This window comes from Mycobacterium neumannii (assembly GCF_002245615.1).
GTDB classification, from domain to species: Bacteria; Actinomycetota; Actinomycetes; order Mycobacteriales; family Mycobacteriaceae; genus Mycobacterium; species Mycobacterium neumannii_A.
The window spans coordinates 1-57,671 of sequence record NZ_NKCO01000016.1; the positions used below are offsets into that span (position 1 = coordinate 1).

At 67.7% G+C, this 57,671-nt stretch carries 53 protein-coding genes and 1 pseudogene (1 of these 54 running past the window's edge); 43 read left to right on the plus strand and 11 right to left on the minus strand.

Translation table 11 applies throughout. The features are described from left to right. Positions 1-205: 205 nt before the first annotated feature. A complete protein-coding gene (locus CEX88_RS17740; protein ID WP_094294488.1) occupies positions 206-1,222 on the minus strand; it encodes an EamA family transporter in 1,017 nt (338 codons plus the stop codon). Positions 1,223-1,299: 77 nt separating this feature from the next. Here CEX88_RS17740 and CEX88_RS17745 point away from each other — a divergent pair, with 77 nt between their 5' ends. Together CEX88_RS17745 and eccB are read left to right on the plus strand one after the other, a co-directional pair. Further along, positions 1,300-1,866 carry a CGNR zinc finger domain-containing protein gene (locus tag CEX88_RS17745; protein WP_066849368.1) on the plus strand — a complete coding sequence of 189 codons (567 nt, stop codon included), beginning with the start codon at positions 1,300-1,302 and terminating at the stop codon, positions 1,864-1,866. Between the two features lie 44 nt (positions 1,867-1,910). Next, the gene (gene eccB / locus CEX88_RS17750; protein ID WP_066849366.1) at positions 1,911-3,302 is read left to right on the plus strand and encodes a type VII secretion protein EccB; all 1,392 of its coding nucleotides are present in this window, start codon (positions 1,911-1,913) and stop codon (positions 3,300-3,302) included. On the opposite strand, the gene mycP is transcribed toward eccB, so the two are convergent. Together mycP and eccD are read right to left on the minus strand one after the other, a co-directional pair. Beyond that, entirely contained in the window at positions 3,270-4,601 is a 1,332-nt protein-coding gene (gene mycP, locus CEX88_RS17755; protein WP_094294556.1) for a type VII secretion-associated serine protease mycosin, read from the minus strand. The two genes, eccB and mycP, sit on opposite strands and share 33 nt — an antisense overlap. Before the next feature lie 14 nt (positions 4,602-4,615). After that, positions 4,616-5,962: a type VII secretion integral membrane protein EccD gene (gene eccD, locus CEX88_RS17760; protein WP_094294489.1), complete on the minus strand. Its 1,347-nt coding sequence runs from the start codon at positions 5,960-5,962 to the stop codon at positions 4,616-4,618. Positions 5,963-6,080: 118 nt separating this feature from the next. Here eccD and eccCa point away from each other — a divergent pair, with 118 nt between their 5' ends. The 4 genes from eccCa (at position 6,081) to CEX88_RS17780 (ending at position 11,624) form a co-directional block, all read left to right on the plus strand. Continuing rightward, positions 6,081-9,791: a type VII secretion protein EccCa gene (eccCa, locus tag CEX88_RS17765; protein WP_094294557.1), complete on the plus strand. Its 3,711-nt coding sequence runs from the start codon at positions 6,081-6,083 to the stop codon at positions 9,789-9,791. Then, positions 9,788-10,921 (plus strand): type VII secretion-associated protein, encoded by a 1,134-nt coding sequence (locus CEX88_RS17770; protein ID WP_094294490.1) that lies wholly within the window; start codon positions 9,788-9,790, stop codon positions 10,919-10,921. Before eccCa ends, CEX88_RS17770 begins: the two co-directional genes overlap by 4 nt. Positions 10,922-10,993: 72 nt before the next feature. Then, positions 10,994-11,317: a WXG100 family type VII secretion target gene (locus tag CEX88_RS17775; protein WP_064426603.1), complete on the plus strand. Its 324-nt coding sequence runs from the start codon at positions 10,994-10,996 to the stop codon at positions 11,315-11,317. A 10-nt stretch (positions 11,318-11,327) separates the two neighbouring features. Then, a complete protein-coding gene (locus tag CEX88_RS17780; RefSeq protein ID WP_094294491.1) occupies positions 11,328-11,624 on the plus strand; it encodes a WXG100 family type VII secretion target in 297 nt (98 codons plus the stop codon). Between the two features lie 102 nt (positions 11,625-11,726). On the opposite strand, the gene CEX88_RS17785 is transcribed toward CEX88_RS17780, so the two are convergent. Then, positions 11,727-11,918: an excalibur calcium-binding domain-containing protein gene (locus CEX88_RS17785; RefSeq protein ID WP_064394309.1), complete on the minus strand. Its 192-nt coding sequence runs from the start codon at positions 11,916-11,918 to the stop codon at positions 11,727-11,729. A gap of 330 nt (positions 11,919-12,248) precedes the next feature. On the opposite strand from CEX88_RS17785, the gene rplM reads away from it, so the two are divergent. From rplM to CEX88_RS17825, 8 genes are all read left to right on the plus strand, one after another. Then, a complete protein-coding gene (gene rplM / locus CEX88_RS17790; protein WP_064394308.1) occupies positions 12,249-12,692 on the plus strand; it encodes a 50S ribosomal protein L13 in 444 nt (147 codons plus the stop codon). Positions 12,693-12,742: 50 nt separating this feature from the next. Next, positions 12,743-13,177: a 30S ribosomal protein S9 gene (rpsI, locus tag CEX88_RS17795; protein ID WP_231984531.1), complete on the plus strand. Its 435-nt coding sequence runs from the start codon at positions 12,743-12,745 to the stop codon at positions 13,175-13,177. A 234-nt stretch (positions 13,178-13,411) separates the two neighbouring features. Beyond that, positions 13,412-13,828: a hypothetical protein gene (locus tag CEX88_RS17800; protein ID WP_094294492.1), complete on the plus strand. Its 417-nt coding sequence runs from the start codon at positions 13,412-13,414 to the stop codon at positions 13,826-13,828. 306 nt (positions 13,829-14,134) lie between these two features. Further along, the gene (locus tag CEX88_RS26095) at positions 14,135-14,902 is read left to right on the plus strand and encodes a hypothetical protein (RefSeq protein ID WP_202931553.1); all 768 of its coding nucleotides are present in this window, start codon (positions 14,135-14,137) and stop codon (positions 14,900-14,902) included. Positions 14,903-15,046: 144 nt separating this feature from the next. Then, complete coding sequence (glmM, locus tag CEX88_RS17810; protein WP_094294493.1) at positions 15,047-16,384, plus strand: phosphoglucosamine mutase; 1,338 nt, start codon at positions 15,047-15,049, stop codon at positions 16,382-16,384. 40 nt (positions 16,385-16,424) lie between these two features. Beyond that, a complete protein-coding gene (locus tag CEX88_RS17815) occupies positions 16,425-16,730 on the plus strand; it encodes a DUF7162 family protein (RefSeq protein WP_066810512.1) in 306 nt (101 codons plus the stop codon). Between the two features lies 1 nt (position 16,731). Continuing rightward, a complete protein-coding gene (locus CEX88_RS17820; protein ID WP_094294494.1) occupies positions 16,732-18,159 on the plus strand; it encodes a hypothetical protein in 1,428 nt (475 codons plus the stop codon). Between the two features lie 413 nt (positions 18,160-18,572). Further along, the gene (locus CEX88_RS17825) at positions 18,573-19,142 is read left to right on the plus strand and encodes a diacylglycerol-binding protein (protein WP_094294495.1); all 570 of its coding nucleotides are present in this window, start codon (positions 18,573-18,575) and stop codon (positions 19,140-19,142) included. On the opposite strand, the gene CEX88_RS17830 is transcribed toward CEX88_RS17825, so the two are convergent. The 3 genes from CEX88_RS17830 to CEX88_RS17840 all read right to left on the minus strand — a co-directional run bounded on the left by CEX88_RS17830 (position 19,139) and on the right by CEX88_RS17840 (position 22,562). Continuing rightward, on the minus strand, positions 19,139-20,425 hold the full coding sequence (locus tag CEX88_RS17830) for a DEAD/DEAH box helicase (protein ID WP_094294496.1): 1,287 nt from the start codon (positions 20,423-20,425) through the stop codon (positions 19,139-19,141). The genes CEX88_RS17825 and CEX88_RS17830 overlap by 4 nt on opposite strands. Positions 20,426-20,626: 201 nt before the next feature. After that, positions 20,627-21,679 (minus strand): LLM class F420-dependent oxidoreductase, encoded by a 1,053-nt coding sequence (locus CEX88_RS17835; protein ID WP_094294497.1) that lies wholly within the window; start codon positions 21,677-21,679, stop codon positions 20,627-20,629. Positions 21,680-21,716: 37 nt separating this feature from the next. Continuing rightward, complete coding sequence (locus CEX88_RS17840; protein ID WP_094294498.1) at positions 21,717-22,562, minus strand: dienelactone hydrolase family protein; 846 nt, start codon at positions 22,560-22,562, stop codon at positions 21,717-21,719. Between the two features lie 55 nt (positions 22,563-22,617). Between CEX88_RS17840 and glmS the strand changes: the two genes are divergently transcribed. From glmS to CEX88_RS17920, 16 genes and pseudogenes are all read left to right on the plus strand, one after another. Continuing rightward, entirely contained in the window at positions 22,618-24,486 is a 1,869-nt protein-coding gene (gene glmS / locus CEX88_RS17845) for a glutamine--fructose-6-phosphate transaminase (isomerizing) (RefSeq protein ID WP_094294499.1), read from the plus strand. Next, on the plus strand, positions 24,486-25,379 hold the full coding sequence (locus tag CEX88_RS17850; protein WP_238382105.1) for an alpha/beta fold hydrolase: 894 nt from the start codon (positions 24,486-24,488) through the stop codon (positions 25,377-25,379). The genes glmS and CEX88_RS17850 overlap by 1 nt, the downstream gene beginning before the upstream one ends. 36 nt (positions 25,380-25,415) lie before the next feature. Continuing rightward, complete coding sequence (locus tag CEX88_RS17855) at positions 25,416-26,837, plus strand: NAD(P)H-hydrate dehydratase (protein ID WP_094294500.1); 1,422 nt, start codon at positions 25,416-25,418, stop codon at positions 26,835-26,837. Between the two features lie 25 nt (positions 26,838-26,862). Beyond that, positions 26,863-28,245: a glutamate decarboxylase gene (gad, locus tag CEX88_RS17860; protein ID WP_094294501.1), complete on the plus strand. Its 1,383-nt coding sequence runs from the start codon at positions 26,863-26,865 to the stop codon at positions 28,243-28,245. Between the two features lie 51 nt (positions 28,246-28,296). After that, complete coding sequence (gene alr, locus CEX88_RS17865; protein WP_094294502.1) at positions 28,297-29,463, plus strand: alanine racemase; 1,167 nt, start codon at positions 28,297-28,299, stop codon at positions 29,461-29,463. Beyond that, positions 29,463-30,584 carry an alpha/beta fold hydrolase gene (locus tag CEX88_RS17870; RefSeq protein ID WP_094294503.1) on the plus strand — a complete coding sequence of 374 codons (1,122 nt, stop codon included), beginning with the start codon at positions 29,463-29,465 and terminating at the stop codon, positions 30,582-30,584. The genes alr and CEX88_RS17870 overlap by 1 nt, the downstream gene beginning before the upstream one ends. Beyond that, on the plus strand, positions 30,577-31,044 hold the full coding sequence (gene tsaE / locus CEX88_RS17875) for a tRNA (adenosine(37)-N6)-threonylcarbamoyltransferase complex ATPase subunit type 1 TsaE (RefSeq protein WP_064394294.1): 468 nt from the start codon (positions 30,577-30,579) through the stop codon (positions 31,042-31,044). The genes CEX88_RS17870 and tsaE overlap by 8 nt, the downstream gene beginning before the upstream one ends. Then, positions 31,023-31,658: a tRNA (adenosine(37)-N6)-threonylcarbamoyltransferase complex dimerization subunit type 1 TsaB gene (gene tsaB, locus CEX88_RS17880; protein ID WP_202931554.1), complete on the plus strand. Its 636-nt coding sequence runs from the start codon at positions 31,023-31,025 to the stop codon at positions 31,656-31,658. Before tsaE ends, tsaB begins: the two co-directional genes overlap by 22 nt. Further along, positions 31,655-32,107, plus strand: a complete 453-nt coding sequence (gene rimI / locus CEX88_RS17885; protein WP_066849315.1) for a ribosomal protein S18-alanine N-acetyltransferase — start codon at positions 31,655-31,657, stop codon at positions 32,105-32,107. The genes tsaB and rimI overlap by 4 nt, the downstream gene beginning before the upstream one ends. After that, a complete protein-coding gene (tsaD, locus tag CEX88_RS17890) occupies positions 32,104-33,129 on the plus strand; it encodes a tRNA (adenosine(37)-N6)-threonylcarbamoyltransferase complex transferase subunit TsaD (RefSeq protein WP_094294504.1) in 1,026 nt (341 codons plus the stop codon). Before rimI ends, tsaD begins: the two co-directional genes overlap by 4 nt. Before the next feature lie 181 nt (positions 33,130-33,310). Beyond that, a complete protein-coding gene (groES, locus tag CEX88_RS17895; RefSeq protein WP_046754122.1) occupies positions 33,311-33,613 on the plus strand; it encodes a co-chaperone GroES in 303 nt (100 codons plus the stop codon). A gap of 93 nt (positions 33,614-33,706) precedes the next feature. Beyond that, positions 33,707-35,329: a chaperonin GroEL gene (gene groL / locus CEX88_RS17900; RefSeq protein WP_094294505.1), complete on the plus strand. Its 1,623-nt coding sequence runs from the start codon at positions 33,707-33,709 to the stop codon at positions 35,327-35,329. Between the two features lie 52 nt (positions 35,330-35,381). Further along, positions 35,382-36,888 (plus strand): annotated as a pseudogene (locus tag CEX88_RS17905) (adenylate/guanylate cyclase domain-containing protein). 256 nt (positions 36,889-37,144) lie between these two features. After that, a complete protein-coding gene (locus CEX88_RS17910) occupies positions 37,145-38,542 on the plus strand; it encodes a sugar porter family MFS transporter (RefSeq protein WP_064419563.1) in 1,398 nt (465 codons plus the stop codon). Next, entirely contained in the window at positions 38,539-39,681 is a 1,143-nt protein-coding gene (nagA, locus tag CEX88_RS17915) for an N-acetylglucosamine-6-phosphate deacetylase (RefSeq protein WP_094294506.1), read from the plus strand. The genes CEX88_RS17910 and nagA overlap by 4 nt, the downstream gene beginning before the upstream one ends. A 251-nt stretch (positions 39,682-39,932) precedes the next feature. After that, positions 39,933-40,988: a 3-deoxy-7-phosphoheptulonate synthase gene (locus CEX88_RS17920; RefSeq protein WP_094294507.1), complete on the plus strand. Its 1,056-nt coding sequence runs from the start codon at positions 39,933-39,935 to the stop codon at positions 40,986-40,988. Between the two features lie 13 nt (positions 40,989-41,001). Here the strand turns inward: CEX88_RS17920 and CEX88_RS17925 are convergent, their stop codons facing one another. Beyond that, positions 41,002-41,292 carry a WhiB family transcriptional regulator gene (locus CEX88_RS17925; RefSeq protein WP_064400598.1) on the minus strand — a complete coding sequence of 97 codons (291 nt, stop codon included), beginning with the start codon at positions 41,290-41,292 and terminating at the stop codon, positions 41,002-41,004. Positions 41,293-41,659: 367 nt separating this feature from the next. Here CEX88_RS17925 and CEX88_RS17930 point away from each other — a divergent pair, with 367 nt between their 5' ends. From CEX88_RS17930 to CEX88_RS17940, 3 genes are all read left to right on the plus strand, one after another. After that, positions 41,660-42,442: a hypothetical protein gene (locus CEX88_RS17930; RefSeq protein ID WP_094294508.1), complete on the plus strand. Its 783-nt coding sequence runs from the start codon at positions 41,660-41,662 to the stop codon at positions 42,440-42,442. An 88-nt stretch (positions 42,443-42,530) separates the two neighbouring features. Continuing rightward, positions 42,531-43,109, plus strand: coding sequence for a sigma-70 family RNA polymerase sigma factor (locus tag CEX88_RS17935; protein WP_094294509.1), 579 nt, complete (start codon positions 42,531-42,533; stop codon positions 43,107-43,109). Further along, positions 43,102-44,241, plus strand: coding sequence for an anti-sigma-D factor RsdA (locus tag CEX88_RS17940; protein WP_094294510.1), 1,140 nt, complete (start codon positions 43,102-43,104; stop codon positions 44,239-44,241). The genes CEX88_RS17935 and CEX88_RS17940 overlap by 8 nt, the downstream gene beginning before the upstream one ends. Here the strand turns inward: CEX88_RS17940 and CEX88_RS17945 are convergent, their stop codons facing one another. After that, positions 44,242-44,646 carry a DUF5319 domain-containing protein gene (locus CEX88_RS17945; RefSeq protein ID WP_064345682.1) on the minus strand — a complete coding sequence of 135 codons (405 nt, stop codon included), beginning with the start codon at positions 44,644-44,646 and terminating at the stop codon, positions 44,242-44,244. It lies immediately after the preceding gene. Between the two features lie 177 nt (positions 44,647-44,823). Between CEX88_RS17945 and guaB the strand changes: the two genes are divergently transcribed. The 5 genes from guaB (at position 44,824) to phoU (ending at position 50,300) form a co-directional block, all read left to right on the plus strand. Next, positions 44,824-46,377, plus strand: a complete 1,554-nt coding sequence (gene guaB / locus CEX88_RS17950; protein ID WP_094294511.1) for an IMP dehydrogenase — start codon at positions 44,824-44,826, stop codon at positions 46,375-46,377. A 56-nt stretch (positions 46,378-46,433) separates the two neighbouring features. Beyond that, entirely contained in the window at positions 46,434-47,561 is a 1,128-nt protein-coding gene (locus tag CEX88_RS17955; protein ID WP_197505940.1) for a GuaB3 family IMP dehydrogenase-related protein, read from the plus strand. Between the two features lie 23 nt (positions 47,562-47,584). Then, on the plus strand, positions 47,585-47,791 hold the full coding sequence (locus tag CEX88_RS17960) for a zinc-ribbon domain-containing protein (protein WP_066849288.1): 207 nt from the start codon (positions 47,585-47,587) through the stop codon (positions 47,789-47,791). A 42-nt stretch (positions 47,792-47,833) separates the two neighbouring features. Further along, positions 47,834-49,570, plus strand: a complete 1,737-nt coding sequence (locus tag CEX88_RS17965) for a GMC oxidoreductase (protein WP_094294512.1) — start codon at positions 47,834-47,836, stop codon at positions 49,568-49,570. A 70-nt stretch (positions 49,571-49,640) separates the two neighbouring features. Beyond that, entirely contained in the window at positions 49,641-50,300 is a 660-nt protein-coding gene (phoU, locus tag CEX88_RS17970) for a phosphate signaling complex protein PhoU (protein ID WP_094294513.1), read from the plus strand. 6 nt (positions 50,301-50,306) lie between these two features. On the opposite strand, the gene CEX88_RS17975 is transcribed toward phoU, so the two are convergent. Together CEX88_RS17975 and CEX88_RS17980 are read right to left on the minus strand one after the other, a co-directional pair. Further along, entirely contained in the window at positions 50,307-52,658 is a 2,352-nt protein-coding gene (locus tag CEX88_RS17975) for a glycoside hydrolase family 65 protein (RefSeq protein ID WP_094294561.1), read from the minus strand. A gap of 2 nt (positions 52,659-52,660) precedes the next feature. Beyond that, on the minus strand, positions 52,661-53,413 hold the full coding sequence (locus CEX88_RS17980; RefSeq protein WP_238382107.1) for a beta-phosphoglucomutase family hydrolase: 753 nt from the start codon (positions 53,411-53,413) through the stop codon (positions 52,661-52,663). 149 nt (positions 53,414-53,562) lie between these two features. Between CEX88_RS17980 and CEX88_RS17985 the strand changes: the two genes are divergently transcribed. The 5 genes from CEX88_RS17985 to CEX88_RS18005 form a co-directional block, all read left to right on the plus strand. Next, on the plus strand, positions 53,563-53,889 hold the full coding sequence (locus CEX88_RS17985) for a CD225/dispanin family protein (RefSeq protein WP_064394276.1): 327 nt from the start codon (positions 53,563-53,565) through the stop codon (positions 53,887-53,889). Continuing rightward, on the plus strand, positions 53,889-54,296 hold the full coding sequence (locus CEX88_RS17990) for a DUF2752 domain-containing protein (RefSeq protein ID WP_094294562.1): 408 nt from the start codon (positions 53,889-53,891) through the stop codon (positions 54,294-54,296). Before CEX88_RS17985 ends, CEX88_RS17990 begins: the two co-directional genes overlap by 1 nt. Before the next feature lie 28 nt (positions 54,297-54,324). Then, complete coding sequence (gene guaA, locus CEX88_RS17995; protein WP_094294515.1) at positions 54,325-55,884, plus strand: glutamine-hydrolyzing GMP synthase; 1,560 nt, start codon at positions 54,325-54,327, stop codon at positions 55,882-55,884. Between the two features lie 118 nt (positions 55,885-56,002). Next, positions 56,003-56,686 (plus strand): hypothetical protein, encoded by a 684-nt coding sequence (locus tag CEX88_RS18000; RefSeq protein ID WP_202931555.1) that lies wholly within the window; start codon positions 56,003-56,005, stop codon positions 56,684-56,686. 54 nt (positions 56,687-56,740) lie between these two features. Next, positions 56,741-57,671: the 5' portion of a DNA polymerase Y family protein gene (locus tag CEX88_RS18005; RefSeq protein ID WP_202931557.1), read on the plus strand. 635 nt of this gene lie beyond the right edge of the window; 931 of the gene's 1,566 nt are visible here — the first part of the coding sequence; the start codon lies at positions 56,741-56,743; its stop codon lies beyond the right edge, outside the window.

Genomic DNA, 57,671 nt, shown 5'->3' on the forward strand with positions numbered 1-57,671 from the left:
CACGCGGTCGCTGGGGAGCGAAGCCTGATGGCGTGGTCGGCAGGGGCGGATGTGTATAAGGGACAGGTGGGGGGCCGGGCTGGGCGGCCGCCAGCGGGGCCGCGCCGCCGACGAGTGCGGCGACTGCGGCAACCGCGGCCGCCGCTCGGGCCGTCTCGCGCAGCAAAGTCACGCGGACATACTCACATACCAAGGGGTCTGCGGGCTAACAGTTCGCTCGCACGGACGACTCCTCGGGTGGGCCGTCCGGCCACGTCGCCTCGGCAACCGCTTCGGAACGGTCGCCTGCTCGTGCCAGCGCCAGGCCGCCCAGGACGATGGCACCTCCGACCGCCTGCGTAGGGGTGATCGCTTCGCCCAGCAGGATCCAGGCCGCCAGCACCGCGAACATCACCTCGGACAGGCCCACCAGCGACGCGAAGCGTGGCCGCAGCCGGGCGATGCCCATGATGCCCAGCGTGTAGGCCACCGCGGTGGCGATGACGCCCAGGGCGATGACCGGCACGAACCACGAGGTCGTGTATCCGGCGATGACGGTGTCGGAGGCGGTGAACGTCAACGGCATGATCCCGATCAGGCCGAGGAGCGTGACCGCGACCGAGCCGACGATCAGCCCCGCCGCGGCCAGCGTGACCGGGCTGATTCCGTCGCCGTGGCCCGGGTAGCCGGCGCTGGCCGACATCAGGAAATATCCGGCGGCGCAGACGGCGGCCGCCAGCCCCCAGCCCACGCCGACAACGTTGATGTGCGCGCCCGAGAACACGTCGAGCACCAGAATGATCCCGGCGATCGCCAGCCCGACACCGGCCAGGGTCAGGGTGGTCGGGCGACGGCGTGTGGTGGCCCAGACCCAGGCGACGACGATGACCGGCGAGGTGTACTCCAACAGCAGCGCGACGCCGACGGACAGGTGCGCGACGGCGTTGTAGTAGAACAGCTGCGCACCCGCGATCGGGACGACGCCGTAGGCGAGCACCGTCGTCGGGTGGCGCAGCGCTTCGCGAACCCACCCGCGCCTGACGATGCTGGCGAAAATCGCCATCACCAGCGCGCCGCCCGCCAGCCGGGCGACGACCGCGGCGGTCGGACTCCAGCCCGCGGTCATCAGCGCCTTCGCGAAGGGACCCGAAGAGCCGAACGCGACCGCCGAACCGACCGTCAGCATCAGCCCGAGCCGGAAGTGGTCGGCAGCGGGCCGCGTGCCCGATGCCGTCACGGCCATGGTCGACCTCCGAGGGAAAGTAAGGAGTAAAATAAACTACGCTCCTGACATTAACGACGAGAGGCGTCATGAGTCAAATGCTTTTCAGTCATGACACCGAGCTCACCCTGCGGGCCGCGTGTGAGCTCATCAACAGCAATCGCGTCGACGGTGAGCGGCTGGGTGACATGGCGGCGTTGAACACCTACCTCGACAGCTTCGGCTGGACGGGCCGCCGTGACCGCGACGCCGAGGAACTCGAGTCGGTGCATCGGCTTCGCGACCGCCTGGGCCGAATCTGGGCGGTCGCCGACGAAGAGGAGAGCACCGTGGCTCACGTCAACGCATTGCTGGCCGACACCAACGCCTCGCCGTGGCTGACCCGGCATCCGGAGATGCCGGAGTGGCACCTGCACCTCGCGTCGGTGGACGACCCGCTGTGGCAGCGGATGGGCGCGGAGATGGCGATGGCGTTGGCCGACCTGATCCGCATCGGCGAGCTACGCCGCCTCAAGACGTGCGCGGCGTCAGACTGTGACGCGGTGCTGGTCGACATGTCCCGCAACCGGTCGGGCAAGTTCTGCGACACCGGCAACTGCGGCAACCGCCAACACGTGGCGGCGTACCGGGAGCGTCGAGCCATGGAGCACGGCCGAAAGCGGTGACGGTGTGGGCTCCCCGCAGGCCTTAGGCTTTCGGCGGGGGAGTGATGACGGGGCGATCGACCACCAAACTGCAGACCAGCGGACACCGCTTCTTGCTGCGGCGCATGCAGCATGCCCTCGTCCGCGGCGACGTGCAGATGCTCGACGATCCGATGCGCGCGCAAGCACTTTCGCTGTCGGTCGGATCGGTCCTGGCAGTCATCGGGCTCGGGGTGGCCGCCGTCCTGGCGTTTCTCCAGCCCCGAGGCGGACTCGGTGACGCTCCGATCGTGATCGTGCGCGACACCGGCGCCCTCTACGTGCGGATCGACCACAATCTGCACCCGGTCCCGAACCTCGCGTCGGCCCGGCTGATCACCGCTTCGGCGGCCAAACCCCGGCTCGTCAGCTCGTCGGCCGTCGACCGGGCCTCGAGGGGCGCGTCGCTCGGCATCCCCGGCGCCCCTGACATGATCGGCGTGCCACTGACGCAGGACAATTCGGGATGGCTTGTGTGCGACGATGATTCGTCGATGTCGACGGTGCTGGTGGGGTACGCCGACGAGAAGCGCGCCGCGGCGGACAGCGTCCTCGTGAGCGCAGCGGGGGAAGGTGCGGCGACGACGTACCTGCTCTTTGACGGGCGGCGCGCGAAAGTGGATCTGCGTAATCCGGCCGTGGTGCGTGCGCTCGAACTCGACGGCGTTGCGCCACGGCCGGTCACCCGCACCTTGCTCGACACCGTGCCGGAGGTGCCCGAACTCGCTGCGCCCGCCATCCGCGGCGCCGGAGCGCCCGCGCCCCCGCCGCTGCACGGACTGCGGGTCGGCGCCGTGATCCGTGTGCCGCATGCCGAGTCGTCGCAGCACTACGTGGTACTGCGGACGGGAGTGCAGCGGATCGGCATGGTGGCGGCCGATCTCATCCGGTTCACCCAGCCGCAGGCCGCACACGAGATCGTCACCGTCGAGCCCGGCGCGATCGGCACCGTCCCCGTGGTTGACGAGCTACCCACCGGACAGTTCCCCGAACGTGCCGGTCCCGCAACCGATCCGGTCGTATGCGCGCGGTGGCAGTGGTCAGCGGCCGCCGAATCGGTAGTCACGGAAACCCTCGCGGGCGACGCGATACCCGACAGCGCTGAGCTGCGGCCGGCGCAGCTGGCGCACGCCGACACCGAAGGACCCCGAATCGACGCCTTCGCGATGAGCGGGGGCCGCAGCGCGTACGTGCGAGCGGCGGGCGTGACTGGTGACGGTGCACGAAGTGGAACGCTTTTCCTGGTGAACGACGCCGGGGTGGTCTTCGGCATCCGGGATCAGGAGACGGCCGAGCGACTCGGGCTGACCGGCGATCCCCTGCCGGCGCCGTGGCCCCTGTTGGCGCGACTGCCGCGCGGGCCGGAGCTGAGCGTCGAGGCCGCGTCAGTCGCGAGCGGCGGAGTGGGGCCGACGTAACCGCCTCACCGACAACGTCATCGCGATGACGCCTACGACCGCCAGGCAGACGATGGCTCCGCGGGTGGCGGTACGCGCCGCGTGCCCGTCCGGTGGTTGCTGTCGCGACAGCGACACCACCGTCGGGTGGCCGGGCTCGGTGGGGAAGGTGGCGCCGCCGGTGACCGCGGCAAGGGTGTCGACGACGCCATGACCGACGAGCGGATTCCAGCCGCCGGCCGGGTGCCGCGCGGTGTCTTCGATACGGCGCATGACCTCCCGGGCGGTCAACTGCGGCGAACGTGACCGCAGCAGCGCAACGATCCCGCTGACAACGGGTGCGGCGTAACTGGTTCCCGCGAGCGGCTTCTCACCGGCCGATGTGGGTAGCGCGGCGACGAACCCGTCGCCAGCGCGATCCAGCGACACCACCCGCTCCCCGGGAGCGGCGACGTCGACCCAGGGACCCGCCAACGTGAACTCCGAAGGCGCACCACTCGGTCCGACCGATCCGACCGTCAAGACATAGTCGTCGTACCAGGCCGGGCTCACCACCGCTTTGACGTCGTCCCAGTCCGGTCGTCCCGGTCGGGCCGGATTCTGATGCTCACACTGTCCCGGCGCGCCGGCATTGCCCGCGGCAGCCACCACCACGACGTTCTTCACGTCGACCGCATACGCCAATGCGGCGCCCAGAGGTCCGTCGTCCAAAGCCGTGCCCACGGTGACACAGGCGACGGTCGAGACGTTGATCACGGTGGCGCCCACGTCCGCCGCGGTGCGGACCGCGCGAGCGAGGGTGTCCACGTCGCCGAAACCGGATGTTCCCCTGGCATCTTCGGCGCTGAACTTCGTGCTCGACTGGCGGATGGCGATGATCGTGGCCTCGGGTGCGATACCGCTGAACGCGCCGGCGGTAGCCGAATCCGGTGCGGCGCCGACGATCCCCGCGACGATCGTGCCGTGGCCGTCGCAATCGTCGGTGCCGTCGCCGCTGGACACGTAGTCGCCGCCGGGCACCAGGCGAGGCAACAGTCGATGGCGCGAGACGCCGGTGTCGATCACCGCGACGCTCTGACCGGCTCCTCTGGTGAGTTGCCAGACCGACCGCAGATCCAGCTCGCGCAGTTGGCCGCCGGGGTCGCCGCCGCGGGTGGCCTTCGGTGCGATCGTGCATGGGTCCGTCTGCTCGGTGGGTTGCGGCGGTGACGGCGATTGCGAGTGGGGAAGCAGCGAATCATCGACGCGCGGCGGCGTTATCGCGGCCGCCTCGGGGGTGACGATCAGCGGAGCGGCGGCGAATGCGGCGGCGATGATCATACGAAAGAGCGGTGTCACGTCAGCGCCAGGTTGCGGACGAGGCCGAAGACGCCGGCGATCCAGCAGCCCAGCGGTACCACGGCCGCCAATGCCGCGTACTCGGTCAGCTCGGCAGCGCGGCGCGCCGCCAGGCCGGGTGTGAAGCGCAGGAGCGGAATCAGAAGTCCGGTGCCTGCCACAGCCGCCAGAGCCCCCAACCAGTGGGCGTGCTGCCGAAAGGCTACGGCGAGGACCACGAACGCCGCTGTGAGCGCGACGAAGCCGCTCGCTGCCAACGCGGCGCGACGCGCGGTCCCGATATGAGTACGGGTGCGCAGTAACAGCGCGGCACCGACGACACCGTCGAACGCCGCAGCCGGCACGGAGAACTCGCGCGCCTCGACGGAACCGAAGCCAACGGACACGGCGGCGATGGCCGCGGCGATCGATGCGCCGGCGGCCATCGCGGTCAGCAGGTCGTGAGCGCGCGCCGCCTCGCTCTCCTCAACACAGTCGGGAAGACGATTCAAGTCGTCGTCGGGCGGGGCGGGGCCGATGCGGGTGAGCGCAATGGCCAGCCGCGGGGCCAGACTCAGCGTCGCCAGCGCCAGGACCGCGAGCAACGCGCCCGAAGCCGTCCCACCGAGGCGCCATGCGACCGAGGCCGCCGAGGCCGCAGTGCACAGCAGTGACGTGGTGGCGATCGCGGCGAGCGGCACAAGACCACGATCGTTGAGGCGCAACGAGACCACCGCGGTGGCCAACGCCGCCGAGGAAGCAAGCAGCAGATGCGCGATGAGCGGGCCGCCAGGTACCGCGACGGCACCCGTCACCGCCGCCATCATCACCGCGATCACGCTTAATGTGGTGCACAGCAACGGTTCCGAGTGCGTACGCCCACTGATGGCGGCGGCGGTGACCGCGGCGCAGGTCAGTGTGGCGCCGATGAGAACCGGAAGCGTGCGGCCAGCTGGGCCGGCCGACCACAAGAGCGCGGTACCGCCGATTCCCGTAGCGACCGCGCTGCCGGCCACGCACAGTATGCGCGGAACACCACCGGTCGCGGGCTGCCGCCTGGTCACCGTGCGAGTGGCATTGCGGTCGGCAAAGACCGGGTCTGGAACGTCCTCAGCGCCGAGCCACAGCACCTCTCCGTCGCGGACATGGTTGTCGGGCAACGTCAGTGACTCGTCCAGCGACGATCCGTCGATTCGGTGTAGCCGCCACCGCTCTTGGGCCTCCCGGTGATCGGGCTGAACAAGCTCGACGATTGACGGGAGCATGTCGCCCAGGTAGGCCCGGCGGGGAAGCGCCAGATCCACAGTCTGGGCCGTACCCGCCCGATCGAGGTGAATGCTGACTCGGCAGCCTGAATGAGCCATCGCATCCCCCCTACGGTGCCCGTGTGGTCACCGTAACGCCGCCGACGACGGGGCCTCGACACTTGTTTGGTCGGCTGTGGATGGAACCGAACCGATCCCGGCCGCGTCCCATCTCTCGATGGACTCATCTGCGAAAACACTCGGCGTCGTGGTGAAATTGCCGCCGGCGCTGCCGAAAGCGCCTTCGACCAACCCCGTCGCGCGGCTGCTGCCGCTGGCCATGCTCGTCGCAGCGGTCGGCATGATGGCCGTGTACTTCACCTCAGGCGCCAGCGCGAACCGCACGCCGATGTTCGCATTCTTTCCGGTGATGATGGTCATGTCGGTGCTCGGCACGACACTGTACGGAGCCCGCGGCGGGGCGGACCGATCCGCCGAGATCGACCGCAATCGGCGGAGCTATCTGCGCTATCTCGACGGGCTCGACGATGAGGTGGTGGCGGCGGCTGTCGAGCAACGCCGCCAACAGTATTCGCGCCATCCGACACCCGAGTCGCTGTGGGCGTCGGTGGGTAACCGGCGAACGGTGCGAGCGGACCGCGACGATGACGACTTCTGCTGCGTCCGGGTCGGCGTCGGTGCGCAGACGTTGTGCACCCCGTTGGTGGAGCCGGATCTCGGCGCGCTCGACGATCGGGATCCGGTGACGGTGTCCGCGGTGCGCACGCTGATTCGGCGGCGCTCGGTCGTGCCGCGATCACCGGTCACGGTCGCGCTCCGACAACATGGCGTCATCGCGGTATGCGGCGATGACGATTCTGCACGCGGTCTTGTGCGAGCGATGGTGTGCCAACTCGCGACACATCACGACCCTCGCCAGGTGGCGATAACGGCGGTCACCGATCACGAGACGTGTCAGGACTGGGAGTGGCTCAAATGGCTGCCGCACCACGAGCATTCATCTCGCACTCGTGGTGGTCCTACCGGTAGGCACCTCGTGGTGGTCGCGGAGGGAAGCCGGACCGGCGAGGTCGTGACGGAGACGAGCGGCGTCACGGTCCTCGCGATCGGAGCCGACCCGGTTGAATCCGTGGCGTGTCTGCGTGTTGACGGCGAGCACCTGACCGTGCGCATCGGTGACCGCCGTGAGACGGTTTGCGAGCCGGACTCGCTGACCCTGACGCAGGCCACGATGTGTGCGCGACAGTTGGCGGCCCACGGGTCCGACGCCGCACCCGCCGGTGGAACGCACCGCATGTCGGCGGTCCGTGGCTGGCTCGACCTGATGGGCATCGACCAACCGAACCGGCTGACGCCCGAAAAGGTGTGGTCCCAAACCCGACAGGTGCGGCCGGTACCCATCGGCGTCGCGGACGACGGCACGCCGGTTCTGATCGACATCAACGAGGCCGCCCGCAACGGCATCGGCCCCCACGGTCTCTGCGTCGGCGCTACGGGATCCGGAAAATCCGAGCTACTGCGCACGCTGGTGCTCGGCATGATCACGACACACCCGCCAGAGGTGCTCAACTTCATCCTCGTCGACTTCAAGGGCGGAGCGACGTTTCTCGGCGTGGAACGGTCTCGACACGTTGCGGCCGTGATCACGAACCTGGCAGGCGAAGCCCACCTCGTGGCCAGGATGAGCGACGCGCTGGCCGGGGAAATCCACCGCAGGCAGGAGTTACTGCGCGCGGCAGGCAATTTCGTCAACATCGCGGACTACGCCCGGGCTCGGTCAAATGACGCTCGCCTGCCGCCGCTGCCCGCGCTGTTCATCGTCGTCGACGAGTTCTCCGAGCTGCTCGCCCAGCACCCCGACTTCGCCGAGTTGTTCGTCGCAATCGGCAGGCTGGGCCGGTCGTTGGGCATCCACCTGCTGTTGGCCAGTCAGCGACTCGACGAGGGCAGGCTCCGCGGTCTGGACACCCACCTGTCGTATCGGATCTGCCTCAAGACGTTCTCCGCCGGCGAGTCCCGAGCCGTACTGGGTGTGCCCGATGCGCACACGCTGCCCGGCAGGCCCGGCGCGGCCCTGCTGAAGACGGCCGCCGGGGACCTGATCCGGTTCCAGACGGCGTTCGTCTCCGGACCCTGTCCTCGACCCAACGCCGAGGACGGGGGCGACATTGCGGTGCCGATGATCTTCACCGCCACACCGCCGACGGACCATGACGAGCACGCCGAACATGCACCGGCCCTCCTCGACGCGGTGTTGGATCGAGTCGCGGACCGAGGGACCGCCGCGCACCGGGTGTGGCTGGAGCCGCTCGCCGCGCCTCCGACGCTCGACCTGATCATGTCGACAGCGGCGAAGGATCCGCTCAGTGTCCCGATGGGTCTGGTGGACATTCCGTTCGACCAACGCCGCGATCTGCTCGTCGCGCAGATGGCCGCGGGGAACGTCGCCATCGTCGGCGCTCCTCAGTCGGGCAAGTCGACGGCCCTGCAAACGCTGATGCTGGCCCTCGCGGAGGCACACAGCCCCGAAGACATCTCGCTGTACATAATCGATTTCGGGGGTGGGGCGCTCATGCGCCTCGCGGATCTGCCGCACGTCGGTGCGGTGTCCGGTCGAGCCGATACGGACCTGTGCCGTCGCACGGTCGCCGTCATCGAATCACTGATCCGGTCGAGGGAAAAGCTCTTCCGGACAATGGGAATCGGGTCGATGGCCGAGTATCGCACCCGTCGCGCCGCGCAGGATCCCGCTTCGGCCGGCGACCCTCACGGTGACGTCTTCCTCGTCGTCGACGGTTGGGCTCACCTGCGTCGCGAGCTCGAACAGTTGGAGACGCCGATCACCGCGATAGCCGGGCAGGGACTCGCATTCGGCGTGCACGTGGTGATCACCGCCTCGCGGTGGCCCGAACTGCGGCCCGCGTTGAAGGATCAGATCGCGACGCGCATTGAACTGCGACTCGGCGATCCGGCCGAGTCGGAGATGGACCGCCGCCGCGCCCGGGCGCTGACCAACTGCCCTCCGGGGCGGGGTATCACCGCCGACGGGTGCGAGATGATGATCGCGCTGCCGCGCTTTGACGGTGTGCCCAGCACCGAGGGGCTCGGCGAGGCGTTGGCCGCAACCGTCGGGCGGCACCGACAGCGGTGGCGCGGCTGCCTCGCCCCGCGCATCCAGCTGCTTCCGGTGCTCGTGCGACATCCCGAACTGGTCGCGCGCGGCGTGCAACCGGCCGAGACGATGGTGCTCGGCCTCGACGAGCACGAGTTAGCCCCTGTGACTCTCGATTTCGCCGAGCAGATGAACATGCTGGTCCTCGGGGAAGGCGGCTGTGGCAAGACCTCTCTGCTGCGCGTGGTGTGTCAGGAGATCGTCCGGACTCACCGCGTCGACCAGGTGCGCCTCGAGATCGTAGATTTCCGGCGCTCTCTGCTCGGCGTCGTGGAAACCGAGCACCTCGCCGGGTACGCCGCATCACCGGTGGCTCTGGCGGCGAGGATTCCCAAGCTCCTAGGGATGCTCGAAGCGCGCATGCCCGGTGAAGACGTGACACAACAGCAGTTGCGCGACCGATCGTGGTGGTCCGGGCCCGAAATCTTCCTCGTCGTCGACGATTACGACCTGGTGGCCGGATCGACGGGCAATCCGCTGACCCCGCTTGCCGACTTCCTGCCGCACGCCGCCGACCTCGGCCTGCATGTCATCGTCGCTCGCCGATCGGGAGGTGCCGCGCGGGCGATGTTCGACCCACTTCTCGCCAGGATGCGGGAGATCGGGTGCCTGGGCGTCATGATGAGCGCAAGCGCGGACGACGGTGTGCTGATGGGCTCGGTCCGGCCCTCGTCGCTGCCGCCGGGGCGCGCCACGCTGATCACGCGCGGCGAAGGTGAACGCCTGATCCAGGTCGGCTGGGCGGAACCGCCATGAGCCGCACCGTCGTCGAGGTCGGACCGGCTTCGATACGCGGAGCCAATCCGCTTGATTCCGAACTGGTCTCGTCGGCGTTGGAGGCCATCGACGACGATCTCGCACTGGTCGGCGACGAGGCGGTGCCCGCGCCCGAACTCTGGTCCCAGCTGATGGCAGCCGCGGTGGGCGGCGCCGACCATGTCGTTCTCGTCTGCCCGACGTGGTGGCCGAGCGCACGCATCGATCGCGTACGCGAAGCGACGACGGCGACCAGCGTCGAGGTGATCCGGCGCACCGCGGTGCTCCAGCGGCAGATAGGCGCAACCGTCGTCGAGATCGCCGCGGAGTTGGTGGTTGTCACCCGTCCCGCCGCCACCGCCGTCGTCATCGCCAATGTCGACGACGAAGTGGCGAACAGGGTGGTCGCAGCGGTCGGGTGCGCTGGGCCGGCGCTGATCGACGCCCCGGCCGGCCTCGAACCGCTGGCCAACGTGATCGCTGAACGGTTGCGCGGCAACGGTATCGAGGTCCGCTTCGCCCACGAAGACACAGTTCGTCGACCAGAAGCCGAACCTCCCGCTCCCGATGCCGTCAGCGCCGGCAGCGATCCGTACCAGCCACGACGAGCGGCGGTGCTGACCATCGTCGTCGCCTCGACGATAGCGATATGTGGCGGGTTCGCCCTGCGTGGTGACGGCGACCGGGAACCGAACTTCGCGTCAACCCTGTTGATGGAGGGGCGAGTGCAGGTGACGGTGCCCGCCGCGTGGTCGGTGCAGCACATCACATCCGGCCCGGGCTCGGCTCGCGCGCAGATCACCTCGCCGTCAGACGCCGACGTCGCGCTTCACCTCACCCAGTCCGTGGGCCCGCCGCAAGCGGACCTCGCGCAGACTGCGGCCGCGTTGCGAAGCGCCCTGGCAGGTGAGCCCGACGACGTCTTCGTCGACTTCAACGCAGCCGGCACGCCGGCCGGACGAGCAGGCGTCACCTACCGGGAACTGCGCCCGGACCATCACGTCGCATGGACCGTTCTGGTCGATGACGGTGTCCGCATCGCCATCGGCTGCCAGAGCGCACCGGGTCGCGAGTCCACGGTCCGCGAGGTCTGCGATCAGGCGATCAGATCCGCCCACGCGATTTCTTGAATCCAGTGGAACCGGACCGACACCCGGTGCGTCGTACCAGTCAGAACCGAAGCGAGCAACGAGAGGATTCCGATGACGACACCGCAAGGCGGTTCGCTCACCACCGATTTCGATCTGATGGCCGCGGTCGCCGGCCAGACCGACGCGCGCAACGAGGAGATCCGCGCGATGCTGCAGTCGTTCATCGGTCGGATGACCGCCGTGCCACCGTCGGTCTGGGGCGGCGTTGCGGCCGCCCGCTTCCGCGACGTCGTCGACCGATGGAATGCCGAGTCGCTGAAGCTGCATGCCTCGCTACAGAGGATCGCCGAGACCATCCGGCTCAACCAGCAGACCCTTCGGGAAGCCAACGAGAGCCATTCGCACCGCATCGACGCGGTGGCCAACAACCTGTAGAGGAGCCGTGATGGACCACGTGTTGTCGTACAACTTCGACGAGATCGAATACACCGTCAGACAAGAGATCCACGCCACCTCTGCCCGGCTGAACGGCGCCCTCGAGGAGCTGCGTGCGCAGATCGCGCCGCTTCAGCAGGTGTGGACCCGCCAGGCGGCCGAGGCATACCGGCTCGAACAGGCCCGGTGGGAACAAGCGGCAGGCGCGCTCAACGAGATTCTGTTCAGCCTCGGCAACGCGGTTCGCGACGGCGCCGACGACGTTGCCGCCACCGACCGCAGTGCCGCAGGAGCGTGGGGCACCTGACTGAAAGAGACTTGTGCGGTCCGGCTGGAGGGGAGCCAGGGGACCGCACGGTAAGCGCCACCGTGGTCGAGGAGAGCGGCCACGGTGGCGCAACACCGTCGACTACTCGCAGGCGATGCCGTCGCCGTCGCGGTCCAGGTGCTCGGCGTAGCCGTCTTGACCCTGCAGGATCGGTGTCACGCCGGCCTCGCGCGCAGCGGAGCAGTTCTTGTAGTAGGTGTCCGCAGACGCGGTGGCGGCGCCAGCGGCGGTTGCCGCGACGACGAATGCGGCAACGATCAAGCCACGAATCATTTTCACTCCATTGAGATCTTGTGTTTCCGGATGTGAGACAGCCGGTTTGCTGTAACCCCCGCGACGACGCTAAGGGCCAGGAAACGAAAATGAATCAGGGGTTTCCCTATGTTTCGACACGTTTCTGGACGGCTTTGGCTTTTTACCCTCGGGTTCTGGCCGATGCACCGTTTTGACCTGCGGCGACGCGCCCGGGTAAGCTGCCTCGTTGGCGTGCGGTAAGCACGGGTCCTCGGGTCAACGTCGGTCGCCGAGATCAACCCCACCGGATGCGCCTGACCGGCCCCCGGGCCACCGGGACAGGAAACCCGATAGAGGAGAGGTAGCGCTGTGCCTACGTACACGCCGAAGGCGGGTGACACCACACGTTCGTGGTACGTCATCGACGCCACCGACGTGGTGCTCGGCCGGCTCGCCGTTGCAGCAGCCAATCTGCTGCGCGGCAAGCACAAGCCGACATACACGCCGAATGTCGATGGTGGCGATTTCGTCATCATCATCAACGCCGAGAAGATCGCCATCGCCGGTAACAAGGCGGACCGCACGTTTTTCTACCGCCACTCGGGTTACCCCGGCGGTCTGCGCAAGCGCTCGCTCGGTGAGGAGATGGAGAAGCACGCCGACCGCGTCGTCGAGCGGGCGATCCTCGGCATGATTCCCCACACCAAGCTGGGCCGTCAGGTGAAGAAGAAGCTGCGCGTCTATGTCGGGCCGGAGCATCCGCACACCGCCCAGCAGCCGATTCCGTACGAGATCAAGCAGGTGGCGCAGTGACTCAGCCAGTTGAGACGACCGTTGACAACACCGAAGCCAACACTGATGCCGTGACCGAGGCGGCAGCCGAGGCCACGCCCCGCGAGCCGGTCTTCATCGACCGTCCGATCCAGACCGTCGGCCGCCGCAAAGAGGCCGTCGTCCGGGTTCGCCTGGTCCCGGGAACGGGCCAGTTCAACCTCGATGGCCGCAGCCTCGAGGACTATTTCCCGAACAAGGTCCACCAGCAGCTCATCAAGGCTCCGCTGGTCACCGTCGATCGGCTGGAGAGCTTCGACATCTACGCCCACCTCGACGGTGGCGGCCCCTCCGGTCAGGCAGGCGCGTTGCGTCTGGCGATCGCCAGGGCCCTGATTCTGGTGCAGCCCGAGGACCGGCCGGCACTGAAGAAGGCCGGCTTCCTGACCCGCGACCCGCGCGCCATCGAGCGCAAGAAGTACGGCCTGAAGAAGGCCCGTAAGGCGCCTCAGTACAGCAAGCGCTGATCGATTCGCAGAAACCGCCGGATGTGCACCGCACACCGGCGGTTTTTGTATTCAACACGCTGCGGTCTATCTCACAATTGCGGCGTTCCGGTTTCGTTGAACGGCCAGTCGTGAACCCACCGGGGCTGGAGGCGGCGGCGCTGCACGCGCGGCAGACCGCAACTGCCACCGGTACGAGCCAGTCACCTCGTTGGGGGATCGGACCGTCGTCTCCTGACTGAGAAGGAGCAATTGATGAAGAACGCGAAGACACTGACCGCGGGCGCCGTGATGGGCGGATCGCTGCTATTCACCGCCGGCCTGGGTATGGCCATGGCGCAGCCGGACACGGCTCAGGACAACCGCGTCAACGTTTCGATCGGTAACGCCGGCGTTTTGCACGACGTCGACGTGACCGCCGCGGCGCAGATCGCCGCCGACGTGTGCCACACCGACGTGAACTCGGTCAACGCGTTGGCGCAGGCCACCGACACCGAGGGCACCGAGAAGAGGGTGTGTACGAACAACCTCGGCACCGTCACGATCCAGCAGAACGGCCCCGGCCACTCGGAGAACGCACCGGGCCAGGCCGAGCAGCAGGAGGCGACGCCGACGTCCGAGGCGCCCACGACCTCGCCGACGGCCCCGACCGCTGAGAACAACGGCAGCTAAGACCGCACCCTCACCGCCCGCATCCGACCGGATGCGGGCGGTGAGTCGTTTCGGGATGCCAATCGGCGTGCACCGGCAACCCAAATTTTTTTGCTGCGTCGGGAAACCTTAGCGAGAGCGCCTACATGTGCTCGGTCGTGGGACAAGCGTCAATCTATTGACGGCGCAGCTAATTAGGCTGCTTCGCTTTACTTGCGGAGCCGAAAATCTCTTCGGGTATTGCCGTTTAGCTTGCTGACCACGAGTTAACCACCGCGGTGGGAGCACGGATGCTACGCAGGGCGGTCAGTTGCCGCCACCGGCGTGATGTCAGGAGCAGTCGGGGGGCCGGGTCGGGGAGCCGGGTCGCTGCTTCCTGAACCAAAGAATGGAGTGATCATGAAAACTCACATCACGCGTTTGCTCACCGTTTTGGTGAGCGCCGCAATGTTGGTGCTGGTGGGGGGGTTGACTGGCAGCGGAACTGCTGCAGCGCAGCCGCCGGGCGTGGGTAAGAAGAACGTCGTCCAGGTGCAGGGGACCGGCCCGAACGGGACCAAGTTCAATGGGCAGTTCGTAGCCACCGCCGCCAAGGAAGTGACCCAACAAGACGGACCGGCCACGGCCGACGAAAACGGGGCGACCTCGTCGAACACCGGCATCGCTTTGACAGGTCAGCTGATCGGCAAGCTGGTCTCGCCCGGGCAACCGCAACCGGGAAATCAGCCGGGTGATCGGGGCGCCGCCCAAGATGTGAACATCTCGAATTTCTCGATGCCCGTCAACGAGATCTCGGCACCTGGCGGAGAAGCGCAGCCGTCATCGGCGACGACCGGAAACGGCGACCAGGTCCGGTTTGCGAGCCAGCAGGCCGTCTGTGATGTGCTCAACCTGGTGCTGGGGCCGCTGCACCTGGAGTTGCTCGGCCTGATCGTGGACCTGAACCAGGTGGTTCTCAACATCACCGCGGATCCGGGTGGCGGTCTACTCGGCTCGCTGCTGTGTTCGCTCGCGGGTGGACTGCCCGTGCCGCCTAATCCGCTGCAGCCGATCATCGATCTGCTGAATCAGATTCTCGGCATCCTCGGAGGCTGACCCTCAGAACCCGATCGGTGGCTCACCGCCCGCATCCGACCGGTTGCGGGCGGTGAGTCGCGTCTGGGTACCGATTGGGCGACGGCACGACCCACGACACGCGCGGTTGGCCCTGAAGCGGCCATTTATGAGAAGTTTGTCGGCATGGCTCGACTGTTCGGCACCGACGGAGTGCGCGGCGTCGCCAACCAGGATCTGACCGCCGAACTCGCTTTGGCTCTCGGTTCGGCGGCGGCGCGACGGTTGGCCACCGCCGGTGGGCACGCTAGGCGGGTGGCCGTTGTCGGCCGCGATCCGCGGGCCAGCGGTGAAATGCTCGAGGCGGCCGTCATCGCGGGACTGACCAGCGAAGGCGTCGACGCGCTGCGCGTAGGCGTACTGCCGACCCCGGCCGTGGCCTATCTGACCAGCGCTTACGACGCGGACTTCGGCGTCATGATCAGCGCCTCGCACAACCCGATGCCCGACAACGGCATCAAGATCTTCGGCCCCGGCGGCCACAAGCTCGACGACGCCACCGAGGACCGGATCGAGGAACTGGTGCACCAAGGGCCAGGGAACCGGCCCACGGGCGCCCGGATCGGTCGGGTGGTGGACGCCGCGGACGCCCTCGACCGGTATCTGCGGCATGTCAGCAAGGCCGTCACGACCAGGTTGGACCAGCTCACCGTCGTCGTCGACTGCGCCAACGGTGCCGCGTGGGCCGCCGCACCGCAGGCCTACCGCGCCGCGGGCGCCAACGTCATCACGATCAATGCCGACCCCGACGGGCTGAACATCAACGAGCGCTGCGGCTCGACGCATATGGAGATCCTGCGATCCGCCGTGGTGTCGCATGGAGCCGACCTGGGGCTCGCACACGACGGCGACGCTGACCGGTGCCTCGCCGTCGACGCGCACGGGCGCGTGATCGACGGCGACGCGATCATGGTCATCCTCGCTCTCGCCATGCAGGAGAGTGGAGAGCTGGCGTCGAACACCTTGGTGGCGACGGTGATGAGCAACCTCGGCCTGCACCTGGCGATGCGCGCGGCCGGGGTCGAGGTCCGCACGACGAGCGTGGGGGACCGTTATGTCCTCGAGGAACTGCGCGCCGGCGGATATTCGCTCGGGGGTGAACAGTCGGGCCACATCGTGATGCCGGCGTGGGGCACGACCGGCGACGGCATCGTCACCGGATTGCGGTTGATGTCGCGGATGGCGCAGACGCGCACCCCGCTCGCCGCGCTCGCCGAGCCGATGCGCACGCTGCCTCAGGTTCTGATCAACGTCGCGGTCGCGGACAAGGCGACCGTCGCCGACGCGCCGTCGGTCCGCACCGCCGTTGCCGAGGTGGAAGCCGAACTCGGCGACACGGGTCGAATCCTGCTGCGCCCGTCGGGAACCGAGCAAGTCGTGCGGGTGATGGTGGAAGCGGCCGACGAAGATACCGCCCGGCAGTTGGCCGTGCGGGTGGCCGAGCAGGTCAGCGCGCAACGCTGAGAGTGGAACCGGTCGCGGTCGCCGCGCGTCCAACCCATACATGGGAGGAACGGACGCGGCTCGCGTCGATGCCGCCGCCTTATTGAGCGTCGCACGGCAGTACCAGGGCGCGGCCGACGCCCTCGACGCCGCCGTGCGAACACATCTGAGCGGCCTGGCGTTCGACGGGGCGGGTGCAGGCCGATCGTATGCCGCGGGTGGTGACGCGGTGCGGTCGGCGGTCGACGACGTGGTGAATCAGTTGCGGCGATGGTCACGTGCCTCGGCCGAGATCGCCGTCGCGCTTCGCACCTGCATCGACCGGTACGCCGAAGCCGACGCCCGCGCTGCCGACCGGTTGGGCTGACATGGGCGAAACCTCCGATGCTGCAGCGCGATTGGCCGATGGCACACCCGGCGTCGTTGATGTCACGCAGTACGTCCTGGCATGCCAGAGCCTGGGCTACCGGCATCCAGACCTGACGACGCATCCCGGGCAACTGCACGATTGGTATGCCGCCGAGAACGGTATGGACCTGAGCGCTCTCGAAGCGGACTGTGCCGCACTGCAAGCCGCCGCGACGGTGGCCGAGGATACGCTCGCACGCCAAGACGCTCAGCTGGCCGCGCTGACGAACGCGTGGCAGGGTCTGGGCGCGAACGCCTCGCGAGAGTTCCTGCGCAGCCATGCCGAAGCGGCGACGGTCGCTGCGACGGCCGTCCGCACCGCGGCAGTCGCACTGGCCGATCTGCGTGAGCGGCTGTGGCGGGCGGTGGACGACAAAGTGTCGAAGGTGCTGGCCATCGGCGACAGCGTGCGCGCCAGACGCGCGGACTGGTTGGCGGCAGCGCACACCGTCACCACGGGCGCCGGCGATCGGGCGGTCGCCAGTGAGTTGGTGGACCAGGAGGTGAAGCCGTTCGTGGACACGGTGATCGGCGGCGAGTGGCTCGCGGCAATGCGGGCGGCCACCGACGCGATCAACGCGGCTTACGAGGCCGTGGCGACGGAACTCGCATCCGAGGCGGGCGCGACGTTCGCGATTCCCGGCGACCTCGGACCGGTGTGGACCCCGTCGGCGGTGGGTGTCGGCGAGACCCCGACGGCGGGTGTCGGCGAAACCGCGGCGCGAAGTGCCCCCGCAACCCCGGGGGCGGTGGTTGCGGCAAACCCGACTCCACCGGCTCCCGTCGTGCCGGCCGGATGGGGCGCATCCGTTGCGAGCCCACCGCTTGCGCCGGCGCCACCTGCGCCGCCCGCCCCGCCGGTCCCGACCGAACCTCCGGTCACGCAGCCGGCGACCGCTTCGCCGGTGCCCTCGCTCGGCGGAGGAATGCCCGACTTCGGAGGCGGCCTAACGAGTTTCGGTCAGCAATTGGGGGACATGCTCGGCGGATTGCTGGGCGACGGTGCACTCGATGCCGCCATCGACGACGGGGAACTGGACGGCCTGCCAGAATCGGATCTCGGCGAAATCGACGACAGTGAAACGACAGAGACTGACGAGGCGTCAGAGGCGAGCGAGGCTGGCGAGGACAGCGATGACGACTCGGCCGTGCCCGGCGAGGTCACCGATCCCGCGGCCGCCGAGCCGATGTGTCAACCCGCGCCGCCACCGGATTCCGATACCGCACCTCCCGAAGAGCCGGCCGCGACGGTGCCTCCAGAATCGCCGACCGTGACTGAAGAACCACCGGCGGTGACGCCCGAGCCGTTAGCGGCGCCGCCGAAACCGCCGGACGCCGGCACCCCGTGCGAGATCGCCGCCGATGAGCTACCACAGGTCGGCGAGTGAGCGACGGCTAAGAACCGAACCCAGAGTCGGGTCCGTTGACCAGCAGCCGGACGCACTCGGCGACGATCAACCGGTTGCTGTGGTTCGTACCGCAGTGATCACACCAGAAGTGGACGGTCTCGCGGTCGCCCATGCGACGGTTGAAATTCCGGCAAGTCGCGGGAAATTGCACACCACGCGCGGATTTGGCATGCGGCGGATAGGTGATCCTGCCCATTGCTGCACCCCCTTTCAGGAGTGAACCCCGGATACCCAAGGCTGCATGAAGATAACTGGATCTGTGTCACGGTTGGGTAACCAAAATGATGACAATCCGGCGTTGGCGCAACGGAATTCAGGGCTGACCACTGGTAGAAGTTTGCTGAGTTTACAATTTTGGATCTTTGCGAGGTCTTCCCGGTAGCGTCCCTCTGGTGAAGTTGCGGCCGCGGGAGCTTCTGTTCTTCCTCATCCTGGGCGCGGGGGCGTCGCTCGTCGGCGACCACAGCCATGTCGTCACCGGCACCACCGAGTACTTCACCGATGCGGTGCCGTTCGTGTGGAGCAGCCCGATCTGGTTTCCGGTGCTCGTCGCGCTGGCAACGGTGTCACTGGCCGAACTTCGGCTGCGCCTACCGTCGCCGCGCGCCGACGTCACGGCGCGTCAAGGTCTCGCGGGTGTGGCCGCGGTGCTCGGCATCTACGTCACGACCGCACTGATCCACACCGCGCCCGTCGTTCCGGCGACCGCACTGATCGTCACGCTCGCGACCATCACCTGGTGTGCGCTGGGCGACGGTCCCTCGATCGTCGGCGGCTTACTGGCCGCGGTCATCGGCCCCGTGGTCGAGATCGTGATCGCCAAAGCGGGCCTGTTCGCGTATCACGACGCCTGTGACGGTCTGTTCGGCGTCGCGCCGTGGCTGGTGCCGCTGTACTACTTCGCGTTCGGTGTGGTGGTCTCGTTACTGGCCGAGATCGCGGCCAGGAACTCGCCGCGCTAGGCGCGTGCCGGACGCCGCGACCGCGTCGCGCGCCGACGCCGTTGCTGGTGGCCCCTGGCCGACGACGGCTGGTGCGGCCGCGTGGGTTCGGGCCTGCTGGCGACGATCGGATCACCGAATGTCCGCTCGCCCGGGGCGATTTCGCTCAGGACCGGATGCGACGAGCCGCTGAAGCGGGTGATCGTCGGCTTCACGCCGGCCTTGCGGGTCAGCTGTCGCACGTCGGACACCTGCTCGTCGAGCATCAACGTCACCACGGTGCCGTCGGCCCCCGCGCGCGCCGTGCGGCCCGACCGATGCAGGTACGCCTTGTGCTCGACGGGCGGGTCGGCGTGCACGACAAGGCTCACGTCGTCGACGTGGATCCCGCGCGCCGCGATGTCGGTAGCGACCATCACGGTTGCCGAGCCGTCGGAGAACGCGGCGAGATTGCGGGTGCGCGCATTCTGAGACAGGTTGCCGTGCAACTCCACTGCCGACACACCGCGCGAGTTAAGCTGTCGGGCAAGGTTCTTCGCGCCGTGCTTGGTGCGCGCGAACACGATGGTCCGGCCGGGCGATGCGGCCAGGTCGGCCAACACACCGAGGCGGGCGGCCTTGTCGACGTGCAACACATGGTGTTCCATCGCGGTTACCGGCGACTGCTCCGAATCGACACTGTGCACAACGGGATCGGTCAGGTACCGCTTCACCAGCACGTCGACGCCGCCGTCGAGGGTGGCCGAGAACAGCATGCGCTGCCCGTTGCGAGGAGTCTTGTCCAGCAGGCGTTTCACCGGGGGAAGGAAGCCGAGGTCGGCCATGTGGTCGGCCTCGTCCAGCACGGTGATCTCGACGCCCGACAGGTCGGCATGGCGCGATTTGACGTGATCTTCGAGCCTGCCCGGGCAGGCGATGACAATGTCGACGCCTTGACGCAGCGCCTGGATCTGCGGGTTGGGACCCACACCACCGATGATCGTCACCGAGCGCAGGTTGGTGGCCGCCGCCAACGGTGCCAGCGACGCGCTGATCTGGGCGGCCAGTTCGCGCGTCGGCGCGAGGATGAGGGCACGCGGGCGGCCGGGCACGCGTTTGGCCGGGCTCGCAGTGAGTCTGGTCACCACAGGCAGCAGGAAGGCGTAGGTCTTCCCGGATCCGGTGCGGCCGCGGCCGAGGACATCGCGACCGGCCAGTGAGTCGGGCAGCGTCGCCGCCTGGATCGGGAAGGGTGACTCGACGCCGTCGGCGGCGAGAGTGTCGACGACGGCCTTCGGCAGGCCGAGGTCGGCGAAAGTGGGCACGGTTGTGCCACTGGGGATTTGCACAGACAAGTGGAAACTCCGAAAGTTCAGTGTGGTCGTCCTGCCCGGCGCGGATGATCCGCGGCGCTCGGTGTGACGATCGAACGGGGTCGATTATCGCCTTCGGCGATGCGGCAAAAGGCAGAACAGAAGATGCCGCTGTGCCCACTGTACAGGGGGATCGGCGATCGGCGTAATCGGCTAAGGCAGCAAGCCGTGCAGTTCCTCGACGAATCCGACGATTTCACTGCGGTCGACGGAAAGCGGCTGCAGCAGAAGCGTCGTCGCACCGGCTTCGGCGAATGCGGCCAGTCGCTCCTTGACGTACCCACGTGGTCCGACCAGCGACACGCTGCGCACCAGTTCGTCCGGCACCGCCGCGATCGCCTCGGTCTTCTTGCCCGCAAGGTAGAGGTCCTGGATGGTGTTGGCGACCTCGCCATACCCGTAGCGGGTGGCCAGGTTGTGGTAGAAATTGCGGCCGCGCGCGCCCATACCGCCGATGTACAACGCCAACTGCGGCTTCACCCAGGACAGCCGGTCGCCGACGTCCTCACCGATGGCCAGAGGAGCGCTGACCATGACGTCGAGTGGGCCCAACGAGGGGTCACGTTTGGCGAACCCGGCGCGCAGCGCCTCACCCCACACGGCGTCGGCCTGTTCAGGGAAGAAGAACACCGGCTGCCATCCCTCGGCGATCTCCGCGGTGAGTTCGACGTTCTTCGGCCCCAGGGCGGCGATTGTGATCGGAATACGTTCGCGTACAGGGTGATTGATCAACTGCAACGGCTTGCCCAGGCCGGTGCCCCGGGCCCCGGGTCCCTCGCTGGGCAGCGGAATCTGATAGTGCTTTCCGTCGAACTGCACACGCTCGCGACGCCACACCTGCCTGCAGATCTCGACCACTTCGCGGGTGCGCCCCAGCGGCGCGTCGAACGGCACGCCGTGAAAGCCCTCCATCACCTGCGGGCCGGACGTACCGATGCCGAGCCGGAAACGGCCGCCGGAGACATAGTCGAGACCCGCGGCCGTCATCCCCAACAACGTCGGCGTGCGGATGTAGATCGGCACCACGCCCGTCCCGAGTTCCATGCGCGTCGTCCTGGCCGCCAGGAAACCGAGCTGGCTGATCGCGTCGTAGGAGTACGCCTCGGCCACCAAGGCGAGATCGACGCCGACCTTCTCGAGCTCGACGACCTGATCGACGGCCTGGAGAAACCCGTCGGTGTAGTTGAGGAAGATCCCGGTGCGCATCATCGAGTTATACACCCAACCGGTTGGTTGGTCACCCTCAGGGCTTCAGCAGCGCGACGACCTTGTTCTCCAGGTCCACCGGGTCTTCGGCGAACGGGTCGACGTTCGGGGCCTTCGGCAGGGCGATGTCGGGATCGGCGAAGTCGCGGTAGGTCTTGTCGCCGGTCAGGGTGTGCAGCAGGTAGCCGGTGATCAGCGCCCGCACCACCTTCTGGGTGCTGCGGTCGGCTCCTGGCAGGCCGACGGCGCGGGCCAGCCGACGACCCTCGATCAGCCCGCCCGGCTTGGCCCCGTTCACCGTGCGCAGCGTGGCTTTGTTCCACGTCCGGGCCAGCTCGACCGCATTGGAGCGCAGCGTCATCGGGTCACCCGGACCGCTGAGCACCAGGCCGGGGACCTGCAGCGCCGCCGCGGGCTCCTCGGCGGGTGGTGACGTGACTGTGGGGAAAATCGCAACGACGGCTTTCGGCTTGACCGGCAACCCCGCCGCGGTGAACACGGCTGCGGACCCGCCGAACCCGTGCCCGACGACGCCGAGCTTGTTGGGATGCACGCTGATCTCTCCCGGTCCCAGCCGGACCCCGGTGATGATGTCGAGCGTCGTGCCCAGGTCATAGGCGAAGTTCAGCGCCGACGGCGCCAATCCCGTCTCGGTCGCCGGCGCCGCCGCGACGATGCCCCAGGACGCCAGATGCTCCAGCGTGCCGGAATAGCGGTCGGCTGCGGCAAGCCAATCGTGACCGAACGCCACGCCAGGCAGGCTGAAACCGGAATCCGGGGTGAACACGACACCGGGAAGTCCGGCAAACGCCAGGTCACCTCGCAAAACGCGGTGCGGACCGCGGCGGGTCAGGGCCTTGAAGAGCTTCTTCGTGCTGGCCACCAGACGACCGTAGCCGACGGGGTTCTGAGCCGCTCTTGCACTACCCTGAATGGCTATGTGCGGAATCGTCGGCTACGTCGGGCAGCGCCCTGCCTGCGAGATCGTCGTCGACGCACTGCGCCGGATGGAGTACCGAGGCTACGACTCGTCGGGTGTGGCTCTGCTCGACGGACACGGCGGGCTCACGGTCCGTCGCCGGGCCGGGCGACTGGCCAACCTCGAAGCCGCGCTGGCCGACACCGACGCGTCCAGCCTCGGGGGCAACACCGGCCTGGGCCACACCCGGTGGGCCACCCACGGCAGGCCCACCGACCGCAACGCCCACCCGCACCGTGACGCCGCGGGCAAGATCGCCGTCGTCCACAACGGGATCATCGAGAACTACGCCGCCTTGCGGGCCGAACTCGAGAAGACCGGGGTGGAGTTCGCCAGCGACACCGACACCGAGGTCGTGGTGCACCTGGTCTCCTGGCAGTACCACCACGGCCCCACCGCCGGAGATTTCCCGGCGTCCGTGCTCGCGGTGCTGCGGCGCCTCGAAGGACACTTCACGCTGGTGTTCGCCAATGCCGACGATCCGGGCACGATCGTGGCGGCGCGCCGCTCCACGCCCCTGGTGGTCGGCGTCGGCGACGGCGAGATGTTCGTCGGCTCGGATGTGGCCGCGTTCATCGAGCACACCCGCGACGCGGTGGAGCTTGGCCAGGACCAGGCGGTGGTCGTGACCGCCGACGGATACCGCATCACCGACTTCGACGGTGTGGACGACGGTGCGAACGCGCGGTCGTTCCATATCGACTGGGACATGTCGGCCGCCGAAAAGGGCGGCTACGAGTACTTCATGCTCAAAGAGATCGCCGAGCAGCCCGCCGCGGTTTCCGACACGCTGTTGGGCCACTTCGTCGACAACCGCATCGTCCTGGACGAGCAGCGGTTGTCCGATCAGGAACTGCGTGAGGTCGACAAGGTCTTCGTGGTGGCATGTGGCACCGCTTACCACTCCGGGCTGCTGGCCAAGTACGCGATCGAGCACTGGACGAGGCTGCCCGTCGAGGCCGAGCTCGCCAGCGAATTCCGTTACCGCGACCCGGTTCTGGACAGCCATACCCTGGTGGTGGCGATCTCGCAGTCCGGCGAGACCGCCGACACCCTGGAGGCCGTGCGGCACGCCAAGGAGCAGAAGGCCAAGGTGCTGGCGATCTGCAACACCAACGGCAGCCAGATCCCGCGCGAATGCGATGCTGTGCTCTACACCCGTGCCGGACCCGAGATCGGGGTGGCGTCCACAAAGACGTTCCTCGCCCAGATCGCGGCCAATTACCTTGTCGGACTTGCGCTCGCGCAGGCGCGCGGCACGAAGTACCCCGACGAGGTGGAGCGCGAATACCGCGAGCTGGAGGCCATGCCCGAGCTGGTCGCCCGGGTGCTGGAGATCGTCGAACCGGTCAGGGCGTTGGCCCACCGCTTCGCCCAGTCGCAGACGGTGCTGTTTCTCGGCAGGCACGTCGGTTACCCGGTCGCGCTCGAAGGTGCGCTCAAGCTCAAGGAGCTGGCGTACATGCACGCCGAGGGCTTCGCGGCGGGTGAGCTCAAACACGGTCCGATCGCGCTGATCGAGGACGACCTCCCGGTCATCGTCGTGATGCCGTCACTGAAGAACGCGCCGATGTTGCACGCCAAGCTGCTGTCGAACATCCGCGAGATCCAGGCGCGCGGCGCGATCACCATCGTGATCGCCGAAGAGGGCGACGACACGGTCCGCCCCTATGCCGATCACCTGATCGAGATCCCGGCGGTGTCAACACTTCTCCAGCCGCTGCTGTCGACGATCCCGCTGCAGGTGTTCGCCGCGGGGGTGGCGCAGGCACGCGGCTATGACGTCGACAAGCCCCGTAACCTGGCCAAGTCCGTCACCGTCGAGTAGTGGCGGGCCGGGTCGGGGACTTCAAGGGCGATCGGGCTCGCCGCCACTTCCTCGAGGTCTACCAAACCGCGATGGCAGAGCTGCCCGAGGTTGCCGAAATGCACGACGCTGCAACGTCATTCGGGTCCGTGCGGGTGTACCGGTTCGCCGGGCCGCCCGATCTGACGCCCGTCGTACTGCTCCCCGGTCGCAACGCTTCGGTCCCGATGTGGCGGAGCAACATCCCCCTGCTGCAACGGCATTGGCCGGTGATCGGGATCGACCTGCTCGGGGAGGCGGGGCTGTCGGTACAGGAGAAGCCGATCACCGGACCCGACGACGAGGCGCAATGGCTCGACGAGGCGTTCGCGGGCGCCGGGCTGGACCGAGTGCATCTGATGGGAGTGTCGATCGGTGGATGGACGGCGACCAACTACGCCGCCCGCCGCTGCGGCCGAGCCGCCTCGCTGGTGCTACTCGATCCCGTGTTCACCTTCGCCCCGGTCGCATTCAAGGCTGTACTGGCCTCGCCAGCGTTGTTCCTCCCCGGTGTGCCCGAGAAATTGCGCAGGCGCGTGCTCCGCTGGATCTCCGGCGGCGCCGACATCGACGAGGCGGTAACCGAAGCGGCACTGATCTCCTCCGGCTCAACCGATTACACCGTGCGCAAGGCGATGCCGAAGATGATCACCGACGAACAGCTGCGCGAACTGGATATACCGGTGCTGGCCCTGCTCGGGGGGCGCAGCGTGATGCACGACGCCGACCGGGCGGCGCAGCGGGCGCGACGCCTGCTTCCGCGGGGCCGGGTCGAAGTGTGGCCCGGTGCCTCGCATGCGATCAACGGTGAGTACGCGGTCGAGATCGCCGAACAGGCAGTCGATTTCTGGGCCGACGCAGACGGTCGAAACTGAGCCTCGCGGCACTGTTTGCCACTAACGTGAGCAGCGATGCGGCACTACTACACCGCGGACCAGATTCGCGAGGCTGAAGCGCCGCTATTGGCGTCCCTGCCCGACGGTGCCCTGATGCGCCGCGCCGCCAACGGTCTTGCCGTCGCGATCGCTCGCGAACTGGTGCTACGCACCGGCGGAATCTCCGGGCGACGCATCTGTGCCGTGGTCGGTTCGGGCGACAACGGCGGCGACGCGCTGTGGGCGGCGGCATTCCTCCGCAGGCGCGGCGCCGGTTCCGCCGCCATCTTGCTCAATCCGGACCGCACCCACCGCAAGGCACTGGCGGCGTTCCGCGCCGCCGGTGGGCGTGTCGTCGGATCGATTCCGGCGGACACCGCTCTGGTGATCGACGGCGTGGTGGGGATCTCCGGGTCCGGGCCGCTGCGGCCGGACGCCGCCGAGGTGTTCGCCGCCGTCGACAAAGCGGGCGTTCCGGTGGTGGCCGTCGACATCCCCAGCGGCATGGACGTGCAGACCGGCGCCACCGACGGGCCCCATGTGCGGGCCGCGTTGTCCGTGACCTTCGGGGGTCTCAAACCCGTTCACGCACTGGGGGAATGCGGTCATGTCGAGTTGATCGACATCGGTCTGCAGTTGCCGGCATCCAACATGATGTCGTTCGACGCCGCCGATGTAGCCGCTCGCTGGCCGGTGCCCGGTCCGACCGACGACAAATACACCCAGGGGGTCACCGGCATCCTCGCCGGCTCGGCCACCTACCCCGGCGCCGCGGTGCTGTGCACCGGTGCGGCCGTCGCGGCGACCTCGGGCATGGTCCGGTACGCCGGATCCGCCGGGCGGCAGGTTCTCTCACAGTGGCCGGAGGTGATCGCCGCACCGAACGCCAGCGCGTCGGGGCGGGTGCAGGCCTGGGCCGTGGGGCCCGGCCTGGGTACCGACGACACCGGCGCGGCTGCCTTGTGGTTCGCGTTGGACAGCGGGCTGCCGGTGGTCGTCGACGCCGACGGGCTGACCATCCTGGCCGCCCATCCCGATCTGGTCGACGGTCGGAAGGCGCCGACCGTGTTGACGCCGCACGCGGGCGAGTTCGCGCGACTTGCCGGTTCGCCGCCCGGTGACGATCGGGTCGGTGCCACCCGCAGGCTGGCCGACCGGCTCGGCGTCACCGTGCTGCTGAAGGGCAACGTGACGGTCATCGCCGAACCGGGCGGCCCGGTATACCTCAACCCCGCAGGCCAATCGTGGGCCGCCACAGCGGGTTCCGGTGATGTGCTGACCGGCGTCGTCGGCGCGTTGCTTGCCGCGGGTTTACCCGCCGGCGAGGCCGCCGCCGCTGCCGCGTTCGTCCACGCCCGCGCCGCGAACCTCGCTGCTTCCGATCCAGGGCCGCATCCCGCCCCGACTTCGGCGTCGCGCATCCTCGCTCACGTCCGAACCGCCCTAGCCAGTCTGTAAGCCAGTTGTAACGAGAGGAAATCCCATGTCGCCCACGCGTCCTCACGCGCCGCAGGTTGCCCCCGCCTACACCGGACGGCTGGCGATGGCGCCGGTGCCGTCGCTGCGGTTGCCCGACGATGCGATGGATCCCGATGCCGCGTACCGGTTCATCCACGACGAACTGATGCTCGACGGCAGTTCCCGGCTGAACCTGGCCACGTTCGTCACGACGTGGATGGACCCGCAGGCCGAACGGCTGATGGCCGAGACGTTCGACAAGAACATGATCGACAAGGACGAGTACCCGGCGACCGCCGCGATCGAGCAGCGGTGCGTATGCATGGTGGCCGATCTGTTCCACGCCGAAGGGCTGCGCGACGACGACCCGTCGAGTGCGATTGGTGTCTCGACCATCGGTTCCAGCGAGGCGGTGATGCTGGCCGGGCTCGCGATGAAGTGGCGGTGGCGAGACCGCGTCGGCGACAAGTGGAAGGGGCGCACACCGAACCTGGTGATGGGCGCCAATGTCCAGGTGGTCTGGGAGAAGTTCTGCCGCTACTTCGACGTCGAGGCGCGATACCTGCCGATGGCCGAGGACCGCTACGTCATCACACCCGAGCAGGTGCTCGAGAACATCGACGAGGACACCATCGGTGTGGTGGCGATTCTCGGCACCACCTACACCGGGGAGCTGGAACCCATCGGTGAGATCTGCGCGGTGCTCGACAAACTCGCCGCGGACGGCGGCCTGGATATCCCGGTCCACGTGGATGCCGCCAGCGGCGGCTTCGTGGTGCCGTTCCTGCATCCGGACCTGGAATGGGACTTCCGGCTTCCGCGTGTGGTGTCGATCAACGTCAGCGGCCACAAGTACGGCCTGACCTATCCCGGGATCGGCTTCGTGGTGTGGCGAAGTGCCGAGTACCTGCCCGAGGGCCTGGTCTTTCACGTGAACTATCTCGGCGGCGACATGCCAACGTTCACGTTGAACTTCTCCCGGCCCGGCAACCAGGTCGTCGGGCAGTACTACAACTTCCTGCGGCTCGGCCGTGGGGGCTATTCACAAGTGATGCAGTCGCTTTCGCAAACTGCGCGGTGGCTTGGTGACCAACTGCGCGAAAGCGAACACTTCGAGGTCGTCGCCGACGGATCGGCGATCCCGGTGGTGAGTTTCAAGCTCGCCGGCGATTTCGGTTACACGGAGTTCGACATCTCGCAGGGCCTGCGCGCGTTCGGCTGGCAGGTACCCGCCTACACGATGCCGGAGGGCGCCACCGATGTCACGATGCTGCGCATCGTCGTGCGGGAGGGGTTCTCGGCGGACCTGGCCCGAGCGCTGCACGACGACATGGTCACCGCGCTCTCCCACCTCGACGAGCTCAAACCGCGCGGCCACTTCAACCAGATCCAGCCATTCGCGCACTGACCGTCGGGCCCCCGGCCGTCGTCTGGGACAATCGGCCGTGGTGAAACGACGATGCACACGACCGAGCTGACGACGCCGACCGCGACCGCGGCCCCCCAGGCGGTGGTCGACCTCGACGCGATCGCCCACAATGTGCGGCTGCTGCGCGACCTCGCGGGCACTGCGCAGGTGATGGTCGTCGTCAAGGCCGACGGATACGGACACGGCGCCACCCAGGTGAGCCGGGTCGCGCTCGCCGCGGGCGCCACCGAACTCGGGGTGGCGACCGTCGCCGAGGCGTTGGCGCTGCGCGGGGACGGCATCACCGCTCCGGTGCTGGCCTGGCTGCATCCGCCGGGCACCGACTTCGCGCCCGCGCTGGCCGCCGACGTGCAGATCGCGGTGTCGTCGGTGCGCCAACTCGACGAACTGCTCGACGCCGTCGCACGGACCGGGCGCAGTGCCTCGGTGACCGTCAAGGTCGACACCGGGCTGAGCCGCAACGGCGTCGGTCGTGACGACTACCCGGCGATGATCGCGGCGGTCGAGCGGGCGCAGGCCGCCGGAGCGATCAGCGTACGGGGGCTGATGTCGCACCTCGTGCACGGTGACCGGCCCGACGATCCGCTCAACGGCATACAGGCGCAGCGGCTCACCGAGATGCGGACCTACGCGGCCGAACAGGGTGTGCAGTTCGAGATCACCCACCTGAGCAACAGCCCGGCTGCGATGACACGGCCAGACCTGGGCATGGACCTGGTGCGCGTCGGTATCGCGGTGTACGGCCAGACCCCGATACCCGAGCGCGGGGACATGGGTCTGCGTCCGGCGATGACCTTGAAATGCCCTGTGGCGCTGGTCCGTTCGCTGCGCGCGGGCGAAGGCGTGTCCTACGGGCACACCTGGGTCGCCGATCGTGACACCACCGTGGCGCTCTTGCCCGTCGGGTACGCCGACGGGGTGTTCCGCCCGCTGAGCAACCGCATCGACGTGATGATCAACGGCAGGCGGTGCCGCAACGTCGGCCGGATCTGCATGGACCAGTTCGTCGTGGACCTCGGACCGGAAGGCGGGGCCGCAGAAGGTGACGACGCGATCCTCTTCGGGCCGGGCACCCACGATGAGCCGACTACCCAGGAGTGGGCCGACCTGCTCGGCACCATCAACTACGAGGTCGTGACCAGCCCGCGTGGCCGCTTTGTGCGGACCTACACCGGATCGATGGACAAGACATCTTGATGGACAACGAGATTCCGATTCCGCGCCGCCGCCGCAACGCGAACGGGCGCTGGCTCGCGGGCGCAGCCGGCCTGACCGCGGTCGGCAGCGCGGCGGGAATGTCGGCGGCGCGCTCGCTGCGGCGTCGACTCGACACCGTAGACCACTACAAGGACGAGGATTTCGTACTCCTCGACGCCGACCGCAGCTCCGTCGTCACCACACCCGACGGCGTGTCGCTGGCGGTCCGCGAGGTCGGCCCGCAAGACGCGCCGCTGACGGTGGTGTTCGCGCACGGATTCTGTCTGTGCATGGGCGCCTTCTACTTTCAGCGCGTCAGGCTCACCGAGCAGTGGGGACCCCAGGTCCGGATGGTGTTCTACGACCAGCGCGGACACGGTCAGTCCGACGAGGCGCCGCCGGAGACCTATACGGTGGCCCAGCTCGGGCAGGATCTCGAGGCTGTGCTGGCGGTCGTGGTTCCGCGTGGCCCTGTGGTGCTGGTCGGCCACTCGATGGGCGGGATGACCGTACTGTCGCACGCGCGCCAGTTCCCGCACCACTATCCGAAGCGGATCGTCGGCGCCGCGATCATCGCCTCTGCCGCCGAAGGGGTTTCGCGCTCGCCACTCGGTGAGATCCTGAAGAACCCGGCACTGGAGGCGGCCCGATTCGCGGTCCGGTACGCGCCCAAGATGGTGCACCGAACCCGCGGCGCCGCGAAGTCGGTGATCGCGCCGATCCTGCGCGCCGCGTCCTACGGCGACGAGAAGATCAGCCCGAGCGTCGTGGCGTTCTCGGAACGGATGATGCACGACACTCCGATCGCGACGCTCGTCGAATTCCTGCACGCGCTGGAGGTGCACAACGAGATCGACGGCCTGACCACGCTGGCCAAGGTGCCGACCCTGATCGCGTGCGGCGACCGCGACCTGCTGACGCCGATGGAGTACTCGCAGGCCATGGCCGCGGTTCTGCCGAAGGCGCAAGTGGTGATCGTCGGCGGCGCTGGACATCTCGTCCAACTCGAACAACCCGAGGCGATCAACGAGGCACTGGTCCGACTCGTCGAACGCGCGACACCGTCCAAGCTCGTCGCGTTGACGAGGCGGGTGCGCGAGAAGGTCCGCCACAATGGGTGAACGCAGCTCGGGTACGGCCGAACTGTCGACCGCAGAGGACACCGTCGCGCTCGGCGCCGAACTCGGTAGACAACTGCACGCGGGCGACGTCGTCGTCCTCTCCGGACCGCTCGGTGCGGGAAAGACGGTGCTGGCCAAGGGTATTGCTCAGGCGATGGAGGTGGAGGGCCCGGTGATCTCGCCGACCTTCGTGCTGGCACGCGTACACCGGGCGCGCCGATCGGGTGCGCCGGCCATGATCCACGTCGACATGTATCGGCTCCTCGACCACCCGTCGGTCGACCTGCTCGCCGAACTCGACTCGCTGGACCTGGACACCGATCTCGACGACGCCGTCGTGGTCGTCGAATGGGGTGAGGGGCTGGCCGAACGGCTCTCCGACAGCCACCTCGACGTGCGGCTCGAGCGTGCCCGCGACACCGAGGTCCGCACCGCGGTGTGGGAGTGGAGCAAGGCGTGAACGTACTGGCCATCGACACCGCGACACCCGCGGTGACGGCGGGCGTGGTCCGTCTCGACGGAGTGCAGGTGCTCGCCGAGCGGGTGACGGTAGACGCTCGGGCGCACGCCGAGCAGCTCACCCCGAATGCAGTGGCCGCGCTGGCCGACGCGGGGCTCGGTGTCGACGAATTGGACGCGGTGGTCGTCGGGTGTGGCCCGGGACCGTTCACCGGCCTGCGCGTCGGGATGGCGACCGCCGCCGCCTACGGGCACGCGCTGGACATCCCGGTCCACGGCGTCTGCAGCCTGGATGCGATCGGTGTGGACACCGTCGGCGACGTGCTCGTGGTGACGGACGCGCGCCGTCGAGAGGTCTACTGGGCGCGCTACCGCGACGGGGCGCGCACCGACGGACCCGCCGTCTGCGCAGCCGCGGACGTGCCACCAGGCGCCACGGCGGTCGCCGGGTCACCCGAGCACGCGGCGCTGTTCGACCTGCCGCGCCAGGCTCCGGTGTATCCGACCGCGTCGGGGTTGGTGCGAGTAGTGGCGGACTGGAACGCCGAACCTGCCCCGCTCGTCCCGCTGTATTTACGCCGGCCCGACGCCAAACCGTCGGTGGCCAAGCGATGAGCATCGAGTACGGGCCGTTGAAGCCGTCGGATGCGGCCAGATGCGCCGAGCTGGAGGCCCAGCTGTTCGACGGCGACGATCCGTGGCCCGAGCGCGCCTTCCTCGCCGAACTCGCCGCCAAGCACATCCGCTACGTCGCCGCACGCGATCAGGACAAGCTCGTCGGATACGCCGGTATCGCCCGCCTCGGCCGAAAGAAGCCCTACGAATACGAGATCCACACCATCGGCGTAGACCCCGCCTACCGGGGCCAGGGGATCGGCAAGCGCATGCTGGCCGAGTTGCTCGACCACGCCTCGGGCGGGTGCGTGTTCCTCGAGGTTCGCACCGACAACGAAGCGGCGATCAAGATGTACGAGAGTTTCGGCTTCACCAATGTGGGGCTGCGCAAACGCTATTACCGGGCCAGCGGCGCCGACGCCTATACGATGCGGCGAGACCCGACATGACGATCATCCTGGCCATCGAGAGCTCCTGCGACGAAACCGGCGTCGGCATTGCCGAATTGGGGGCCGACGGTTCGGTGCAGCTGCTGGCCGACGAGGTCGCGTCCAGCGTCGACGAACACGCCCGGTTCGGCGGCGTCGTTCCTGAGATCGCGTCCCGCGCGCACCTGGAGGCGCTGGGCCCGACGATGCACCGCGCGCTGCAGGCGGCCGACGTGACCAGACCCGACGTCGTCGCCGCGACGATCGGGCCGGGCCTGGCGGGTGCCCTGCTGGTGGGAGTGGCTGCGGCCAAGGCCTATTCGGCGGCGTGGCAGGTCCCGTTCTACGCCGTCAACCACCTGGGCGGGCACCTGGCCGCCGACGTCTACGACCACGGCCCGCTGCCGGAGAGCATCGGTCTGCTTGTCTCGGGCGGGCACACCAACCTGCTGCACGTGCGATCACTCGGCGAGCCGATCGTCGAACTCGGCAGCACCGTCGACGACGCCGCAGGGGAGGCCTACGACAAGGTGGCGCGCCTGCTGGGCCTGGGCTATCCCGGCGGCAAAGTGCTCGACGAACTGGCCCGCGAGGGCGACCGGGACGCGATCGTGTTCCCGAGGGGCATGACCGGCCCGCGCGACGATCCGTACGCGTTCAGCTTCTCGGGGCTCAAGACCGCAGTCGCCCGCTACGTCGAGAGTCACCCGGAAGCGTCGACGGCGGATGTCGCGGCCGGCTTCCAGGAGGCGGTCGCCGACGTGCTGACGCTCAAGGCGGTGCGGGCATGCACCACCTTGGGGGTCGACACACTGCTCATCGCCGGCGGCGTGGCGGCGAACTCGCGGCTGCGCGAGCTGGCCGAGGAGCGGTGCGCCGCCAACGGGCTGACGCTGCGCATTCCGCGACCACGCCTGTGCACCGACAACGGCGCGATGATCGCCTCGTTCGCGGCGCACCTGATCGCTGCGGGGGCCCGGCCTTCCCCGCTGGACGCGGCCAGCGATCCGGGTCTGCCCGTCGTGCAGGCACAAGTGGTCTGATCTTGTCGATACCCGGCCTTGAGTGCTAGCACTCTCGTGTATAGAGTGCTAGGTGGCACGCGACCAATCCCTGCGCCGGCACCCGCGACGACGGTGCGTGGGCACGGACGCATGCCGAACACCTGGTAACTGAGAGATCCGGATACCCGGATCGACACCCGAACTAGTGGAGGGCTCCATCGTGGCGAGCGTGAACATCAAGCCACTCGAGGACAAGATCCTCGTTCAGGCCAACGAGGCCGAGACCACGACCGCATCCGGTCTGGTCATTCCCGACACCGCCAAGGAAAAGCCGCAGGAAGGCACCGTCGTCGCAGTTGGCCCCGGCCGCTGGGACGAGGACGGCGAGAAGCGCATCCCGCTGGACGTCTCCGAGGGCGACACCGTCATCTACAGCAAGTACGGCGGCACCGAGATCAAGTACAACGGCGAGGAGTACCTGATCCTCTCGGCACGCGACGTGCTGGCCGTCGTCAACAAGTAAGCACCCGTGTTCCGCCCCGGGAATCCCCGTCTCACGGGTGATTTCCGGGGCGGCATGCGTCTATAGCGAATTGCGACTCAAAGAAAGACACCTATGAGTAAGCAGATTGAGTTCAACGAAACTGCGCGCCGCGCAATGGAAGCCGGCGTGGACAAGCTGGCCGACGCGGTGCGCGTGACCCTTGGGCCGCGCGGCAGGAACGTGGTGTTGGCCAAGTCGTGGGGCGGGCCGACCATCACCAACGACGGTGTGACGATCGCCCGTGAGATCGACCTGGAGGACCCGTTCGAAAACCTCGGGGCCCAGCTGCTCAAGTCGGTCGCCACCAAGACCAACGACGTCACCGGCGACGGCACCACTACCGCGACTGTGCTGGCGCAGGCCTTGGTCAAGGGCGGGCTGCGCAACGTCGCCGCCGGCGCCAACCCGATCGCGCTCGGCGCGGGCATCGCCAAGGCCGCCGACGCGGTGTCGGAGGCCTTGCTGGCCGCGGCCACGCCGGTCTCGGAGAAGAACGCCATCGCCCAGGTCGCGACGGTGTCGTCCCGTGACGAGACGGTTGGCGAGCTGGTCGGCGAGGCGATGACGAAGGTCGGCGCTGACGGCGTCGTCTCCGTCGAGGAATCCTCCACGCTGGAGACCTACCTGGAGATGACCGACGGCGTCGGCTTTGACAAGGGTTACCTTTCGGCGTACTTCGTCACCGACTTCGATGCCCAGGAGGCGGTGCTCGAGGACGCGCTGGTGTTGCTGCATCGCGAGAAGATCAGCTCGCTACCCGACCTGCTTCCGCTCCTGGAGAAGGTCGCGGAGGCGGGTAAGCCGCTGCTGATCGTGGCCGAAGATGTTGAAGGCGAACCGCTCTCGACGCTGGTGGTCAACGCCATCCGTAAGACGCTGAAGGCCGTTGCGGTCAAGGCGCCGTTCTTCGGCGACCGCCGCAAGGCGTTCCTCGACGACCTCGCCATCGTCACCGGCGGTGAGGTCGTCAATCCGGACGTCGGCCTGGTGCTGCGCGAGGTGGGTCTCGAGGTGCTGGGCACCGCTCGGCGGGTCGTGGTGGATAAGGACAGCACCACGATCGTCGAAGGTGGCGGCACCAAGGAGGCCATCGAGGCGCGAAAGGCGCAGCTGCGCTCCGAGATCGAGGCTTCCGATTCCGACTGGGATCGCGAGAAGCTCGAGGAGCGGCTGGCCAAGCTGGCCGGCGGCGTTGCCGTCATCCAGGTGGGTGCCGCGACCGAGACCGATCTGAAGAAGCGCAAGGAAGCAGTGGAGGACGCCGTCGCGGCGGCCAAGGCCGCTGTCGAAGAGGGTGTCATCGCCGGTGGCGGTGCGGCACTGCTCCAGTCGCGCGGCGCGCTGGAGAGGCTGCGTGACAGCCTGTCCGGCGACGAGCGTCTCGGTGTCGAGTTGTTCGCGCGCGCCCTCGGTTCCCCGCTGTACTGGATCGCCACCAATGCCGGCCTGGACGGCGCGGTCGTGGTGAACAAGGTCGCGGATCTGCCTGCGGGACAAGGCTTCAACGCCGCGACACTCACCTTCGGCGATCTGGCGGCCGACGGCGTCGTCGACCCGGTCAAGGTCACGCGTTCGGCGGTGCTCAACGCGGCGTCGGTGGCCCGTATGGTGCTGACGACCGAGACCGCGGTGGTCGACAAGCCCGAGGAGCCGGAGGACGACGGCCACGGCCACGGCCACCATCACCATCACTGAGAAGTAGTGCGAAACACCCCCGGTTACCGAACCGGGGGTGTTTTGTTTCGGCATGGAACGCATCTGGCAATGGGCGTGGAACCGGCACGGCACCAAGTACTCGTGGGCGCTCTACGGAATCAGCATTCCTGTCCTGCTGCCCATCTACCTAGTATGGTCACTTCTCGTTGTCGCCTACGAGGGGTCCAGTCACTACGTCGAGGCGGTCGTCGTCAGCGCTTTGGCTGTGCCCGTGCTCGTGTACGTGATGGCATTGCCTGGCGTGGGCGGCTGGCGCGCAATACAGCGGTGGGCAGCCGGCCGCGACGTCGATCGGGTAAGGGCACTGGACGCCACCTACAGCTGGGCTCGGGCGACAGTGGCCCGAGCGGTGGTCGCCAATGCTGTATTCGGCGCCTTGCAAGGGGTCGCCGTCGGTGCGATCGCCGGAGCCACGGTTTTCCGGTTAGTCCAGTATTCGATCACGGGTGCCGTCTTCGGCACTCTTGTGCAACTGGTCGCCGTGCATGGATTCGTCGAAGCAGCACTGCGGCCGGCTAGGGTGGCCATCGCCGGTGATACGGGCATAGGAGATGCTCTGCCGCGTCCTCGTCCGACGTTTGCCGCCTGGTCGAACGTGTCGATGGTCGCGGTCGCGTTTGTGTTCGCCGCCGGGGGCGCGTTCCTGGCGAGCGTGCTCGATCGGACGAGAGAGTTGCCCATACTATCCGTCGTGATCGGCTGTGCGTTGGCAGTCGGCTTTGCAGTGCCGATTACCGTTAGGTGCCGCGTTTTCCCGCTCCTTGCAACCTATTCGCGATCTCGCCGAGGGAACCAAACGTGTCGCCGCAGGCGACTACAGCCGGCGTCTACCGGTGGTCCAGGACGATGATCTCGGTGCGCTGGCGGCGTCGTTCAACCGAATGCAGGCGGGTTTGGCTGAGCGACAACGACTTCAGTCGGCGTTCGGAACCTACGTCGATCCAGCGCTGGCGGCGCGTCTGCTCGAACAGGGTGACGATGTCTTCACCGGAGAGCGCCGCGAGGTGACGGTGATTTTCGTCGACATCCGCGACTTCACGCCTTTTGCAGAGGCCAACCCCGCCGAGGACGTCGTCGCGCGTCTCAACGCATTGTTCGAGATCGTCGTGCCTGCAGTCGTGGATGCCGGTGGGCACATCAACAAGTTCCTCGGCGACGGCGCGCTGGCGGTCTTCGGCGCACCCAACGAACTGGCCGATCACGCCGACGCCGCGGTGGGCACCGCTGTGCTGATTCATCGCCTGGTTGCCCAGCGATTTGACGGCACGCTGCGTATCGGTTTCGGCATCAACACCGGTGGTGTGATCGCCGGCACCATCGGTGGGGGTGGCAAGCTGGAGTTCACCTTGATCGGCGACACCGTCAACGTCGCCGCCCGCGTCGAGCAGCTTACGAAAATCACCGGCGACCCAATCCTTCTCACGCATGAGACCGTCGGTGCGCTGAGTTCTCGACCCGTACTCGTCGATCGAGGATCTTACGAGCTGAAAGGTAAGTCAGCCGCGGTACACGTCTTTGGGCTCGACCCTCAACAGTGACGCGGCGGCGGCTTACATCTGGAGCCACCGAGACGGTCTCCCGAAGCTCTCTGGGAGTGCCGGTTCAGTTCGCGAGAGTTACACCAGGGCTGTCGGTCAACCTCAAATCGCGACCCTGGTGTACTTCTCGCGATGGCAACGATCCGTTGCCCCTCAGGTTCAAGCCGAGTGCGGCGGCGCGTCTGTCAGTGCCGCTCCTGCCGTTTCCTTAGACTTTCTGCTCACCGGCGAGAGGATCAATGTGGGCAACATTGCTATCCGGCGGTCCCCCCGCCTGGGCCTGCTGGTGGCCATCGCGGCGGCCAGTGTCGGTGTCATCTACGGCTACGACCTTTCCAACATCGCCGGTGCGCTTCTGTTCATCACCGACGAGTTCGGCTTGACCACTCGGCAGCAGGAATTGGTAACCACGGCGATAGTCATCGGCCAGATCGCCGGGGCGGTCGGCGGCGGGATGCTCGCCAACGCGATCGGGCGCAAGAAGTCGATGGTGCTCGTCGCCGTCGCGTACGCGGCCTTCGCGCTTCTCAGCGCGTTGTCGGTGTCGGTGCCCATGCTGCTGCTGTCGCGTTTTCTGCTTGGCCTCACCATCGGTGTGTCGGTGGTGGTCGTGCCGGTGTTCGTCGCCGAGTCAGCACCGGCGAAGGTCCGCGGTTCGCTGTTGGTCGCCTACCAGGTGGCCACGGTCGTCGGCATCATCATCGGTTACCTGGTCGCGTACTTCCTGGCCGGCTCGGGCAGTTGGCGGTGGATGCTCGGCCTGGCCGCGATACCGGCAGTGCTCGTGACGTTGCTACTGCTGTGGATGCCGGACACTGCGCGGTGGTACATGCTCAAGGGCCGGGTCGAGGAGGCCCGGCAAACCTTGCGCCGGGTCGAGCCGAGCGCCGACGTCGAGGCCGAACTCGCCGAAATCAGGCGCGCGCTCAAGGAGGAAACCGGCGGCGCGGTGCGCGAGATGCTCCGGCGGCCCTACCTTCGCGCCACGGTTTTCGTCGTGGTGCTCGGTTTCTTCATCCAGATCACCGGCATCAACGCGATCGTCTACTACAGCCCGAGACTGTTCGAGGCCATGGGCTTCGAAGGGTACTTCGCGCTGCTGATACTTCCAGCGCTGATCCAGGTCGCCGCCCTAGTAGCGGTGTTCGTCTCGCTCATGCTGGTCGACCGGGTAGGTCGACGACCGATCCTGCTGGGCGGCATCGCGATGATGGTCGCCGCTAACGCCATGCTGATCGGCGTTTTTGTTGCGGGCACGGAGTTCGGTGGTGCGCTCACCGCGGTCGGGTTCCTCGGCGTGCTGTTGTTCACGATCGGGTTCACCTTCGGCTTCGGCGCGTTGGTCTGGGTATACGCCGGTGAAAGCTTTCCTACCCGGCTCCGGTCGACGGGTTCGAGTGCGATGCTCACCTCCGATTTAGTGGCCAATGCCATCATCGCCGCCTTCTTCCTGACGATGCTCAATTCGCTGGGTGGTGGCGGAACGTTTGCGCTGTTCGGCGTTTTCGCGCTGGCAGCCCTCGTGTTCGTCTACCGATTCGCGCCGGAAACCAAGGGGCGCCCGCTCGAGGAGATCCGGCATTTCTGGGAGAACGGCGGGCGCTGGCCCGATGAAGCCGGCGAGGCGCCCGAGGATGCCGGCATGTTGAAGTGACGCTCATCGCCGCGGGGACCATGGTCTTGGAAGACCGGGTCTGCAAACCGGGTTGGTTGGCTACAGCAGCCGGTCGAATCATCGATTGCGCACCGGGCCCGGCGCCTCGACCGCCCGACCACGACTTCCCGGATCACGTCGTGGTGCCCGGGTTCGTCGACATGCACGTGCACGGCGGCGGCGGTGCGTCCTACACCGACGGCGTCAGCTCAGAGATCGAACAGGCCGCCGAGTTCCACCTGCGCCACGGCACCACCACGACGGTGGCCAGCCTTGTCACCGCCTCGCCCGACGACCTTCTGCGCCAAGTGCGGGTGCTCACCGAGATGACTCGACAGAACATCGTCGCCGGCGTGCACCTGGAAGGCCCCTGGCTCAGCGCGGTGCGCTGCGGTGCCCACGACTCGACTCTGATGCGCAACCCCGACCCCGCCGAGATCGACGCTCTGCTTGAGGCCGCAGACGGCACCATCCGGATGGTCACGCTGGCGCCCGAACTGCCCGGCAGTCTGGACGCCATCACCCGCATCATAGACGCGGATGTGGTCGTCGCCGTCGGGCATACAGATGCCAGTTACGACGACGCGAAACGTGCGATCGAATCGGGCGCGACCGTCGGCACCCATGTGTTTAACGCGATGCGGCCACTTCACCATCGCGACCCGGGGCCGGCGTTGGCGCTGCTGGAAGACCCGCGAATCACTGTCGAGCTCATCGCCGATGGCGTACACCTCCATCCCGCGCTCGTGCGGCAGATCATCGAGGCGGCCGGGCCTCGACGGGTCGCGTTGATCACCGACGCGATGGCGGCGGCCGGACTGCCGGACGGCTCGTTTCGGATCGGCGCAGTCGAGGTGGAGGTCACCGAGCGCGTCGCCCGCGTGCGCGGGAGACCGACCATCGCCGGCAGCACGGCGACCATGGATCAGCTTTTCCGGACCGTGGTCGGCCAACTCGGCGGCTCGGACGAGGCGCTGGCCAACGCGGTGCGGATGACGGCGACCACCCCCGCCAGTGCGTTGAAGCTCGACGATGTCGGCAGCCTACGCACCGGCAGAGACGCCAATTGTGTTGTGCTGGATAACAATCTAGGTGTCCATACAGTGATGCGCGACGGTTCGTGGCTGCCCCGCCGCTAACAACGTCCGGGCTCGAGCAGCATCGAATTTGGCCCACCTTCGCCCTCCGTATAACCTGGTCGGCGTGAACATCGCGACGCGCGCCGGCTATTGGCGCTTTATCGAGGCTCCGGGCGGAGCCGATAAAGCGCAGCGCTAAGCGACGCATCCACCCGGAGCCAGGCAGTGACCACCAGGTCGCTGCCTTTCGTCATTCAAGGGCCCTGGGCTTTCACCGGGCGCCCACAATCTCTCCAGAAAGGCACCCGAACATGAACCTGGCGCAGACCGCCACCCCGCCCGAAACCTCGGACCGGCGGGTCCGCGGTTTCAGCGAGATCCCCAGCCCGCACGAGGTGCTCACCGAGTTCCCGCTGGGAGCCCGGCGCGCCGAGCGGGTGGTGCGCGACCGGGAGGAGATCGCCGACATCCTCGCTGGCCGTGACGACCGGCTGCTGGTCGTCGTGGGACCGTGCTCGGTGCACGATCCGTCAGCGGCACTCGACTACGCCAGCCGGCTGGCCAGGGTGGCCGACAAGCTCAGCGACCGCCTCAAGGTCGTGATGCGGGTGTACTTCGAGAAGCCGCGCACCACGATCGGGTGGAAAGGCCTGATCAACGATCCCGGCATGGACGGCACCTTCGACGTCGCCCGCGGTCTGCGCATCGCCCGTCACCTGCTGCTCGACATCGTCGACATCGGCCTGCCGGTCGGGTGTGAGTTCCTCGAGCCGACCAGCCCGCAGTACATCGCCGACGCCGTCGCGTGGGGTGCGATCGGCGCCAGGACCACCGAATCCCAGGTGCACCGCCAACTGGCATCCGGGTTGTCGATGCCCGTCGGCTTCAAGAACGGCACCGACGGCAACATCCAGGTCGCCGTCGACGGGGTCAAGGCCGCCGCCGCACCGCACGTCTTCTTCGGCATGGACGATCTCGGGCGCGGCGCGTTGGTCAACACCGCGGGCAACGAGGACTGCCACGTCATCCTGCGTGGCGGTACCAATGGGCCGAACTGTGACGCCGAAGCCATCCGGACGACCGCGGCCAAGCTGACCGCGGCAGGATTGCCCGGCCGCGTCGTAATCGACTGCAGCCACGCCAATTCCGGAAAGGATCACGTCCGCCAGGCCCAGGTCGCCGCGGACGTCGCGCAGCTGGTACGCGACGGCTTACCGGTCAGCGGGGTGATGCTCGAGAGCTTCCTGGTGGCCGGTGCGCAGGCCCCCGAAGCCCGTCCCCTGACCTACGGGCAGTCGGTGACCGACAAGTGCATGGACTGGGCGACAACCGATTCGGTGCTGCGCACGCTTGCCGACCGCGGGTAGGCGTCTGCGGCGGTCAGGAAGCGCGCCGGATACCGCGTTTCAGCAACAGTTCGCGTTCGGACTCCGAGAGCCCGCCCCAGATGCCGTAGGGCTCACCGACGGCGAGGGCGTGTGCGCGGCACTGAGCGATCACCGGGCACTTACGGCACATCTCCTTGGCGCGCATCTCGCGTTGCGCGCGGGCGCGGCCGCGCTCTCCGTCGGGATGAAAGAACATGGAGGAATCGACGCCTCGACAGAGCCCGGCCATCTGCCAATCCCAAATGTCAGCGTTGGGTCCGGGCAGTTGCTGCGGTTGTGGCATTGGAAACCCCTCTCTGCACATCCATTTCGGAAACGAACGGATGAGTGAGTTCAAAAACCGATTCGAGCTCAAGTCACCGATGACCACTCGTGGACAAAGTATGGGCGCTTACGAAACCTCGTCAATAGCCTGCACATGTGCTTATTGACATAACCGCAGGCCCAGAATTTACATCACGTTCATCATTGCGACGCACAGACAACGAGAACGGTGCTAAACGAACCGAACGAGGTCGACCACGGAACCCATTTTTCCAGTTCGCGTCGATTACCCGTTCGCGGGCAAACTCCGCCCGCTTACACGGAAGTAACATTGCGAGCACCAATTGTTAACCCGTGGCCGAGCCAATTGATACCGTCGCGACTCGATGTCCGCAGAGACCGTTCTGGCCGCAGCCGCATTCGGTGACGATCCCGGCCGTTGGCCGTTGCCTGCCGGCGCCACTGCGCGCGAGTTGTGGCTGCGCGCCGTCGCGGCGGGCGGACAGGGCCGCTATGCCAGCGCCCGTGTCGATCTGGCCAAGCTCTTCCGGGCCGCAGGACCCGAACGATCATTGGCCCACAGCACCGAGGCGTCGTGCCTGCGTCAACTCGGCTGGCACGCTGCAGCGCGGCGATGGGACGGGCGGGCGCTGGCGCTTGCCGGATCGGATACCGAAGCGGCTGCGGATGCGTTGATCGGACTGGCCGCCGACGCGCTGGGAGTCGGCCGGTTCGAGGCGTCGGCGCGCGCGCTGGCCCGTGCCGCCGACCTGATGTCCGATCCGGCGCCGCCGAGGCTGCGGGTTCGGCTGGGATGGGTGTCGGCCGAACTGGCCATGGCTCGCGGCCTCGGCCGGACCGCGGTGGGTCACGCCGAACGCGCCGTCGACGCCGCCGCCGCCTTTGGCTCGGTACGCCACGAGGTGAAGTCGGCGGTCGTGTTTGCCGCAGCGCGGTGCAGTGCGGGTGACCTCGACGGCGCGCGGTCGGTGGCCGATACGGCTCTCGACGAGACGCAGCGCTTCGGAATGGTTCCACTGCAATGGGCGTTGGCTTGCTTGCTGGCCGACATCGGCAGCGCCAAGCATCCGGCACTCGACATGGTGGCGCTCCGCGATGCTTGTGCCGATACAGTGCGTCGGCGGGGCGGCGTGTGGTCGGTGCGGTAACCGGGTCCACGGGGAAGTGAAAGTTATTGTTTAGCTGACCGACCTACCGAGCTCGGTCCTGTTCGTAACGTTGGAGAGATCGCCCACGATGACATTTTCGGGAGAACGTCTCGATGCTGTCGTTGCTGAGGCCGTGGCAGGGAACCGAGACGCGCTCCGGGAGGTACTGGAGACCATTCGTCCGATCGTCGTTCGGTACTGCCGGGCGAGGGTAGGGGCGACAGAGCGCAGTGGCCTCTCAGCCGACGACGTTGCGCAGGAGGTTTGCTTGGCCGCCATCACGGCGCTGCCGCGTTACAAGGATCAGGGACGACCGTTCCTGGCCTTCGTGTACGGCATTGCCGCCCACAAGGTTGCTGACGCGCATCGCGCAGCAGCCAGGAATCGATCCGACCCGACCGATGTCGTGCCGGAGCGGTTCTCGCTGGACGCCGGACCCGAGCAGATGGCGCTCGATGCCGAGGCGTCGGCACGCATGAAGAAGCTCCTGGCCGTGCTTCCGGAAAAACAGCGCGAGATCCTGATCTTGCGCGTCGTCGTGGGAATGAGCGCCGAGGAGACCGCTGAAGCGGTCGGCAGCACGGCGGGCGCGGTACGCGTCGCCCAGCACCGCGCACTTGCGAAATTGAAGTCCGAGATCGTCGCGACGGGGCGTGACTATGCCTGACTTCGGACGCTGGACTTCGAACGGGGGAGATCCCTCGCTCAACGAGATCAACCGCACTGATCGGTTCCTCGATTCGCTGGCCACGCAGCAGCCGGTGTACTCGACCGATCCCAGTGAGGCGGAACTTGCCCAGCTGCTGGAGGGCTGGCGCGACGAGGTCCGCAGCGCACCTCTGACCGCCACGGTCACGCCGCGCGACGCGGTGCTGGCGCTCGACCGGGCCGCGGCATCGCGCCGCCGCACGCGCACGTCCTTGGCGGTCGTGGGGTCCGCCGCGGCCGCGGTGTTGTGCATCGGTGGCTTCGGCGCGGTGGTGGCCGGTTCCGGACCGGGCGACTCGCTGTACGGCCTGCGCACCATGCTGTTCGGCGAGCAGCAGGACACCCGCGACGACGCAGTCGTCCTGGCCGCGCAGACGCAGATGGCCGAGGTGCAGCAACTGATCGATGACGGTCAGTGGCAAGCCGCCCAGGACAAGCTCGAGACGTTGACGACGACCGTGGCGACGGTGAACGACACTGTGCGCAAAGAAGAGTTGGTCACGCAATGGCAGGAGCTGACGGTCAAGGTCGAGGCCCAGGACCCGGCGGCGACCCTGCCGCCGAATGCGCCGCCGCCGACCTTCCCCGAGGTCGTGGTGATTCCGAGCGACGGCGCGACCTCGTCGGAGACGACTGTGCCGCCGGGCACCTCTGAGCCGACCAGCACCTCCGAGACGCCCGCGCCGACCAGCCCGACCACTCCCTCGACGTCCGCGCCGACGACACCGTCGACCTCGCCGGCGCCATCCCCGACGCCGTCGACGACGGCTGCGCCGGGCGCACCGTCGCCCACGTCGGTGTCCGGCACTCCGCCGCCGACAGTGAGTGCCACGCCGCAGCCGACGTCGGCTCCGAACTCGCCGACGGCGCTGCCGACACCGACGGCGCAGCCGACCCCGTCGGCCACGCCACGGCCGACGGCGACGGCGGATACACCGCTGCCGACTCCGAGCCCTCGGGTGGTCGAGCAGCAGGAGGATGAGGTACCGACGGCCGCGCCGACGTCACAGCAACCGACCGTGCAGGCGCCAGCGCCGAGAACGGCCGCTACGACGGTGACCGTCCCGGATGCGGTCGAGGAACCGAGCTAGTCAGCGATAGCCGTCGGACTCCGACGTCGCCTCGTTGAGCGAGGCATCGGCGTAGCCGCGGCAGTAATCCCACGTCACGTAGGCGTCGGGTTCGGGATCATAGGCGGGCTCGTGCGGGCGCACCGTGCCGTCGACGAGCAGTTGCAGCAGGTTGGCGCGCAGCATGTCCCAGTCGTGATAGTGGTCCTGCTGGCATTCGTCGCAACACACGACCAGTCCGCGGATGCCCCTGTGCGCCAGAAGCGCCTCGTACACCGCCAGATCGGCGAGATCGGCCTCGACTGCCGTCCGCTCCTGCGGGTCCAGCGGCTGGCCCGGCTCGAGCGCGTCGAGGGCGGCCGAAGGGTCGCACGGGTCGTCGGCGAACGGGTCCGGTGGCAAACCCGGTGGCAGGTGGTCACGCACGAGTCCACACTACGCAGCGGGACGGGGATAACGCTAGCCGTCACGCCGACGTCGTCGACGAACCAAGAGTTATGTGCGTCATGGCACGTGAGACCGGGAAGCCGGCCGCCAGCCGATAGGATGGTTTCTTAGCTCGACGACAGTGTTCGGCTGCGTTTGTATCTGGAGGCCCCCACCATGTCGATCGCCGAAAGCAGCATCCCCATCGCGGTGCCGGTGCCTACCGGCGGGGATGACCCGACGAAAGTCGCCATGCTCGGCCTGACCTTCGATGACGTGCTTTTGCTGCCCGCCGCCTCCGACGTGGTGCCCGCGACCGCCGACACCTCGAGCCAGTTGACGAGAAACATCCGGCTCAAGGTGCCGCTGGTGAGCTCCGCGATGGACACCGTCACCGAATCGCGCATGGCGATCGCGATGGCCCGGGCCGGCGGGATGGGCGTGTTGCACCGCAACCTTCCGGTGGCCGAGCAGGCCGGCCAGGTCGAGACGGTCAAACGGTCCGAGGCGGGGATGGTCACCGACCCGGTCACCTGCTCGCCAGACAACACGCTGGCCGAGGTCGACGCGATGTGCGCGCGATTCCGGATCTCCGGGTTGCCCGTCGTCGACGACACCGGCGAGCTGGTCGGCATCATCACCAACCGCGACATGCGCTTCGAGGTGGACCAGTCCAAGCCGGTCTCCGAGGTGATGACCAAGGCCCCGCTTATCACCGCCCGCGAGGGCGTCTCTGCCGAGGCGGCGCTAGGGCTGTTGCGGCGCAACAAGATCGAGAAGCTTCCGATCGTCGACGGGCACGGCAAGCTGACCGGGCTGATCACCGTCAAGGACTTCGTCAAGACCGAACAGTTCCCATTGTCGACCAAGGACAAGGACGGCAGGCTGCTCGTCGGGGCGGCTGTCGGTGTCGGTGACGACGCCTGGACGCGGGCGATGACGCTGGTGGACGCGGGAGTCGATGTGCTTGTGGTCGACACCGCGCACGCGCACAACCGCGGCGTGCTGGACATGGTCAGCCGGGTCAAGGCCGCCGTGGGCGACCGGGTCGAGGTGATCGGCGGCAACGTGGCGACGCGTGCGGCAGCGGCTGCGCTGGTGCAGGCCGGCGCCGACGCCGTGAAGGTCGGGGTCGGGCCGGGCTCGATCTGCACCACCCGCGTGGTCGCAGGCGTGGGAGCACCGCAGATCACCGCGATCTTGGAAGCTGTAGCGGCCTGTCGACCGTATGGTGTGCCGGTCATCGCGGACGGCGGACTGCAGTATTCCGGCGACATCGCCAAGGCCCTGGCCGCGGGCGCGTCGACCGCGATGCTGGGCTCGCTGCTCGCGGGCACCGCCGAGTCGCCCGGTGAGTTGATCTTCGTCAACGGCAAGCAGTTCAAGAGCTACCGCGGCATGGGCTCGCTCGGCGCCATGCAGGGCCGCGGTGCGGCCGGGGCGCTGCGGGGGTCCTACTCAAAGGACCGCTACTTCCAGGACGACGTGCTCAGCGAGGACAAGCTCGTGCCCGAGGGCATCGAGGGCCGGGTGCCGTTCCGCGGTCCGCTGGCTACGGTGATCCACCAGCTCACCGGCGGGCTGCGCGCGGCGATGGGGTACACCGGGTCGGCGACGATCGAACAGTTGCAGCAGGCCCAGTTCGTGCGGATCACCGCGGCGGGGCTCAAGGAAAGCCACCCGCACGACATCACGATGACGGTCGAGGCGCCGAACTACTACACCCGCTGACGAGCGCTTGCGCGAGGAACAGAACGTACTGACAGGAGAAACTGGCCATGCGAGACATGGTTGAGCTCGGCATGGGCAGAACCGCCCGCCGCACCTACGAACTCGACGACGTCAACATCGTGCCGTCGCGGCGCACCCGGTCGTCGCAGGACGTGTCGACGGCCTGGCAACTGGACGCCTACCGATTCGAGATCCCGGTGGTGGCCCATCCCACCGATGCGCTGGTGTCGCCGGAGTTCGCGATCGAGATCGGTCGGCTCGGCGGGCTCGGTGTCCTCAACGGCGAAGGCCTGATCGGCAGGCACGCCGACGTCGAAGCCAAGATCGCGCAGGTGATCGAGGCGGCGGAGAAGGAACCGGAGCCCTCGGCCGCGATCCGACTGCTGCAGCAGTTCCACGCCGCCCCGCTGGACCCGGATCTGCTCGGCGCGTCCGTGGCGCGCATCCGCGAGGCCGGTGTGACGACCGCGGTGCGCGTCAGCCCGCAGAACGCCCGCGCGCTGACGCCGACACTGCTCGCCGCGGGAATCGACCTGCTGGTCATCCAGGGCACGATCATCTCCGCCGAGCGGGTGGCCTCCAACGGGGAACCGCTGAACCTCAAGACCTTCATCTCCGAACTCGACGTGCCGGTCGTCGCGGGCGGCGTCCTCGACCACCGCACCGCGCTGCATCTGATGCGCACCGGCGCGGCCGGCGTCATCGTCGGCTATGGCTCGACCAGCGGCGTGACCACCAGTGACGAGGTGCTCGGGATCAGCGTCCCGATGGCCACCGCGATCGCCGACGCCGCCGCTGCGCGCCGCGAGTACCTCGACGAGACCGGCGGACGCTACGTCCACGTCCTTGCCGACGGCGACATGCACACCTCCGGCGATCTGGCGAAAGCCATCGCGTGCGGTGCGGACGCGGTGGTGCTCGGAACTCCGCTGGCGACCTCGGCCGAAGCGCTGGGCGCAGGCTGGTACTGGCCGGCCGCCGCCGCGCATCCGTCGCTGCCACGGGGTGCGTTCCTGCAAGTCGCGATGGGCGAGCGCCCGTCGTTGCAACAGGTCCTTACCGGTCCCTCCGACGATCCGTTCGGCTCGTTGAACCTGGTCGGCGGGCTGCGGCGCTCGATGGCCAAGGCCGGTTACTGCGACCTCAAGGAATTCCAGAAGGTCGGCCTGACCGTCGGGAGCTAGTCTTCGCGCCTACCCTGGACGAGGTGTTCTTCTTCCTCTTCAGCTATGGCACCAAACAGAAGCATCTCGGTGCCGGGGAGGTTCGGACCTGCCCGCGCTGCCACAACACCACCCAGTGGTCGCGGATTCGCGAGTTCAAGCAGTTCTCGCTGTTCTTCATTCCGGTGGCGCGTTGGAACCGTCGCCAGTTCGAGGTGTGCGGAATCTGCGGCACCGCCGTCGCGGTCTGACCGACGTGGAAAGTTACCCCGCGGTAACGTCATACTGGGTGTATGGAACCTGACTACGACGTCCTGGTGATCGGTTCGGGGTTCGGCGGCAGCGTCACGGCGCTGCGGCTCACCGAGAAGGGCTACCGCGTCGGTGTGCTCGAGGCCGGCAGGCGCTTCGAAGACGAGGACTTCGCCAGGACCTCGTGGAACCTGCGCAAGTTCCTGTGGGCGCCGCAGTTGGGCATGTACGGCATCCAGCGGATTCACCTGCTGCGCAACGTGATGATCCTGGCAGGCGCGGGTGTCGGAGGCGGCTCGTTGAACTACGCCAACACGCTCTACGTACCGCCGGACCCGTTCTTCAACGACCCGCAGTGGAAGGACATCACCGACTGGCGCGCGGAGCTCATGCCGCACTACGACCAGGCCCAGCGCATGCTCGGCGTCGTCACCAACCCCACGTTCACCGACGCCGACCGCGTGGTCAAGCAGGTCGCCGAGGAGATGGGTGTGGGCGATTCGTTCGTGCCGACGCCCGTGGGCGTCTTCTTCGGCCCGGACGGCACCAAAGCGCCCGGCGAGACCGTGCCCGACCCGTACTTCGGCGGCGCCGGACCGGCGCGCAAGGGGTGCATCGAGGTCGGCGAATGTATGACCGGCTGCCGCCACAACGCCAAGAACACGCTGGTCAAAAATTATCTGTACCTGGCCGAGAAGTTCGGCACGACGATCCACCCGATGACCACCGTCACCGGCTTCGAGCAGCGCCCGGACGGGCTCTGGAATGTGCACACCGTCCGGACCGGTCGCTGGGTTCGCAAGCAGAAGCGCACCTTCACCGCGTCACACGTCGTGCTGGCGGCCGGCACCTGGGGCACGCAGCGGTTGTTGTTCAAGATGCGCGACAAGGGCAAGTTGCCGAACCTGTCCGACAAGCTCGGTGTGCTGACCCGCACCAACTCCGAATCCATCGTCGGCGCCGGACGATTCGAGGTGACCGACGACCTCAACCTGACGCACGGCGTGGCGATCACCTCGTCGTTCCACCCCACCTCCGACACCCACATCGAGCCGGTGCGCTACGGCAAGGGCTCCAATGCCATGGGCCTGCTGCAGACGCTGATGACCGACGGCGACGGCCCCGAAGGTACCGATACGCCGCGGTGGAAACAGCTGTTCCTCAACGCGCGCAAGGATCCTCGCGGCACAGTGCGGTTGCTCAACGTCCGGCGGTGGAGCGAACGCACGTTGATCGCACTGGTCATGCAGCACCTCGACAATTCGATCACCACGTTCACCAAGCGCAACAGGCTCGGTATCAGGCGCTACCTGAGCAAACAGGGCCACGGGGCGCCCAACCCGACGTGGATTCCCGTCGGGAATCGGGTCACCCGCCGGATCGCCGAAAAGATCGACGGCGTCGCGGGCGGCACCTGGGGCGAGTTGTTCAACATCCCCCTCACCGCGCACTTCCTCGGCGGCGCCGCCATCGGCGACGACGCGCAGCACGGCGTCATCGATCCGTATCACCGGGTGTACGGCTATCCGACGCTCTCGGTGCACGATGGTGCGTCGATTTCGGCGAATCTCGGTGTCAATCCGTCACTTTCGATCACCGCCCAGGCTGAGCGCGCGGCCTCGCTGTGGCCGAACAAGGGTGAGTCCGACCTGCGGCCGGAACAGGGGCAGCCGTACCGCCGGTTGGCGCCCGTCGCGCCGCAGAACCCGGTCGTCCCGGCCCACGCACCCGCTGCGCTGCGCTGGTTGCCGATCCAACCCGTCACCTCGGCTGGTTGAGAAGCGGCCGATTCGGGTAACTAACTCCCGCTATCGCGACCGCACATCTTGCGAGTGAGGGGAGTCGCCGATGCGGACCGCTTATCAAGAGCAACTGACCGCACTGAGCGCCCAGCTCGGCAAGATGTGCGGGCTGGCGGTCAGTGCACTCGAGCGGGCGACGGAAGCACTGCTCGACGCGGATCTCTCGCTCGCCGAGCAGGTCATCGCCGACCACGAGCACATCATCGAGCTCAACCGGCAAGCCGAGGAGGCGGCGCTGCGGATCCTCGCGCTGCAACAACCGGTCGCCAGTGACCTGCGCAGAGTGGTCGGCTCCATCCACATCGCCGCGGACATCGACCGGATGGGCGCGCTGGCGGCCCACGTGGCCGGCATCTCGCGGCTGCGGCACCCGGATTGCGCGCTGCCTGCCGACGTGCGCGCGAGCTTCGCCGAGATGGGTGCGCGCGCGGTGCAACTGGCGAAGACGGCACAGGAGGTGTTGCTGTCGCCCGATCCCGACAAGGCGGCGAGGCTGCGCGACGAGGATGACGCCGTCGACGCCGAGCACCGGCACCTGTTCACGCTGTTGATCGACCACAAGTGGCAGGACGGGGTGTGCTCGGCCGTCGATGTGGCGCTGCTGGGGCGCTACTACGAGCGGTTCGCCGACCACGCCGTCGAGATCGGCAAGCGCGTGGTGTTCGAGGCGACCGGCGGTCTGCCCGGTCACAAGCAGATCGGGTAGCAGGACCTAGGTCGGGCGCCGGCGCACCGGCTCGCGCCCCGGCGGTTGTTGAGGCGTCGGCAGTAGCGGCCGGCAATGGCGAACCGGAACGGTTGTGGGCTCCCGGGAATCCAGGTGCAGGTCTTCGCCGCCGTGGCGGATCAGCAGTTCGCCCTCCGGGCCGTCACGCAGCGTATAGGTGACCTCGTCGTGATCGGCATCGACAGTGAGGCGAAAGTTCCTCCACCTCAACCGAAATCGTAGGCGAGAGATCCCGTCGGGCAGTCGGGGGTTGAGCTCGAGTACCCCTTCATCGTCACGGAGCCCGCCGAATCCTGCCACCATCGCGGCCCATGCACCGCCGAGCGACGCCATGTGCAGGCCGTCGCGGGTGTTGTGGTGGAGATCGCGCAGATCGATCATCGCCGCCTCGTAGGCGTAGTCATGGGCGAGTTCGAGATGACCGACGTCGGCGCACATCACCGCCTGTGTACACGCCGACAGCGACGAATCCCGTGTGGTGCGTCGTTCGTAATAGTCGACGTTGCGGGCCTTTTGTTCGGCGGTGAACGCATGGCCCTGCCAGTGCATCGCCAACACCAGGTCCGCTTGTTTGATCACCTGCGCCGGGTAGAGCCGAACATACGGCTCGTTCATCAGCAGTGGATAGATCGTGTTGGCGTGAAAGTCCCACTCGCGCAACGTCGTGAAACCGTCACACTGCTGATGCACGCCCAGCTCCTCGTCGAACGGGATGTGGACCGTGTCGGCGGCGTGGCGCCACACCGCCATCTCTTCGGTGGTGACCCCGGCTGTCTGGGCGGCGTCGACATTGCGCGCACACGCCTCTGCGGCCGCCCGAAGGTTGGCCGCCGCCATCAGGTTGGTGAACACGTTGTCGCGCACGATGGCCGTGTACTCGTCGGGTCCGGTCACCCCGTCGACGTGCCACACCCCGTGACGGTCGTGGTGACCGAGTGACGCCCACAGCCGCGCGGTCTCGATGAGCACCGTCAGCCCACATTCCTCTTCGAGCGAATGGTCCCCTGTGACAATGCGGTAGCGCTCGAACGCCATTGCGATGTCGGCGTTGACGTGGAAGGCCGCGGTGCCCGCCGGCCAGTAAGCCGAGCACTCCTCGCCGCGGATGGTGCGCCACGGGTATGCGGCGCCGTCGAGGTCCAGCAGCGTCGCCCGCTCCTTGGCCAGCGGGAGAATCGAAGCGCGCCAACGCAATGCGTCGGCAGCCGCCGAGGGTTGGGTGTAGGTCAGCAGCGGCAGGACGAAACCCTCGGTGTCCCAGAAGGCGTGGCCGTCATAACCCGTTCCGGTGAGACCCTTGCCGGGGATCGCGCGGCGCTCGGCGCGCGCGCTGGCCTGCAGGACGTGGAAGAGGGCGAACCGTACCGCCTGCTGGCAGTCGGGGTCGCCCTCCACCTCGACGTCCGCACCGTCCCAGAAATCGTCGAGGTAGGCCCGCTGGGCATCGAGCAACCCCTGCCAGCCGGTGTAACGCGCGCTGCTGAGCGCCGCCGCCGCCTGGTCGCGCAGTGCCGGGCGCGACCGCAGGCTGGACCAGCCGTAGGCGAGGTACTTGACGATGCGGAGACGCTGGCCGGGACGCAGCCCGCAGATGATCGTCGTGTTGGCCCAGTCCTTGCCGGCGCCGGTGTCCACCTCGACACGACCGGGAACCTCGATGTCGTGGTCCATGGCCGCGGCCATCATCAGGTTGCTTCCACGGGTGCGGTGCAGCAGGATCGCGCCGTGTTCGGAGTGCTCGTACTGCACCGGCTCCAACGGTCTTTCCAGGACGGCCGAGACCCGCGGGTCCTTCGTCGACGGCGGCAACTCCTCGTTGGCCACCAGTTCCGATTGCGCCGTGACACGGACGAATTCGTCCTGCGCCTCGACGATGTACTCGATGGCCGCGACGCTGCGTTGGGTCAGTGAAACGATCCGCGTGGAAGTGATTCTGATCCGCTTACCTGCCGGTGAACACCAGCAGGCGGTGCGTCTGAGCGTGCCCGTCCGAAAATCCAGAACTCGTTCGTGGTCGAGCAGTTCGCCGTAACGCACGTCGAACGGTTCGTCGTCGACCAACAGGCGCACCAACTTGCCGTTGGTGACGTTGACGACTGTCTGCCCGTCCTCAGGCCAGCCGTATCCTGCCTCGGCGTACGGAAGGGGGCGAACCTCGTAGAACGAATTGAGATAGGTGCCGGGCAAAGCGTGTGGTTCGCCTTCGTCGAGATTTCCACGCATGCCGATGTGGCCGTTGGACAGCGCGAACAACGACTCCGACTGTGCGAGCATGTCGAGGTCGAGCGATTGCTCGCGGATCTGCCACGGTTCTACGGGGTAGACGTCGTCGTGCAGGCTCACGTGAGCAGCTCCGCCAGGTCGGTGACCACGATGTCGGCCCCGTTGTGCCGCAACGCTTCTGCGTGGCCTACCCGATCGACGCCGATAACCAGGCCGAATCCTCCGGCCCGTCCTGCCGCCACGCCGGAGATCGCGTCTTCGTACACAGCACCCTGTTCGGGTGTCACGTCGAGAAGCTCGGCTGCGCGCAGGAACGAATCGGGCGCGGGTTTTCCTGCGATGTTCTCTTCGCGCAACACGACACCGTCCACCCGGTGTTGGACGAATTCGGCCAGCCCAGTCATGTCGAGCACCTCGCGGGTGTTGGCGCTGGACGACACCACCGCGATGCCCAGCCCCGCATTCGCGGTCGCTTCGAGATAGCGGCGCGAACCCTCGAACACCTCGACCCCGTCGGTCCGCAGAATCTGTTGGAACATCTGGTTCTTGGTGTTGCCCAGTGCGTGGACGGTTTCGTTCTGAGGCGGGTCGCCGTGATCGCCCTCGGGTATCTCGATGCCCCGACTCGCCAGAAACGACCGCACGCCATCCTCACGCTTCTTGCCGTCGACATAGGTGAGGTAGTCACTTTGCACGTCGAACGGTGTGAACACCTCGCCGGTGAGCTCCGCTCGTCGACGGAGGAAGTCGTCGAACATCGCCTTCCATGCTTTCTTGTGCACACTCGCGGTGTCTGTCAACACGCCGTCGAGGTCGAACAATGCGGCGCGGATCCCAGCGGGTAGACCGAGTCTTTCGGTTTCAGGCACAAACCACCCATTCCCGTTATCACGCGCAGACATACCTGCGCGTCGATGAACTTACTGCAGCTTTGAAATTGACGCACTCAGCAAACAATTGCCTTATATTGAGCGAGCTTGTCCGTCCGACAGGGTGCTACTCGAGAAAAGGGACCCCCATGACCTATCCGCCTCAGCCTCCGCCGCCACCACCGCCGCAGGGTTATGGTCCGCCTCCCGGGGGTGGTTACCCAGCGCAGCAGCCCGACAGCAACCTCGTATGGGGAATCCTGGTTACGGTGTTGTGCTGCTTGCCGTTTGGCATCGTGTCGATCATCAACGCCGCCAAGGTGTCCGGCCTGTGGAGCCAGGGTCAGTACGCGCAGGCGCAGAAGGCGTCCGACGATGCCAAGAAGTGGGCGATCTGGGGTGCGATTGCGGGTGTCATCGTCATCGTCATCTATCTCGTCATCGGCCTGGCGGGCGGCGGACTGGCTTACATGTGATCCACGTGCACTCGCTCACCGCGCCGCTGGCGGTCGCCACCGCCGCGGTGGGCGGGTGCGCGGCGATCTGGTTGGCGGATCCGACCGTGTCCGGCGGGCTACTGCCCGTCTGCCCGACCAAGGCGCTGCTCGGCATCGACTGCCCCGGGTGCGGGAGCCTGCGGATGATCTACTCACTGCTGCACCTCGACGTCGCCGCGGCGGTCCGGTTCAACGCACTCGGCGTGCTCGCGTTGGTGTTCCTGCTGTGGGCATACGGGACCTGGGTCTACGGGTCTCTGGCGGGCAGACGGGTGCGCAGTTGGCAGCACCTGCGGTGGTCGGCGCCGGTGGCGGTGGTGCTGACCGCGGCGTGGTTCGTCATGCGCAACTTGCCGTTTGAGCCGTTCACCGCGCTGCACGTCTGACGTCCTCGCGGCCAACTAGACTGACCGGGTGACATCAGGATCTCCCCGACCCGTACTGGTTGTCGATTTCGGGGCGCAGTATGCGCAGCTGATCGCCCGACGGGTCCGCGAGGCGCGGGTGTATTCCGAGGTGATCCCGCACACCGCCAGCGTCGAGGAGATCAAGGCGCGCGACCCTCAGGCCATCGTGCTCTCCGGAGGGCCTGCGAGTGTCTACGAGGACGGCGCCCCGCAACTGAACGCGGAGCTGTTCGACCTCGACGTTCCGGTGTTCGGAATCTGCTACGGGTTTCAGGCGATGGCGCAGGTGCTCGGCGGTACCGTCGCGCGGACGGGAACCCGTGAATACGGCCGTACGGAGCTGAAAGTCACTGGGGGAGAGCTTCATTCGGACCTGCCGGCTACCCAGCCGGTATGGATGAGTCACGGCGACGCGGTCACCGAGGCGCCCGACGGCTTCGAGGTGGTGGCCGCCAGCAGCGGTGCGCCGGTCGCGGCGTTCGAGCATCGCGGCCGCCGGCTGGCGGGTGTGCAGTACCACCCGGAGGTGATGCACACCCCGCACGGCCAGCAGGTGCTAAGCCGCTTCCTGCACGAGTTCGCGGGGATCGACTCGACATGGACGCCTGCCAACATCGCCGACGCGCTCGTCGAGCAGGTCCGCGAGCAGATCGGTGAGGGGCGGGCGATCTGCGGGCTGTCAGGTGGCGTGGACTCCGCGGTCGCCGCGGCGCTTGTGCAACGCGCCGTCGGGGACCGGTTGACCTGTGTGTTCGTCGACCACGGCTTGCTGCGGGCGGGGGAGCGGGCCCAGGTGCAGCGCGACTTCGTCGCCGCCACGCACGCCAACCTGGTCACCGTCGACGTCGCCGACCGGTTCCTCGAGGCGTTGTCCGGCGTGACGAATCCCGAAGGCAAGCGCAAGATCATCGGACGGGAGTTCATCCGGGCTTTCGAAGGGGCTGTGCGGGGGCTTGTCGAGGGCGGCGGTCCAGATGTCGATTTCCTGGTGCAGGGCACGTTGTATCCCGACGTCGTCGAGTCCGGCGGAGGTTCGGGTACCGCGAACATCAAGAGCCACCACAACGTGGGAGGCCTGCCCGACGACCTGAAGTTCAAGCTCGTCGAGCCGTTGCGGTTGCTGTTCAAAGACGAGGTCCGGGCGGTGGGCCGCGAGCTCGGTCTGCCCGAGGAAATCGTTGCGCGTCAGCCTTTTCCGGGGCCGGGGCTGGGTATCCGGATCGTCGGCGAGGTCACTGCCGCACGGCTGGAGACGCTGCGTCGCGCCGATGCGATCGCGCGCGAGGAACTGACCTCCGCCGGGCTCGACAACCAGATCTGGCAGTGCCCCGTCGTCCTGCTCGCCGACATCCGTTCGGTGGGTGTGCAAGGTGATGGCCGGACCTATGGGCATCCGATCGTGCTGCGCCCGGTCTCCAGCGAGGACGCGATGACCGCCGACTGGACGCGCGTGCCGTACGAAGTCCTCGAACGTATCTCGACCCGCATCACCAACGAGGTGGCGGAGGTCAACCGGGTGGTGCTGGACGTGACGAGCAAGCCGCCCGGCACCATCGAGTGGGAGTAGTTCTCCCCTTCTGAAGACCGCCTGAACCGCTTGACGCTGTCGGTGGGTGGGTGTTTACTCGCTATATCGAACAAATGTTCGAAAAACCAGTGAGACAGACGATGCGAGAGGTGCTGTTGTGACAGCCGCCGTGAGCCTGGATCAGCGTCAGCTTACCCGCGCTGAACAGGTGGAACACCTGCGTCGCAAGATTGCGGCGGTGTCCAGCAAGGTGGGCGGCAGCCGTCGTGGAGCGGCGTCGACGAGCGAGCCGCTTCCGGACTCGGAAACTTTGCTGCCGATGCCCGAATCGCTGGACGGGCTGCTTCCGGCGTCGTTGCCGCGCGGGACGGTGGCGGTGGTCTCGGGGGCCAGGTCGCTGCCGCTGAGCATGGTCGCGGCGGTGACGGCGGAGGGTGGGCACGCCGCGATCGTCGGCCAACCCGACGTCGGTCTGCTGGCGGCCGTGGAGATGGGCGCCGACCTGAGCCGGATCGCAGTCATCCCCGAACCGGGCGCCGATCCGGTCGAGGTCGCGGCCGTGCTGATGGACGGTATGGATCTGGTGGTGCTCGGCCTGGGCGGGCGGTCGGTGCCGGCCACCCGCGCGCGGGCAGTGGTGGCCCGGGCCCGCCAGAAGGGCTGCACGCTGCTGGTCACCGGTGGCGACTGGCAGGGTGCGTCGGCCCGGTTGGAGGCCTCGGTATGCGGCTATGAGATCACCGGGCAGGGGCGACCGGGCTTCGGCCGCATCGGCCGGGTCCGGCTGGCCACCCGGGCATGGGGGCGGTCGTTCGGTTCCGTCCGCGCGGTAGGCGGATGAGTGGCCCGCTCTTCCCGCGACTCGTCACGGTCGCGCGTTCTGGCCATCTGGTGCATGGACTGGCCGGCCGTCGCCGCGGCGGCCGCAGCCGACCTGCCGCCGACCGCCCCGATCGCGGTGACGCTGGCCAACCGGGTCATCGCCTGTTCGGCATCGGCCCGATCGGCGGGAGTGCGACGCGGGCTGCGTCGCCGGGAAGCCCAAGCCCGGTGCCCGGAACTGCATGTGGTCACCGCCGATCCGGCGCGCGATGCCCGCCACTTCGAAAACGTCACGATCGCGGTGGACGACTTGGTACCACGTGCCGAAGTGTTGCGGCCGGGCCTGCTGGTGCTGCCGGTCCGGGGCGCGGCCCGCTACTTCGGGTCCGAACAGGCCGCCGCTGAGCGGTTGGTCGACGCGGTGGCCGCCGCCGGCGCCGAATGTCAGGTGGGAGTCGCCGACCAGTTGCCCACTGCGGTCTTCGCCGCGCGGGCGGGGCGGATCGTCGAGCCCGGACAGGATGCGCTGTTCCTGTCGGCGCTGTCGATCCGCCAGTTGGCCACCGAGCCCAGCCTGGCCGCCCCCGGCCGGGAAGACCTGGCGGACCTGCTGTGGCGCATGGGGATTCGCAACATCGGACAGTTCGCCGCGCTGTCCCGCAGCGATGTGGCCTCGCGGTTCGGGGCCGACGCGGTGGCCGCGCACCAATTCGCCTGCGGCGAGCCCACCCGTGGTCCGTCAGGCCGGGATCCCGATCCCGACCTCGACGCCGTCATGGACTGCGATCCGCCGATCGACCGGGTGGACGCCGCCGCTTTCGCCGGACGGTCGCTGGCCGCCGACCTGCACCGCACCCTGGCCGCGTCCGGTGTGGGATGCACCCGACTGGCCATCCATGCCCGCACCGCCAATGGTGAAGAGCTGGAACGAGTTTGGCGTTGTGCCGAACCGCTGACCGAGGATGCCACCGCCGACCGGGTGCGCTGGCAGCTTGACGGCTGGC

Coding starts and splice junctions, on each gene's coding strand:
- CEX88_RS17740 (WP_094294488.1), bottom strand. CDS start 1,222: ATGGCCGTGACGGCATCGGGCACGCGGCCCGCTGCCGACCACTTCCGG.
- CEX88_RS17745 (WP_066849368.1), top strand. CDS start 1,300: ATGCTTTTCAGTCATGACACCGAGCTCACCCTGCGGGCCGCGTGTGAG.
- eccB (WP_066849366.1), top strand. CDS start 1,911: ATGACGGGGCGATCGACCACCAAACTGCAGACCAGCGGACACCGCTTC.
- mycP (WP_094294556.1), bottom strand. CDS start 4,601: ATGATCATCGCCGCCGCATTCGCCGCCGCTCCGCTGATCGTCACCCCC.
- eccD (WP_094294489.1), bottom strand. CDS start 5,962: ATGGCTCATTCAGGCTGCCGAGTCAGCATTCACCTCGATCGGGCGGGT.
- eccCa (WP_094294557.1), top strand. CDS start 6,081: ATGGACTCATCTGCGAAAACACTCGGCGTCGTGGTGAAATTGCCGCCG.
- CEX88_RS17770 (WP_094294490.1), top strand. CDS start 9,788: ATGAGCCGCACCGTCGTCGAGGTCGGACCGGCTTCGATACGCGGAGCC.
- CEX88_RS17775 (WP_064426603.1), top strand. CDS start 10,994: ATGACGACACCGCAAGGCGGTTCGCTCACCACCGATTTCGATCTGATG.
- CEX88_RS17780 (WP_094294491.1), top strand. CDS start 11,328: ATGGACCACGTGTTGTCGTACAACTTCGACGAGATCGAATACACCGTC.
- CEX88_RS17785 (WP_064394309.1), bottom strand. CDS start 11,918: ATGATTCGTGGCTTGATCGTTGCCGCATTCGTCGTCGCGGCAACCGCC.
- CEX88_RS17800 (WP_094294492.1), top strand. CDS start 13,412: ATGAAGAACGCGAAGACACTGACCGCGGGCGCCGTGATGGGCGGATCG.
- CEX88_RS26095 (WP_202931553.1), top strand. CDS start 14,135: ATGTCAGGAGCAGTCGGGGGGCCGGGTCGGGGAGCCGGGTCGCTGCTT.
- glmM (WP_094294493.1), top strand. CDS start 15,047: ATGGCTCGACTGTTCGGCACCGACGGAGTGCGCGGCGTCGCCAACCAG.
- CEX88_RS17815 (WP_066810512.1), top strand. CDS start 16,425: ATGGGAGGAACGGACGCGGCTCGCGTCGATGCCGCCGCCTTATTGAGC.
- CEX88_RS17820 (WP_094294494.1), top strand. CDS start 16,732: ATGGGCGAAACCTCCGATGCTGCAGCGCGATTGGCCGATGGCACACCC.
- CEX88_RS17835 (WP_094294497.1), bottom strand. CDS start 21,679: ATGCGCACCGGGATCTTCCTCAACTACACCGACGGGTTTCTCCAGGCC.
- glmS (WP_094294499.1), top strand. CDS start 22,618: ATGTGCGGAATCGTCGGCTACGTCGGGCAGCGCCCTGCCTGCGAGATC.
- CEX88_RS17855 (WP_094294500.1), top strand. CDS start 25,416: ATGCGGCACTACTACACCGCGGACCAGATTCGCGAGGCTGAAGCGCCG.
- gad (WP_094294501.1), top strand. CDS start 26,863: ATGTCGCCCACGCGTCCTCACGCGCCGCAGGTTGCCCCCGCCTACACC.
- alr (WP_094294502.1), top strand. CDS start 28,297: ATGCACACGACCGAGCTGACGACGCCGACCGCGACCGCGGCCCCCCAG.
- CEX88_RS17870 (WP_094294503.1), top strand. CDS start 29,463: ATGGACAACGAGATTCCGATTCCGCGCCGCCGCCGCAACGCGAACGGG.
- tsaE (WP_064394294.1), top strand. CDS start 30,577: ATGGGTGAACGCAGCTCGGGTACGGCCGAACTGTCGACCGCAGAGGAC.
- rimI (WP_066849315.1), top strand. CDS start 31,655: ATGAGCATCGAGTACGGGCCGTTGAAGCCGTCGGATGCGGCCAGATGC.
- tsaD (WP_094294504.1), top strand. CDS start 32,104: ATGACGATCATCCTGGCCATCGAGAGCTCCTGCGACGAAACCGGCGTC.
- groL (WP_094294505.1), top strand. CDS start 33,707: ATGAGTAAGCAGATTGAGTTCAACGAAACTGCGCGCCGCGCAATGGAA.
- CEX88_RS17920 (WP_094294507.1), top strand. CDS start 39,933: ATGAACCTGGCGCAGACCGCCACCCCGCCCGAAACCTCGGACCGGCGG.
- CEX88_RS17925 (WP_064400598.1), bottom strand. CDS start 41,292: ATGCCACAACCGCAGCAACTGCCCGGACCCAACGCTGACATTTGGGAT.
- CEX88_RS17930 (WP_094294508.1), top strand. CDS start 41,660: ATGTCCGCAGAGACCGTTCTGGCCGCAGCCGCATTCGGTGACGATCCC.
- CEX88_RS17935 (WP_094294509.1), top strand. CDS start 42,531: ATGACATTTTCGGGAGAACGTCTCGATGCTGTCGTTGCTGAGGCCGTG.
- CEX88_RS17940 (WP_094294510.1), top strand. CDS start 43,102: ATGCCTGACTTCGGACGCTGGACTTCGAACGGGGGAGATCCCTCGCTC.
- guaB (WP_094294511.1), top strand. CDS start 44,824: ATGTCGATCGCCGAAAGCAGCATCCCCATCGCGGTGCCGGTGCCTACC.
- CEX88_RS17955 (WP_197505940.1), top strand. CDS start 46,434: ATGGTTGAGCTCGGCATGGGCAGAACCGCCCGCCGCACCTACGAACTC.
- CEX88_RS17965 (WP_094294512.1), top strand. CDS start 47,834: ATGGAACCTGACTACGACGTCCTGGTGATCGGTTCGGGGTTCGGCGGC.
- phoU (WP_094294513.1), top strand. CDS start 49,641: ATGCGGACCGCTTATCAAGAGCAACTGACCGCACTGAGCGCCCAGCTC.
- CEX88_RS17985 (WP_064394276.1), top strand. CDS start 53,563: ATGACCTATCCGCCTCAGCCTCCGCCGCCACCACCGCCGCAGGGTTAT.